Annotated in this window: 57 protein-coding genes and 1 tRNA gene (2 of these 58 cut by a window edge); 38 read left to right on the forward strand and 20 right to left on the reverse strand. The window is 55.8% G+C overall.

Annotated elements, in window-relative coordinates:
* The 3 genes from mmsB to chvE all read right to left on the reverse strand — a co-directional run.
* Window positions 1-308, reverse strand: partial view of a multiple monosaccharide ABC transporter permease gene (mmsB, locus tag TH5_RS06340; RefSeq protein ID WP_114121148.1) — the 5' portion only. Its footprint begins 880 nt before the window's first position; the window shows 308 of its 1188 coding nt (coding positions 1-308); its start codon is at window positions 306-308; the stop codon falls past the left edge of the window.
* Between the two features lie 11 nt (window positions 309-319).
* A complete protein-coding gene (gene mmsA / locus TH5_RS06345; protein ID WP_114121149.1) occupies window positions 320-1843 on the reverse strand; it encodes a multiple monosaccharide ABC transporter ATP-binding protein in 1524 nt (507 codons plus the stop codon).
* A gap of 149 nt (window positions 1844-1992) precedes the next feature.
* On the reverse strand, window positions 1993-3072 hold the full coding sequence (gene chvE / locus TH5_RS06350) for a multiple monosaccharide ABC transporter substrate-binding protein (protein ID WP_062952028.1): 1080 nt from the start codon (window positions 3070-3072) through the stop codon (window positions 1993-1995).
* 224 nt (window positions 3073-3296) lie between these two features.
* Between chvE and TH5_RS06355 the strand changes: the two genes are divergently transcribed.
* The 5 genes from TH5_RS06355 to msrB all read left to right on the forward strand — a co-directional run bounded on the left by TH5_RS06355 (window position 3297) and on the right by msrB (window position 7184).
* Window positions 3297-4283: a LysR family transcriptional regulator gene (locus TH5_RS06355; RefSeq protein WP_062952027.1), complete on the forward strand. Its 987-nt coding sequence runs from the start codon at window positions 3297-3299 to the stop codon at window positions 4281-4283.
* Between the two features lie 102 nt (window positions 4284-4385).
* Window positions 4386-5432 (forward strand): hypothetical protein, encoded by a 1047-nt coding sequence (locus TH5_RS06360; protein ID WP_147250055.1) that lies wholly within the window; start codon window positions 4386-4388, stop codon window positions 5430-5432.
* 158 nt (window positions 5433-5590) lie between these two features.
* Window positions 5591-6145, forward strand: coding sequence for an AAA family ATPase (locus TH5_RS06365; protein ID WP_114121151.1), 555 nt, complete (start codon window positions 5591-5593; stop codon window positions 6143-6145).
* A 31-nt stretch (window positions 6146-6176) separates the two neighbouring features.
* Window positions 6177-6641: a thermonuclease family protein gene (locus tag TH5_RS06370; RefSeq protein WP_114121152.1), complete on the forward strand. Its 465-nt coding sequence runs from the start codon at window positions 6177-6179 to the stop codon at window positions 6639-6641.
* Between the two features lie 102 nt (window positions 6642-6743).
* On the forward strand, window positions 6744-7184 hold the full coding sequence (msrB, locus tag TH5_RS06375; RefSeq protein ID WP_062959547.1) for a peptide-methionine (R)-S-oxide reductase MsrB: 441 nt from the start codon (window positions 6744-6746) through the stop codon (window positions 7182-7184).
* Window positions 7185-7227: 43 nt separating this feature from the next.
* Here msrB and TH5_RS06380 read toward each other — a convergent pair whose 3' ends face one another.
* From TH5_RS06380 to TH5_RS06405, 6 genes are read right to left on the reverse strand one after another with little or no spacing between them, the layout of a single operon-like run.
* Window positions 7228-7722 (reverse strand): phosphatase domain-containing protein, encoded by a 495-nt coding sequence (locus TH5_RS06380; protein WP_114121153.1) that lies wholly within the window; start codon window positions 7720-7722, stop codon window positions 7228-7230.
* Complete coding sequence (locus tag TH5_RS06385; RefSeq protein ID WP_114110735.1) at window positions 7719-8309, reverse strand: histidine phosphatase family protein; 591 nt, start codon at window positions 8307-8309, stop codon at window positions 7719-7721. The genes TH5_RS06380 and TH5_RS06385 overlap by 4 nt, the downstream gene beginning before the upstream one ends.
* Window positions 8310-8326: 17 nt before the next feature.
* Window positions 8327-9415 (reverse strand): MBL fold metallo-hydrolase, encoded by a 1089-nt coding sequence (locus TH5_RS06390; RefSeq protein ID WP_114110736.1) that lies wholly within the window; start codon window positions 9413-9415, stop codon window positions 8327-8329.
* Window positions 9415-10497, reverse strand: a complete 1083-nt coding sequence (locus TH5_RS06395) for an ABC transporter ATP-binding protein (protein ID WP_114121154.1) — start codon at window positions 10495-10497, stop codon at window positions 9415-9417. Before TH5_RS06395 ends, TH5_RS06390 begins: the two co-directional genes overlap by 1 nt.
* Window positions 10485-12221: an ABC transporter permease gene (locus TH5_RS06400; RefSeq protein WP_114121155.1), complete on the reverse strand. Its 1737-nt coding sequence runs from the start codon at window positions 12219-12221 to the stop codon at window positions 10485-10487. The genes TH5_RS06395 and TH5_RS06400 overlap by 13 nt, the downstream gene beginning before the upstream one ends.
* Window positions 12221-13201 (reverse strand): ABC transporter substrate-binding protein, encoded by a 981-nt coding sequence (locus TH5_RS06405; protein ID WP_208638411.1) that lies wholly within the window; start codon window positions 13199-13201, stop codon window positions 12221-12223. The genes TH5_RS06400 and TH5_RS06405 overlap by 1 nt, the downstream gene beginning before the upstream one ends.
* Window positions 13202-13432: 231 nt before the next feature.
* On the opposite strand from TH5_RS06405, the gene TH5_RS06410 reads away from it, so the two are divergent.
* Complete coding sequence (locus TH5_RS06410; protein WP_114121156.1) at window positions 13433-14206, forward strand: DeoR/GlpR family DNA-binding transcription regulator; 774 nt, start codon at window positions 13433-13435, stop codon at window positions 14204-14206.
* Window positions 14207-14208: 2 nt separating this feature from the next.
* Here the strand turns inward: TH5_RS06410 and TH5_RS06415 are convergent, their stop codons facing one another.
* Window positions 14209-15003: a class II glutamine amidotransferase gene (locus tag TH5_RS06415; RefSeq protein ID WP_114121157.1), complete on the reverse strand. Its 795-nt coding sequence runs from the start codon at window positions 15001-15003 to the stop codon at window positions 14209-14211.
* A 220-nt stretch (window positions 15004-15223) separates the two neighbouring features.
* Here TH5_RS06415 and TH5_RS06420 point away from each other — a divergent pair.
* The 12 genes from TH5_RS06420 to TH5_RS25970 all read left to right on the forward strand — a co-directional run bounded on the left by TH5_RS06420 (window position 15224) and on the right by TH5_RS25970 (window position 22923).
* Window positions 15224-15299, forward strand: a tRNA-Thr gene (locus tag TH5_RS06420).
* A gap of 195 nt (window positions 15300-15494) precedes the next feature.
* Window positions 15495-17306 carry a hypothetical protein gene (locus tag TH5_RS25455; protein WP_167443479.1) on the forward strand — a complete coding sequence of 604 codons (1812 nt, stop codon included), beginning with the start codon at window positions 15495-15497 and terminating at the stop codon, window positions 17304-17306.
* Complete coding sequence (locus TH5_RS06435; protein ID WP_114121159.1) at window positions 17306-17872, forward strand: hypothetical protein; 567 nt, start codon at window positions 17306-17308, stop codon at window positions 17870-17872. Before TH5_RS25455 ends, TH5_RS06435 begins: the two co-directional genes overlap by 1 nt.
* 260 nt (window positions 17873-18132) lie before the next feature.
* Window positions 18133-19281: an RNA polymerase sigma factor gene (locus tag TH5_RS06440; RefSeq protein WP_114121160.1), complete on the forward strand. Its 1149-nt coding sequence runs from the start codon at window positions 18133-18135 to the stop codon at window positions 19279-19281.
* 227 nt (window positions 19282-19508) lie between these two features.
* Window positions 19509-19832, forward strand: a complete 324-nt coding sequence (locus TH5_RS06445) for a RebB family R body protein (RefSeq protein ID WP_062952013.1) — start codon at window positions 19509-19511, stop codon at window positions 19830-19832.
* A gap of 202 nt (window positions 19833-20034) precedes the next feature.
* The gene (locus TH5_RS06450) at window positions 20035-20370 is read left to right on the forward strand and encodes a RebB family R body protein (protein ID WP_062952012.1); all 336 of its coding nucleotides are present in this window, start codon (window positions 20035-20037) and stop codon (window positions 20368-20370) included.
* 126 nt (window positions 20371-20496) lie between these two features.
* Window positions 20497-20796, forward strand: coding sequence for a RebB family R body protein (locus TH5_RS06455; RefSeq protein ID WP_114121161.1), 300 nt, complete (start codon window positions 20497-20499; stop codon window positions 20794-20796).
* 11 nt (window positions 20797-20807) lie between these two features.
* Window positions 20808-21053: a RebB family R body protein gene (locus TH5_RS06460; RefSeq protein WP_062952010.1), complete on the forward strand. Its 246-nt coding sequence runs from the start codon at window positions 20808-20810 to the stop codon at window positions 21051-21053.
* A gap of 238 nt (window positions 21054-21291) precedes the next feature.
* Window positions 21292-21519 (forward strand): RebB family R body protein, encoded by a 228-nt coding sequence (locus TH5_RS06470; protein WP_062952008.1) that lies wholly within the window; start codon window positions 21292-21294, stop codon window positions 21517-21519.
* Between the two features lie 90 nt (window positions 21520-21609).
* A complete protein-coding gene (locus TH5_RS06475) occupies window positions 21610-21933 on the forward strand; it encodes a RebB family R body protein (protein WP_062952177.1) in 324 nt (107 codons plus the stop codon).
* Window positions 21934-21992: 59 nt separating this feature from the next.
* The gene (locus tag TH5_RS06480; protein ID WP_062952007.1) at window positions 21993-22250 is read left to right on the forward strand and encodes a RebB family R body protein; all 258 of its coding nucleotides are present in this window, start codon (window positions 21993-21995) and stop codon (window positions 22248-22250) included.
* Between the two features lie 88 nt (window positions 22251-22338).
* Complete coding sequence (locus TH5_RS25970; RefSeq protein WP_244204837.1) at window positions 22339-22923, forward strand: hypothetical protein; 585 nt, start codon at window positions 22339-22341, stop codon at window positions 22921-22923.
* Window positions 22924-22947: 24 nt separating this feature from the next.
* On the opposite strand, the gene TH5_RS06490 is transcribed toward TH5_RS25970, so the two are convergent.
* The 3 genes from TH5_RS06490 to TH5_RS06500 all read right to left on the reverse strand — a co-directional run bounded on the left by TH5_RS06490 (window position 22948) and on the right by TH5_RS06500 (window position 26699).
* Window positions 22948-24252, reverse strand: coding sequence for an adenylate/guanylate cyclase domain-containing protein (locus TH5_RS06490; protein WP_114121163.1), 1305 nt, complete (start codon window positions 24250-24252; stop codon window positions 22948-22950).
* Between the two features lie 156 nt (window positions 24253-24408).
* Entirely contained in the window at window positions 24409-25977 is a 1569-nt protein-coding gene (locus TH5_RS06495) for an ATP-binding protein (protein ID WP_114121164.1), read from the reverse strand.
* The gene (locus tag TH5_RS06500) at window positions 25974-26699 is read right to left on the reverse strand and encodes a response regulator (RefSeq protein ID WP_062959560.1); all 726 of its coding nucleotides are present in this window, start codon (window positions 26697-26699) and stop codon (window positions 25974-25976) included. The genes TH5_RS06495 and TH5_RS06500 overlap by 4 nt, the downstream gene beginning before the upstream one ends.
* Before the next feature lie 210 nt (window positions 26700-26909).
* Here TH5_RS06500 and TH5_RS06505 point away from each other — a divergent pair, with 210 nt between their 5' ends.
* Both TH5_RS06505 and TH5_RS06510 read left to right on the forward strand, forming a co-directional pair.
* Window positions 26910-27560 carry a hypothetical protein gene (locus TH5_RS06505; RefSeq protein ID WP_114121165.1) on the forward strand — a complete coding sequence of 217 codons (651 nt, stop codon included), beginning with the start codon at window positions 26910-26912 and terminating at the stop codon, window positions 27558-27560.
* A 322-nt stretch (window positions 27561-27882) separates the two neighbouring features.
* The gene (locus tag TH5_RS06510; RefSeq protein WP_114121166.1) at window positions 27883-28356 is read left to right on the forward strand and encodes a GNAT family acetyltransferase; all 474 of its coding nucleotides are present in this window, start codon (window positions 27883-27885) and stop codon (window positions 28354-28356) included.
* Here the strand turns inward: TH5_RS06510 and TH5_RS06515 are convergent.
* Complete coding sequence (locus TH5_RS06515; protein ID WP_244204838.1) at window positions 28353-30161, reverse strand: Na/Pi cotransporter family protein; 1809 nt, start codon at window positions 30159-30161, stop codon at window positions 28353-28355. The genes TH5_RS06510 and TH5_RS06515 overlap by 4 nt on opposite strands.
* Window positions 30162-30246: 85 nt before the next feature.
* Between TH5_RS06515 and TH5_RS06520 the strand changes: the two genes are divergently transcribed.
* Window positions 30247-30534 carry a TfoX/Sxy family DNA transformation protein gene (locus TH5_RS06520; RefSeq protein ID WP_114121168.1) on the forward strand — a complete coding sequence of 96 codons (288 nt, stop codon included), beginning with the start codon at window positions 30247-30249 and terminating at the stop codon, window positions 30532-30534.
* Between the two features lie 13 nt (window positions 30535-30547).
* Here TH5_RS06520 and glpD read toward each other — a convergent pair whose 3' ends face one another.
* Complete coding sequence (glpD, locus tag TH5_RS06525) at window positions 30548-32086, reverse strand: glycerol-3-phosphate dehydrogenase (protein ID WP_114121169.1); 1539 nt, start codon at window positions 32084-32086, stop codon at window positions 30548-30550.
* A 256-nt stretch (window positions 32087-32342) separates the two neighbouring features.
* Window positions 32343-34283, reverse strand: coding sequence for an asparagine synthase (glutamine-hydrolyzing) (asnB, locus tag TH5_RS06530; protein ID WP_114121170.1), 1941 nt, complete (start codon window positions 34281-34283; stop codon window positions 32343-32345).
* Between the two features lie 169 nt (window positions 34284-34452).
* Between asnB and TH5_RS06535 the strand changes: the two genes are divergently transcribed.
* Window positions 34453-34959, forward strand: a complete 507-nt coding sequence (locus tag TH5_RS06535) for an Lrp/AsnC family transcriptional regulator (RefSeq protein ID WP_114121217.1) — start codon at window positions 34453-34455, stop codon at window positions 34957-34959.
* Here TH5_RS06535 and TH5_RS06540 read toward each other — a convergent pair.
* Window positions 34956-36878 carry a sigma-54-dependent Fis family transcriptional regulator gene (locus tag TH5_RS06540; protein WP_114121171.1) on the reverse strand — a complete coding sequence of 641 codons (1923 nt, stop codon included), beginning with the start codon at window positions 36876-36878 and terminating at the stop codon, window positions 34956-34958. The two genes, TH5_RS06535 and TH5_RS06540, sit on opposite strands and share 4 nt — an antisense overlap.
* Window positions 36879-37263: 385 nt before the next feature.
* On the opposite strand from TH5_RS06540, the gene adh reads away from it, so the two are divergent.
* The 3 genes from adh to TH5_RS06565 all read left to right on the forward strand — a co-directional run bounded on the left by adh (window position 37264) and on the right by TH5_RS06565 (window position 40237).
* Window positions 37264-38784, forward strand: a complete 1521-nt coding sequence (gene adh, locus TH5_RS06550; RefSeq protein WP_114121173.1) for an aldehyde dehydrogenase — start codon at window positions 37264-37266, stop codon at window positions 38782-38784.
* 62 nt (window positions 38785-38846) lie between these two features.
* Entirely contained in the window at window positions 38847-39260 is a 414-nt protein-coding gene (locus TH5_RS06555) for a DUF779 domain-containing protein (protein ID WP_114121218.1), read from the forward strand.
* Between the two features lie 278 nt (window positions 39261-39538).
* The gene (locus TH5_RS06565) at window positions 39539-40237 is read left to right on the forward strand and encodes a DUF5666 domain-containing protein (protein ID WP_147250056.1); all 699 of its coding nucleotides are present in this window, start codon (window positions 39539-39541) and stop codon (window positions 40235-40237) included.
* Between the two features lie 79 nt (window positions 40238-40316).
* On the opposite strand, the gene TH5_RS06570 is transcribed toward TH5_RS06565, so the two are convergent.
* Window positions 40317-41321, reverse strand: a complete 1005-nt coding sequence (locus TH5_RS06570) for a YeiH family protein (protein WP_114121176.1) — start codon at window positions 41319-41321, stop codon at window positions 40317-40319.
* Between the two features lie 112 nt (window positions 41322-41433).
* On the opposite strand from TH5_RS06570, the gene TH5_RS06575 reads away from it, so the two are divergent.
* The 4 genes from TH5_RS06575 (at window position 41434) to TH5_RS06590 (ending at window position 45028) form a co-directional block, all read left to right on the forward strand.
* On the forward strand, window positions 41434-42327 hold the full coding sequence (locus tag TH5_RS06575) for a LysR substrate-binding domain-containing protein (RefSeq protein WP_114121177.1): 894 nt from the start codon (window positions 41434-41436) through the stop codon (window positions 42325-42327).
* Window positions 42328-42519: 192 nt separating this feature from the next.
* Window positions 42520-43905 carry a cytochrome ubiquinol oxidase subunit I gene (locus tag TH5_RS06580; RefSeq protein WP_114121178.1) on the forward strand — a complete coding sequence of 462 codons (1386 nt, stop codon included), beginning with the start codon at window positions 42520-42522 and terminating at the stop codon, window positions 43903-43905.
* A gap of 2 nt (window positions 43906-43907) precedes the next feature.
* Window positions 43908-44900 carry a cytochrome d ubiquinol oxidase subunit II gene (cydB, locus tag TH5_RS06585; protein WP_425275474.1) on the forward strand — a complete coding sequence of 331 codons (993 nt, stop codon included), beginning with the start codon at window positions 43908-43910 and terminating at the stop codon, window positions 44898-44900.
* Window positions 44900-45028: a DUF2474 family protein gene (locus TH5_RS06590; protein ID WP_040059893.1), complete on the forward strand. Its 129-nt coding sequence runs from the start codon at window positions 44900-44902 to the stop codon at window positions 45026-45028. Before cydB ends, TH5_RS06590 begins: the two co-directional genes overlap by 1 nt.
* A 113-nt stretch (window positions 45029-45141) precedes the next feature.
* Here TH5_RS06590 and TH5_RS06595 read toward each other — a convergent pair whose 3' ends face one another.
* Window positions 45142-45540: a (R)-mandelonitrile lyase gene (locus tag TH5_RS06595; RefSeq protein ID WP_114121180.1), complete on the reverse strand. Its 399-nt coding sequence runs from the start codon at window positions 45538-45540 to the stop codon at window positions 45142-45144.
* A gap of 32 nt (window positions 45541-45572) precedes the next feature.
* Window positions 45573-46790, reverse strand: coding sequence for an aminotransferase-like domain-containing protein (locus TH5_RS06600; RefSeq protein WP_114121181.1), 1218 nt, complete (start codon window positions 46788-46790; stop codon window positions 45573-45575).
* 231 nt (window positions 46791-47021) lie between these two features.
* Here TH5_RS06600 and TH5_RS06605 point away from each other — a divergent pair, with 231 nt between their 5' ends.
* From TH5_RS06605 to TH5_RS06645, 9 genes are all read left to right on the forward strand, one after another.
* Entirely contained in the window at window positions 47022-48263 is a 1242-nt protein-coding gene (locus TH5_RS06605; RefSeq protein WP_114121182.1) for a hydrolase, read from the forward strand.
* A gap of 4 nt (window positions 48264-48267) precedes the next feature.
* Window positions 48268-49287: an arginine N-succinyltransferase gene (locus TH5_RS06610; protein ID WP_114121183.1), complete on the forward strand. Its 1020-nt coding sequence runs from the start codon at window positions 48268-48270 to the stop codon at window positions 49285-49287.
* A gap of 18 nt (window positions 49288-49305) precedes the next feature.
* A complete protein-coding gene (gene astD, locus TH5_RS06615; RefSeq protein ID WP_114121184.1) occupies window positions 49306-50787 on the forward strand; it encodes a succinylglutamate-semialdehyde dehydrogenase in 1482 nt (493 codons plus the stop codon).
* Entirely contained in the window at window positions 50784-52145 is a 1362-nt protein-coding gene (gene astB, locus TH5_RS06620) for an N-succinylarginine dihydrolase (RefSeq protein WP_114121185.1), read from the forward strand. The genes astD and astB overlap by 4 nt, the downstream gene beginning before the upstream one ends.
* A gap of 120 nt (window positions 52146-52265) precedes the next feature.
* On the forward strand, window positions 52266-53678 hold the full coding sequence (locus TH5_RS06625) for an aminotransferase (RefSeq protein ID WP_114121186.1): 1413 nt from the start codon (window positions 52266-52268) through the stop codon (window positions 53676-53678).
* 102 nt (window positions 53679-53780) lie between these two features.
* Window positions 53781-54242, forward strand: coding sequence for an Lrp/AsnC family transcriptional regulator (locus TH5_RS06630; RefSeq protein WP_114121187.1), 462 nt, complete (start codon window positions 53781-53783; stop codon window positions 54240-54242).
* A 223-nt stretch (window positions 54243-54465) separates the two neighbouring features.
* Entirely contained in the window at window positions 54466-55359 is an 894-nt protein-coding gene (gene cysD, locus TH5_RS06635) for a sulfate adenylyltransferase subunit CysD (protein WP_244204841.1), read from the forward strand.
* Window positions 55359-57278: a sulfate adenylyltransferase subunit CysN gene (gene cysN / locus TH5_RS06640; RefSeq protein ID WP_114121188.1), complete on the forward strand. Its 1920-nt coding sequence runs from the start codon at window positions 55359-55361 to the stop codon at window positions 57276-57278. Before cysD ends, cysN begins: the two co-directional genes overlap by 1 nt.
* Before the next feature lie 241 nt (window positions 57279-57519).
* A protein-coding gene (locus tag TH5_RS06645; RefSeq protein ID WP_114121189.1) for a Na/Pi cotransporter family protein crosses the window boundary here: on the forward strand, window positions 57520-57548 show its beginning. It continues 1636 nt past the right edge of the window; only the first 29 of its 1665 coding nucleotides appear in the window; its start codon is at window positions 57520-57522; its stop codon lies beyond the right edge, outside the window.

Here is a 57548-nt window from a genome sequence, read left to right on the forward strand (position 1 = left end):
ACAATAACCGTCGGCAAGTCCCAATGGACAATCATCACCGCAGCAAGCGCGCCGACAAAGCCAACGACCGAGCCGACCGAAAGATCGATATGGCCACCGACAATCACCAGCAGCATGCCCACTGCCATGATGATGATATAGCTGTTCTGAAGGAACAGGTTGGTCAGGTTGACCGGTTTGAGCATCACGCCATCGGTCATCACCTGGAAGAAGGCCAGAATCGCGATCAGCGCGATCACCATGCCGTATTCGCGCATATGCGTGCGCAGGTAATAACCCATTGATTTGCTGCTAGAAGTATCCGTCATTGTCTGCTTCCTCACGCTTTCAGGATCATGCGCATGATTTTTTCCTGGCTGGCATCGTTTGCCGCCAGTTGCCCTTTGATCTCACCCTCGTTCATCACGTAGATGCGATCGCACATGCCCAGAAGCTCCGGCATCTCCGACGAGATCATGATGACCCCCTTACCGTCGGCTGCCAGCTGGTTGATAATCGTATAAATCTCGTATTTCGCACCCACATCGATACCACGTGTTGGCTCGTCCAGAATAAGGACCTCCGGCCCGGCAAACAGCCATTTTGCCAGAACGACTTTCTGCTGGTTCCCGCCCGAAAGATTGACCGCCTTTTGCGCGACATTCGGGGTGCGGATATTGATTTTGCTGCGGTATTCCTCGGCCACCTGACGTTCGGCACCTTCATTGATAACACCATGTTCGGCAACACCATCAAGATTGGCGAGCGTAATATTGGTCGTGATGCTTTCTTCAAGCACCAGCCCCATTTCCTTGCGATCCTCGGTGACATAGGCAAGACCCGACGCAATCGCCTTTTCGACGGTCGTTACATCCGCAGGCTTGCCATTGATCAGGACTTCGCCGCTGATGTCCGCGCCATAGGCACGGCCAAAGATGCTCATGGCAAGTTCGGTCCGCCCGGCCCCCATCAGACCGGCAATGCCAACAACCTCGCCCGCCGCAACATCAATATTGACGTTTTTGACAACCTTGCGTTCAGGATGCAGCGGATGGGTCACATTCCAGTTGCGGACTTCCATCAGCTTGTCGGTGCCGATATTGGGCGTACGATCCGGATAGCGGTGCGCCATATCGCGCCCGACCATATCCTTGACGATATCGTCCTCGGTAATTTTGCCGCCGCGCGCATCTAGGGTCGAAATCGCCTTGCCATCGCGAATGATCGTGATGCGGTCCGCAACGCGATTGATCTCGTTCAGTTTGTGCGAAATCAGGATCGACGTAATGCCCTGTGCCTTGAATTCCAGCAACAGGTCCAGAAGCTTCTGGCTATCATTTTCCTGCAAACTTGCCGTGGGCTCGTCAAGGATCAGAAGCTTGACCTTTTTCGAAAGCGCCTTGGCAATTTCAACAAGCTGCTGCTTGCCGACACCGATATTCGTAATCAGTTCGCTGGGTGTTTCGCGAAGGCCGACCTTTTTCAAAAGCTCACCGGTGCGCGCAAAGGTCGCGGGCCAGTTGATCACACCATTTTCACAAATCTCGTTGCCCAGAAAGATGTTTTCGGCAATCGAAAGCAACGGCACAAGTGCCAGTTCCTGGTGAATGATGATGATGCCGCGCTCTTCGCTGTCGCGGATATCTTTGAATTCCTGCACATCCCCGTCATAAAGGATGTCACCTTCATAGCTACCGATCGGGTAAACGCCACTCAGTACCTTCATCAGGGTCGATTTACCGGCCCCGTTTTCGCCGCAAAGGGCGTGGATTTCGCCACGTTCCACCTTCAGGCTGACATCGTCCAGCGCCTTCACCCCCGGAAAGGTTTTGGTGATGTTGCGCATTTCCAGGATGGTATCCATCCGGTCCTCCCACTGCCGATGCTATTACAACGGCCATATTCTCGGTCGCAGTCTTGTTTACCTGCAACTGTCCATTTTCGGCAGCACAGGAAAAAGGCGGGCCAGCATTCAAGAGCGAGCCCGCCCTTTGTCACGTTCAGATCAGCAAATTACTGAACCTGATCCTTTTCGTAGTAGCCCGAACCGACCAGGATTTCTTCCCAGTTGGACTTGTCGACCATGACCGGTTCCAGCAGATAGGACGGCACAACCTTGACACCGTTGTCATAGGTTTTGGTGTCGTTGATGGTCGGCTCTTTACCGGCAAGAACGGCATCAACCATCGAAACGGTGACACGTGCAAGTTCACGGGTGTCCTTGAAGATCGTGGAATACTGTTCACCGGCAAGGATCGACTTGACCGACGGCAGTTCCGCATCCTGACCGGTTACAACCGGCATTTTCATGTCGCCAGAACCATAGCCAACGCCCTTAAGCGACGACAGGATACCGATCGAAAGACCGTCATAGGGCGACAGGACACCATCAACCTGATCGTCAGTGTAATAAGCCGACAGCAGGTTATCCATACGGGCCTGTGCAACCGCACCGTCCCAGCGAAGGGTACCGACCTTGTCCATGCCCATCTGGCCGGATTTGATCACAACCGTGCCCTCATCGATCAACGGCTGCAGAACAGACATTGCGCCGTTATAGAAGAAGTAAGCGTTGTTATCGTCCGGCGATCCGCCGAACAGTTCAACGTTGAACGGCGGTTCGCCCTGCGCCAGAAGACCGTCAACAAGCGAGGTTGCCTGCTGCACGCCGACCTGGAAGTTATCAAAGGTCGAATAATAATCGACATTGGCACTTTCGCGGATCAGGCGGTCATAGGCAAAAACCTTGATCCCGGCGGCCTTGGCATTTTCAAGTGCATTCGAAAGCGTGGTGCCGTCGATTGCAGCAATCACAAGGACATCGACGCCCTTGACGATCATGTTTTCAATCTGGGAAAGCTGGTTGGGAATATCGTCTTCTGCATATTGCAGATCGGTTTTGTAACCGGCGTCTTCAAACTGCTTAACCATGGACTCGCCGTCCGAAATCCAGCGTGCCGAGGATTTGGTGGGCATCGCGATCCCGACATATCCTTTTTCATCGGCATGTGCATAACTGCCAGAAATCATCGGGCTCATCATTGCGGCCGCGCCAAAGGCGACCCCTGCCATTACGGCACTGAGACGTTTCATATCTTTCCTCCCTAAAAGACACGGCCTTTACAGCCTTTTGCCCGACTTTCCAGGCAAAGCTGCCTGTATGCGCCGCGTCTTTGTTTTTCGCTTGGTGATGCATCCCGTTTTCCCGCGGGATGCGGCGCCATTATTCCGGGGCCAGACATAACAATCAAATAAAGAATTTCGAAACTTGCATATCAAAAATGATATATTAAAGTTGCCCGGCAAGGAGAACCATCATGACCGAACCCGCCAAGACGCTGCCGCTCAGTTCCGCGAAATCCCTGCTGTTTCGATCCGGCAATCTGTTTCAACGTGGATTGAAGCTTAGCCATCTGCGCATGATCGTCGCGATGGAAGAAACCGGGCAGATCAGCCAGGCCGCAGACATGTTGCAAACATCGCAGCCCGCGGCATCGCGTCTGTTGTCGGAAATGGAAACCATCCTTGAAGCCCGGCTGTGCGTGCGCGGATCACGCGGTATTGAAATGACCAATGCCGGTCGCGCCCTTGCCCGGCGTGCGCGCAGCATGCTGATTGAAATCCGCGAGGCCGAACGCGAGATTGAGGATATCAAACATGGCGGCGGCACGGTTTTTATCGGTGCGGTGACCGCCGCGGCAGTCGATCTGGTCGTGCCCGCGATCCGAACCGTACAGTCGATCAATGCCCTGCTTGAAGCCCATGTTTCGGTCGGGCCATCGCATTTGCTGATCAAGGATCTGCTGGCAGGCGATCATGATTTTGTCATTGGTCGCGTGCCCGAGGACATGGACCCACGCCAGTTCAATATCCGCGAAATCCGAAGCGAGAAAATCCGCCTGATGGTCCGCGCCGGGCACCCGTTGCTTGCCGAAAACAAAGCGGTATCCCTTGCCCGTCTTGCCAAGTTCGAATGGATTTTACCGCCACCAGGCAACCTGATGCGCCGTACGATCGAAGATGTTTTCATCTCGCGCCATTTGCCTTTGCCGCATTCCAGCCTGAATTCCGCGTCACTTCTGGTCACCCTTTCCACCCTGTCGGGCACGGATGCCATTGCGCCAATGGCCGAAGAAGTCACATCGCTTCTGAGTATCGGGGGCATGATTGCCGAACTGCCATTTGACGATGCGATTGAAATTAAGCCCTACAGCCTGATTACCGCGCGCGGGCATCGTCTATCGCCATCGGCACAACTTGTTTCGGACCATATTCTGGCCCGTATCGAAAAGCCCGATCCATAATTTTGTGCCGCGGCCCCGGCTCCCACCAAATGCGAGTGGCGCAATGGCATATGTTTCGCATAAGATTCTGACACAAATACAAAACATTTCACCGGACACGTAATGCGACCTGTAACACTTACAGTTTTGACAGTTTTGACAACCGGACTGGCTCATTTTCCCGCCACAGGCTTTGCGCAGGAAAATGCTGCCGAGATGCCGGTGGCCGATCCTTATGTCCTGTTTGACCTGCGCGACGATTTTGTCTGGAACCTGACGCATTACCAGATCCTTAACCCCGACGAGGATGTCGTAAGAACCCTGATCGCCGAAGCCGATCAGGGTCAGATGATTTTTGATATGGTCCTTCGTGATACGGTCCCGCCCTATTGCGAATTGCGGTTTGATCCGACGATTTGCGATGATCGTGGCACCCCGGTCGACTGGTATAGCGACCTTCCACAGACGATCTGCATGGATATTCCGGCCAATGTTACCTTTGACCATGCCGACCGGTTAAAGGGGGCAAAGTACCTGTGCCTTGAACCACGTGAACGACTTCTGTTGCCCGAAAGCTGGCAAAACAGACCATCCGGTGCGCAAACCTATCTGTCGCAGCGGATCGAACCTGGGGCCATTACGGTCCGCGACGATATCGCCACCATTGATATCCTTGTCCTTGATGCCATAAACACCCCGCTTTCGACATTGACACCCGAAGGATATGGTGACGCCAAAACTGGCATGACCGAGGATGAAGTTCGTGCTGCCATGATCGAACCGATGACATCAACCCGCGAAGGGACCGAGGATGCCGAATGCTATCACCTGCAATCGGCTGGCGGCCCGACGGGGCTTGGCTTTATGATGGTCGATAGCAAACTGGCCCGCATTTCGGTCTATGCCGACGAATATGACATCGCCACCAGCCTGATCCGAACTGGCCGCGCCATTCAAGTCGGCGATACCATTGATGACGTGCGCGCCGCCTATGGCGATGGCCTGATCGAGGAAGAACACGAATATGACGGCCCCGATGGCCGTTATCTGACATGGTGGGCAAATGATGCCAAAACATCGGGCATCCGCTTTGAAACCGGGCGGGACGGCACCGTAACCGCCATCCATGCCGGGACCGGCTCTATCGCCCGCTCCGAAAGCTGCTACTAGGCGTCCATCTCTGTATTGACAGCCTGTCGCCAGCGGATTAATGCCCTGCGTCTCCCTGCCTTGCGGGCGTCCTGCCCCAAAGGTCCAAACAATCATTTTTACGCCATCAGCTTGCCGCAAAGCGCTTTCATATCGTGCGCCTTGTGCAGGGAATACGAATGCAATCGCCTTATCCATCCAATCTTGTTGTCATCACCGGCGGGCCCGGTGCAGGCAAGACCACATTGATCAATTATCTTCATGAACGCGGCTATGAAATCAGCCGCGAAGTCGCGCGTGCCGTGATCGAGGAACAGCAGGAACGCGGCGGCAATGCCCTGCCCTGGGGCGATAACGAAGCCTATGCCGGGTTAATGACGCGCGGTTCGATCCGCGCCTGGCAACATGGCATGGGTCAGGACCCGCAAATGGTTTTCTTTGATCGCGGCCTGCCCGATACGCTCGCCCACCGTGAACTTTCCGGCCTGCCCGATGATCCCGGGCTTAAACGCGCCATTGAAACCTATCGCTATCGCAGAACGGTTTTCATCCTGCCGCCATGGTCGGAAATCTACAAAAACGACAATGCGCGAACACAAAGCTTCTCTGAGGCCGTCAGAACATATGTCGTCCTGTATCGCACCTATCTTCAATGCGGTTATGAGCCGGTTGAAATCCGTAAAGGTCCCGTCGAACAACGCGCCGCCCAGATTCTTGCCCGCCTGAAACTTTAATCCGCCTTAGACAAGTCAAAAGAACACGCCCATGCCCCGACGGTCCGTCCATCATACGATCATGACTTCGCTCCTCGTTACTCTCCTCTCGCCATTCGCCCCTATCGCTGCCAACGCCGCCTGCTATGACTGGCCGCTTCGTGAACGTCAGGGCGAATATGCCTATGACGGCGACACCATCTATGTGAATATCCCCGGCCTTCCCGGCGAAATTGCCGAAATGTCGGTGCGTGTGCGTGGGGTGGATACGCCCGAAATCCGTGGCAAATGCGAAACCGAAAAATCCCTTGCCGGCAAAGCCCGTGATTTCGCGCGTCAAAGCCTGAAATCGGCCAAGCGCGTTGAATTCTGCGAACCTGAATGGGGGCGTTATGGTGGGCGTGTCGTTGCATCGGTGCGCATTGACGGCAAGGCACTTGATCAGGAACTGATCAATCAGGGTTTCGCCCGCCCTTATGACGGCAAAACAAAGCGCCAGCCGTGGTGCCAAGGGTGAACAAGCCACCAAAATCCATAACTTTGCCGTGAAGGCACTGGACATTGCGGCCAATCCGACCATCTTCGGAAGCATGACCAAATCACGCCTGCCGGAGTAACCATGACGAAATACACCAAGAACCCGGACGCAATCAAAGCCCTTGACGCCAACCAGTATCACATCACGCAAAACAGCGGCACCGAACCGCCGTTTCGCAATGAATTCTGGGATCACAAGGAAGATGGGCTTTATGTCGATATCGTCTCGGGCGAGCCATTATTCACATCCCGCGACAAGTTTGATTCCGGTTGCGGCTGGCCAAGCTTCACCCGCCCGGTCGAAACCGATCACGTCGTCGCCCGCGAAGACAATACGCACGGCATGCGTCGGATTGAAGTCCGCTCCAAACATGGCGACAGCCATCTGGGCCATGTCTTCCCCGACGGCCCCAAAGAAGCCGGTGGCCTGCGTTACTGCATCAATTCCGCATCACTTCGCTTCATCCCGGTGGGTAACCTTGAGGCCGAGGGATACGGCGACTACAAACCGCTTTTCGATTAAAACGACAAAGACCGGCAAATTGCCGGTCTTTTTCTTTACCGGCCTAAAAATCCCCCGGTGCGCATTGCAGACAGGTCAGCCCCATATCGCGCCATTTATCCACCACCCGCTTGCGATCATCGACCACCAGCCATGGGTTAAAACCATCCGCCCGGATTTGTGCCAGAAGGTCTTCCTTGACTTCCTCGTCCGTGCGGTGATCGGCATCGTCTGGGCGCAGATACATGCCGTCAAACGGAATGCCATGCGCACGAAGCCATGCTTCGGAGCGGTGCTGCCACCCGGCCGGGCGGCCCGAGCAGATTACAATCGCCTGCCCGGATTGATGCAGAACCCGCAAAAGCCGTTCGATATCTGCAATCGGGGCGGCCTTGTCCATTTCATCGAAAAACGCATCCCAATGCTTTTCCACCCCATGCACCAGATGCCCCAATTCATCGGCATCGAAATGGGCCAATGTGCCATCCATATCAAACACCACCGCATCACGAACGGACGATATGTTTACCCCTGAAGTACTGGTTGTGGGCTGGCTCACGCGGAAATCTCCCTGATCAAATCTTCGGTCAAATTTTCATATTCCCATCCCATTGCCGTCGGACGAAACAGGATCGGTGTTGCATTGGCAATGCGCGGGCCTTCGGCATCAAAGCCGGTCATATAAAGAATGCAGCGCCCGACACCCGAATGGGCTACCACCACGGTCAGGCGATCACTGACCCCGGCCAGCGCGGTCTGCATGGCAAACGACACGCGCTGGCACATGGCATCAAATCCCTCGCCATTGGGCGGGGTATCGAACCGCGAACACACTTCGGAAATCGGGCGCCCTTCAAGGTCACCCCAATGGCGCTCGCGCAACCCGTCAAGAATGTGCAATTCATAATCGGGCAAAACCAGTTCGGCTGTTTTGCGCGCCCTGTCCTGCGGGCTGACATAGACCGCCTGCCATTTTCCCATCGCCATCAATGGTGCAATCGCACGCGCCTGTTCGCGGCCCGCATTGTTCAATGGCGGCTCGCTTGACCCGGCGATGATTTCGGCCTTGTTGGCATCGGTTTCCCCGTGCCGGATAAACACAAACGGCACTTTCGGAAAATCGAACGTCTTTGCAGGATAAATCATGTCTGGTTTTCGCCCATTTACAGATAAAACCGATCCGAAAGCTGTAACCGCCCGTCAAAGCCATCGACAAGGGCAAAGTCCTCCGGACGGCCATTAAACAGCGGCACGATCTGCATCGCGTGGCAGTCATTGGCCATCGCAACCACATCGTCAAATAGCGGATGCACGTTCCAGCGCCGGAAATGCGCATGGCCCTTTTCAACCATCCTGCGCGCCTCGACCGGCATGAAGCCGGTAAAGATCACATGCGCATCACGGCCAAGCCGACCTTCCTGTCCCCATTTTTCAATCAGTTCGCCCGCTGTGCCATATGTCCCGCATGGGGCGTGACACAAAAGCAATCTGGCATCCGGGTTAAAATCGCGCGCCTTATCCTTAAGACCGCGCAATTTACGGATCGCATCAAACGACACATAGTCCGATCCCCCGTCGCCCAGAACCTGTTTAACGCGCCCATAGCACCGCGCATCCATCGACCAGTCGGCCATGCCGTGTTTTTCAAACAGCAACGCCATTTCAGCCGCCCGCCCGCTCGGCGGTACAGGAAACAGGATCTGGCCATCAAGTTTGGACATCTTGGTCAAAAGCCCGTCGATCCGTACCTGCTGTGTCAAGCGTTCCATACCATAGGACGCGTCCATCAAAACCGTAGCCGCGTCGGGCGGCGTGTCATACAGGAAGTAATCAGACTCCTTGCAGAAATCGCCGGTGTAAAGAACCCCGCCACCCAGTTCAAAATGCAGCCATACTCCGCCAAAGGCATGCCCGGTCCTCCCGGTCGTAACCGTCACACCGTCAACCTGGATTTCCCCATAAGGTGGCAGGATAATCACATTCGCACCGGCGGGTAATGACCGTGCCGTGACTTCAGTACAATAAATCGGCAGGCCTGCCGCAATAACTTCGGCCGCGGCTCCGATATGATCGACATGATCATGGGTAATGAAAACAGCGTTAACTTTATTGAGCCATGCCGGGTCAAAACCACTGTCATTTTCCGGACCGACCCCGCAATCAAGCAGCCAGCGCCGGTTGAAAAACTCCAGCCGCAGACAGGCCGGGCCCTTTTCACCAAGTCCCGATAAAACACGCATCCGGGCAGACATCAGGCGGCCTCACCTTCTGAACGGTCAAAGACCCAGCCGTCGGAAATCACCAGCCCGACCGTCTCACCAATCCGTGCCCGTCTGGTTGCGTAAACCGGCAGAATCTGATCGGAATCGACCCTCACCTGAAGCCGGAACCGACCGCCCAGATAAACGCAATCCTCGACCGAACCGCGCAATGTCCCGGCTTCATCGACCCAGACATCTTCGGGCCGCAGGCAAAGACCAAGGTCCTGTCCGTCGCTGTTATTTGCCGCCTTATGGCAAATCCGCGCATGGATCGCCGCCTCGCCCAACCGAACAGAACACCGCCCGGTTCCCCGCATGGAAACATCGCCAATCGGCAACACTGCCCCGGCCCCGACAAAGCCTGCGACCATATGATCGGCCGGTTCCCGGTAAAGGGTTTCCGGGGCCGCCACCTGACGAATGCGGCCCTTGTCCATCACGGCAATTCTGTCGGCCATTGCCATGGCTTCGGCCTGATCGTGGGTGACGTAAATCATCGTCGCCCCGGTCCGGCGATGAAAATCCAGAAACGCCTGCTGCATGGTTTCGCGCAAGTGAACGTCAAGGTTCGCAAGCGGCTCATCAAGCAACACCGCACGCGGCTCCATCACCAGACAGCGCGCCAGTGCCACCCGCTGTCGCTGCCCACCCGAAAGTTCCGTCGGGCTGCGATCAGCATAGGGTTCAAGAGCGACAATCGACAATGCCTCGGCAATTTTCGCATCACGTTCCGCCCGGCCAAGCCCGCGCACCTCCAACGGATAACCGACATTGCGCGCCACCGACATATGCGGCCAAAGCGCATAGGACTGAAACACGATGCCAAGGTTGCGTGCTTCTGGATTGATCATCACCCCGTTGGCAGGATCGGCAACTGCCTGTCCGCCCAGGGCTATGACGCCCTGATCGGGTTCCTCGAAACCGGCCAGAAGACGCAGCAAAGTCGTCTTGCCACAGCCCGACGGCCCCAGAAGGGCAACAAATTCGCCATCATGGATATCAAGCGATACCTGATTGACCGCGCGGTAATCGCCAAAAGATTTTGTAATCCGCGAAAGATTTATGTCTGCCATGGCACAACTCCCTTGGGCAAACGCCGTGATGCCAGTTGAAAACAGGACATCAACGCAATAACGACCAGCACAACCAATACCGCCACGGCCGAGGCCAGAACGGTGTCGCCACTGTCATCGAGATTGAAGATCAAAACGCCCAACGTCTCGTTCCCGGCCGACCACAAAAGGGCCGAAACTGTCAATTCGTTAAACGCTGTCAAAAACACAAGTAACGCTCCCGCCGCCGCAGACGGCGCCGCCAGCGGCAAAAGGATATCGCGCAACCGGCGGCCAAGTCCTGCACCGCACGCCTGTGCCGCTTCTTCCAATGCCGGATCAAGCTGGGAAAAACTGTTCATCACCGGGCGCAGTGCAATCACCAGGAACCGCGCCAGATAGGCGACAAAAATGATCGCGAGCGTGCCATAGAGACTGACATCAATCACCGGAATGCGGATGAACAGAAGAATGCAGGCAATCGCCAGAACCACACCGGGCAAGGCATAGGGCACCTCGACCAGAAGATTGACCATATGGGTCAACCGGGTTGGTCGCCGGACAATCACATAAGCCAGCGGCAAACAGACCGCGACCAGCGTCACCGCCGCCCCGACCGACAACATGAAACTGTTATGGAACGCCCGGATGGTCGATGGCTGAACAAACAGAACTTCGTAAAACGCATCGAAACTGTAATTGGCAAGGCTCAGCTTCACCCCGAACGCCGGAACCAGTGCGGTCGCAACCAACGCCATCAACGGGATCACCAGAATGGCGATCAAAACCGTCCACAACACCGCTTCAACCAATGTCCTGCGTGCGCCCAACCGGATATCAAGTGGCCGCCCCACCATCCCCATAAGACGATAGTCACGCTTGCCCAATAACCGGTGATGCACCGCCACGCCCAAAATCGCAATCGTCCCGATCAGCATCGCCAGCACCGAAACCTCGCCCAGAACCGACGGGCCAAATCCGGCCAGCTTCTGATAAATCAGGGTCGGTAATGTCGAATAATTGGCGGGTATCCCCAGCATTGCCGGTATCCCGAAATTGCCAAGGGCCGTGACAAACGCCATCGCGGTTCCGGCGATCAGACCGGGACTGGTCAGTGGCAAAATGATCTGCCACCACAAACGACCGCCACGCGCACCTGCCAAACGGGCTGCTTCGATCTGTTCGCGCGGCAGCATGCGCAAATTGGCCCGAAGGGTCAAAAACACAATTGATGCATGCTGAATCCCCAGCAAAAGCGCAATCCCCTCGGCCGAATAAAACGGCTGGGGCGATCCCATCGGGGGTGCCATGCCAAGCGCATTCAAAAGTGCACTGCTCGGCCCGGTCAGTTGCACCCACGCCAACGCCGTGATCTGCGGCGGGATCATCATCGGGATCATGAAACAGAAAACCAGTACCGCCTTGGCGCGGATATCGGTCAGCGCGACCAGAAAGGCAAACGCGCCCCCGATCAGAAGCGAGATAATCGTTCCAAGCCCTGCGGTATAAAGACTGTTGGCAGTTGCCCGCCATGTCGTCGAACTGCCCAGAACATCGCGGATGTAATCCGCACTGGGCACACCGCCAACAAACACGCCTTCAATCGCAAGGCGCGCAATCGGTAAAATCGAAATCACGAACACCGGCAATAAAAGCCACGGTAACAACCGGTCCAAAGACCGGTTGCCAACCGTTGGGCTTGCAAAGCCGGGCATGAAGCCGCGAAGGCGACTTGCAGCCTGCATTATTCAGCCCCGAAAATGTCCGCGAACTTTTTCTTGTTCGCTTCTGCCTGTTCCAGTGCCACTGCCGGATTGAAATCCATCAGCTTGATGGCGCTGCGTGCCGGGAAACCTTCCGGCAATGCCATGTCGCCGCGTGCCGGGACATAACCCATGTCCAGAACCAGTTCCTGGCCTTTGCTCGACAGAACAAAATCAACAAACTTGTGCGCCGCATCGACGTTTTTGGCGTCTTTCATGATCGCAACCGGCTCGGTCACATAAGTGACCCCCTCGGTCGGGAAGACGAAATTAACCGGCGAACCTTCGGCCTTGCCACGGATCGCAAGGAAATCGACAACCACACCATACGGCTTTTCGCCCGATGCAACGGCCTTGAACACGCCGCCATTACCACCCTGTGCGCGTGCTTCGTTCGCGGCCAGTGCCTGATAGTAATCCCAACCCAGTTCCTTGTTTTCCGTCAGGGTCGACAGATGAATAAGGGCCGCACCGGAATAAAGCGGGCTTGGCATCACGACCTGATTTTTCATCGCCGGATCGGCAAGATCGGCCCAGCTTTTCGGGGCTTTCTCGACACCAGTATTATAAACGATGCCGGTCGTGATCAGCTTGGTCGAATAGTAATAACCGTCCGCATCATAAAGGGCGGCTTCATAGGCCGATGCTTCGGGCGATTTATACGCCTGCAACAGGCCTTCGCCCTTCATGCCTTCCAGTGTCACCGTGTCGGCAATCAGCAAAACATCCGGGCGCGGATCACCTGCCGCAATCTCGGCACGCAGTTTTGCCATCAGCTTGGTGGTGCCGTCACGCACCCATTCGACTTCAACATCCGGATAGGCAGCCTTGAAGGCATCGACGGTGGTCTGGGCATCCTGATTTGGCTGGCTGGTATAAAGAACCAGTTTCTCGGCGGCCTGACCAACAACTGGCAGCATCATCGCAGCCGAAGCCACGGCAGCAAGAAGAACGTTACGCATCATCCACATCCCTTGATTGCGTGGGGCGTACCTTTGCGGCCACCCCGAAGGTTTCGTTCGAAAACAATCCGACGGGGACGCTATATGGATTTCGATTTCAGTTGTGTGACAAAGCAAAGAATTAAATGTTTCAACAAGCGTACCGGGCTTTCCAGACACAACCAAGCCTGTCTATACTTCGTGACATGGCGAAACACATGCTTTCGAACGAAAGAACATCAAAGGAAACCAATGCCCGATCCCGTGCCACTTGACCGCCGCCGCGACCGGATTGTCGCCCTTGTCAAATCCTGCGGCTTCATGGCGGTCGAAGAACTGGCACGCCGCTTTAACGTCTCGGTCCAGACAATCCGGACCGATCTGCGCGATTTGCAGGAACAGGGCCGTATCTTCCGCCGCCATGGCCTTGCCGGTCCGGCGCCCGATCCGGATAACTCGGCCTATGAAAAACGCGAAGTTTGGAACCGCAGTGGCAAACGCGCCCTTGCTGCCAAACTCGCCGATATCATCCCCGAAGGCTGCACCATCGCGATTGGAACCGGCACCACCGCCGAACTGGCGGCCCAAAGCCTGGCCTCACACCGCAATCTGACGGTGCTGACCAACAATATCCATGTGGTACTGACATTACAAAACGCGCCCAATGTCACGTTGCGCCTTGCGGGCGGGACCATCCGCACCCGCGATCTTGATATCATCGGGGCTGACAGTGCGGAATTTTTTGGCTCCTACCGCGCAGATTTCGGGATTGTCAGTGTCGGGGGGATGTCGGAAACCGGCGACCTTATGGACTTCAACATGGACGAAGTCCGCGCGCGGCGCGCCCTTATCGCCTGCTGCGATCACCCGATCCTTCTGGTCGATGAAAAAAAAGTCGGGCGCAAGGCCCTTTGTCGGGACGGCCACGCATCGGATTTCAAAACCGTGCTATTAAACACCGCACCGGGCGATGTTTTGCAACAGCAACTGGTTCGGGGCCGATCACAGGTGATCGTCGCGAACTAGGGCTATGCAGCGCCCATACATCCCGTCGCCGAAAGTGTCGGTTCTTCGCAGACATTCAGATCGCGGCAAACATGCAGGGTATGGTTTGGTGCCACCGCGATCCAACTGTCACTTTCGGTATCAAGCGGCTCGGACACGACAATCACATGGTCCCCGCGCTTTCGCCAGTAAAGTGATGGCGGCTTGTCATCGCTGGCATGACGGATGGCACAAACGCTTTCGCCATTTGACAGGCAGGCGGTAAAGCGGAAGGGCGCGGTTGCTCCGCGGTCCTTCATTTCACGTTCGACAACTTCGATGGTTTTGCGGATCGCGCGATGCGGATCAGTACGCAATCCGAAAGTTAGCATCAAACAGAAAATAAGCTCGCTATCGGTCGTGCCGTGGCGGGTTGCGTAAAATTCGTCATCGATCATCGCTTCAAGCACACGCCGCACCAGCGGGTAATCGCCGATCTGGCCGTTATGCATGAACAGGTAATTGTCATGCGCGAACGGGTGGCAGTTGGTACGGCTGGTTTCGGTCCCCGTCGATGCCCGGACATGGGCAAAAAACATACCCGACCGGATATGATGCGCAAGCGACCGCAGGTTCGGATCATTCCAAGCCGGAAGGATTTCGCGATAAAGACCGGGCGTCTTACGCTCGTCATACCAGCCGATACCAAAACCATCGCCATTGGTCGGCGTTTTGGCCTGTTCGGCATGCAGGCTTTGTTCAACAAGGGAATGGCGCGGCTCGAACACCAGTTTTTCAAGATAAACCGGATCTCCGATATAGCTCAGCCAGCGGCACATATGACTTCCCTTGATTGACGTTACGGCATGAAGCGGCGCGACGCGTTATCTATGCCGGGGAACTACATAACGGTCAATGTGATATTTATGGTTTTGGTCGATCTTCCGGCTGCCTTGCACAATCTCCCGGATACAGTTGGGGATGGATAATAAAAAGAACAATAAAGCACTTGCCAACCGGGGGGATTATCCGTATTTTCCGCGCCACAAAATGAATCGTGCTGATGTAGCTCAGCTGGTAGAGCGGCGCATTCGTAATGCGTAGGTCGTAGGTTCAAATCCTATCATCAGCACCACTATAACCCCGTCGGGCGAACAGCCCTGCGGGGTTTTTTGTTGCCTTTCCCGCGCGCGATTTGACGTTTTTTGTCACAACCTCCGGTGCTCCCCGTCCTTTTGCAAGTGAACCGTCGCAATCCTTGTGAAATCCGGTTCGGCGCAGGCATGCACCTTCCGCAGCGTTTCGCAAGTGCAACCAGGGGATTGTCAGCATGACCGACAAAGACCAACAGCCCAACAGCACTGCAAATGACCCGGCCACCTCCGCAACCGGCAACCGCCCCAAAAGCCCAGCTGTCGATAACTGGCCCTGGGCGCATGTGCTCGGTTTCGACACAGCCAGTGAATGGGGGCTTGATGCCGTTATTCCCCGTCCGTCATCGACGTCCCCGGCGCCCGATCCGTCCAACACCGCAGCTAGCAGTGACAATCCCGGTCCGCTTGACGGGCTATCAGGCCATACGCCGCTTCAGGGCCAGAACCTGATCGAATATGCCATGCAGAAAATCGAACAGGCCCTGGGGCAGCCGATGCAGGCGGTACCGCCCCTGTCATCCTATGGCTATGACGAATACGGCAACCTGACCACGACGGCAGGCACAGCTTCGCCGGCTCCGACATCTGCTTCTACGGCGCCCCCCGCGGCAGAAAACGCGGCACCGAACACACCCACTGCCACAGCAACGAACGACGCACCAACGGATACAGATCGCAGCGTCAGTGATCTGGCGAGTGAAGAACTGTCGAGAGGTTTTATACCCTCCGACGATACGACTGTCGCACCAGCCTCCCCGACACCCGGCATGTCCGGTGTCTCCGGCCAGCAATCCTATCGCGTCGATCTGATCCGGGATAACGGCCGCACAACGCGGCTTGAAGGCATCGTAACTTATGGCGATCTGTATCGTCCGCTTTTGCCCGAACTTTCCGGCAATGCACAGAATGCCGATATATCCGACTGGTCGATCACGCTTGATCAATTGCCCAATCCCGGTCCCAGCGGCAGCGACACGGATGCCATCGTCACCGCACGGCTTGATGCCGCTGAAATTCCGGCAGACATCCGGCAATGGGCACTGTCGGTCGGGCCGCAAAATATCAACACCGCGCGGCTGGCGCTGAATATCCCTGCTACCCTGCCATCCCTGACACGCGCCAGCATCATCGGCGGCTTGCCGTCCAGCGAATGGCACATGGTCGCGGCAACACTTTCCTCGGGCGGAGGAAGTGCAGATACCGGCACCCCGATACCGGACACTGCCGAACCCGTCGCTCCGGCAAGTCTTGGCATGGATCAGCAGCTTGGCAGCCCCGATAGTACGCAGGAACCCTACATCGCAACCCTGCGCATCACATCGGCGATCACCAGCACCCCGGCGTCGATCCCGGTACAGCTGCAATATACCGGCACCCTGCCAAGCCCGATCCTGCAGGGCGATGTACCCCTCACGACGGAAACCAGCCTCTCACTTCGCATGCAGGTCATCGCACCGACCGATGGCAAGTCGGGCGCAACCCTTGTCGCACTGATCCTGCGCGGTGCGGCGTCAGGCTTTTCGGTCACCGCACAGCTGCGCGGCGATCAGAAAATCTCGACCCCGACCGCGATGCTCGGTTGTGTCGATCCGGGCCAGGATACCGAATGCCGTGCCGAAAGCATGATCGCCAATGCGACCTCCAGCCTGCAAACCAGTCTGATCAGTATCACCGATGCCCCCGATGATGACGGGCTCGCCGCCTATGGCTTCGTCCTGCCCGCCCCGTCGGGCGACGACGACACCGGCAACACCGTCCAGGCAGCAAAACCCGCCAAAGCGGATGATCCGACGCCGACACCCCCAGCAAAAGGCAAGGGCAAGACAGCGTCCCCAGACACCACCACCACGACGGTCACGGACGACACCGACAGCACGAAGAATGCTGCCGACACTGCAGGTGCCGGTGACACCGGTGACACCGGTGACACCGGTGACACCGGCGACACCGGTGGCACCACCGAAAACCCGGACAAGGGAGCCTCCTGATGACAAGCGGCCCAAACTTTCCCGGCGTCGAAACAGCAAGCAGCAAAAAGGATGCGGTGAAAAAGGCCTTCAATCAGGAATATCAGGCAACCATGAAGGCAATGGCAAATGCCGCTGATCGCGCCCGCACCCAAATTCTTGATCAAAAGCTCGCCGCAGCCAACCATTCCACGTCAACACAGGATGCCAAGGCAGCGGTCACCCAATCCCCGTCATCCGGTCAAAGTCCGGTCAAATCAGGCGGCGCAACGGGTAGCACGGCCCCGTCCGATCCCGGCGCGATGGTCATGATCGAAATCGCTAATGAACTGCGCCGAATCATCGTCGCGGAAATCGACATGCGCATGAACCATCTCGCCAAACAGGTCGAAGAGGCAATTGCAAGCTCGCTTCCCGCCACGCCAGAGGATGCGACATCGTCGCCGGTCGAAACCTTTGATCAGGCCGCGATCGGTGCCACCGCTGACACCACCGCAAAGCCTGATACCTCTGCCACGCCCCCGGCCCAATCGGAACCAACATTGCCCGAAAACTCCCCGGATCCCCAACCACCGGAAAAAGAATGATTCGGTATTTTGCCGGAGGTTGCAAAGCACCTCTCCGACACGCCACCAGAAGACGGTGAATACCACCCCGACGGGAATGCAGATAAAGCGAATAAAAAACAATAACTTGAAAGAAAAGTGATGCAATTTTCCACCTCAAAAGCATAACAACTTTAAATTGCATTTTTCTTTTTATTCACAATTCAAACTGCGCACCGTCATAATAATCGCGAGAGACCTAAACAGCCTTTGGTTGTAATCTTTCTGAGGAGGGGCCCGAAGTGCAGTACGAAAAAAATAGCGAACCGGGACGATCGGAATTATCGGAGAACGAAATCACGTTCGCCAAATCACTAGACGATGCCTTGGAAAGGGCGCTAGGGACAGGAGACAATGTAACATCCATCTGGTCGCACCTCAAAGACGAGCAACGCGCCAGACTGGCAGCGGACTACCTGGCCGCACTTGACAACAACTCTCTTAAAAGTTGCAATTTCGAGAACACGACCCAACCAGAACACACCCCGCAGGAACCGCAGGCCGCTACAGAGCCCCCCGCCATTCCCCGCGGATATCCGGCAAATTTCAATCCTTTGGCCGGATTACCAGGGCTGGAGCCGTCATCCAACGGACCGAGCCCGACCGATATCATCGCAGGCAGTCTCGGCAACTTTGGCGGCATGCCCGGCATGAACGGACTTGCCGGATTAAACGGTCTGGCCGCCCCCGGCCACCCGATAAACCAGATGCAGCGATCCTTGCAGGATGCAATGTCGCTGCTGGGCGATCTTGGTTTCGAACAACCCGCCCCTTGCCAGCCACTTGGCATGCCACAATCTTCCCCTGCCCATGCAAGATCATGGCAATCCGATCCATTCGACGACGAAGACGCCCCCGGCATGGAACCGGCGGCCCCCAATTTCTGGCCGCTCTGGATGGATCAGCAGGACAGCCTTCTGAAACAGTGCTTGAAACTGATGTCGGGCAATATGGACGATGCGCAGGACGCGCTGTCCGAAGCCATGCTCAAGGCATCGGTAAAGTTCGAAGATTCCATGGACGAAATTCGCAATCACCGTGCATGGCTGTCACGGATCGTACATAATGCCTGCATCGATCTGCACCGTCAGAACCGACGCAAGGCGGAATACAAGGAAGAGAACCACGGCACCGCGGATGCCGCACTCCCGCCGATTTCAGGTCGCAATGAACCCAGCCCCGAGGAATCCTTTCTCGCGACCGAAATGTTCGACCATCTTGAACGCGCCTTACGCGCCCTTCCCGAAAAATTGCGCAAGCCGCTTCTGATGCGATGTGTCGAAGACCGCAGCTATGACGATATCGCTGACAATCTCGGACTAAGCAATTGCGCCGTTCGCAAACGCGTCCAGCTTGCCCGCGATCATCTGCGCGGTGCTGGTATTCAGTAAACAGCACCATGATCCGCAATCCGGGCAGAAGGGCAAATGCCTTTCTGCCCGTTTTAAGACCGGCCTGAAAATTTCAGGCCTTCAAGAGACTTATCAAAGCCTTTTGCTGGCAAAAAAATTCACCCGTCCCGTCACAAGCCCGAATTGCCAGCGTCGATAGGATGAATTCGGGACGGAGAAACCCCGTCAGGATTTCCACCGCAAGCAGCATACGAAGGAGTTTTGAAATGGCGATTCCGACCCCGGTAAACGGTCAAATCACCGATGCCGTCACCCAGGCAAACGTCAAGGTGCTCGGTGATGCCCCTGCTATGGCCATGGGCTCTATCTTCCAGTCTCTGGCACATTCCACGGGCATTCTCTATGAAAATGCCGTCAGCGCCCAGCAGCAGCTTGGTATTGCATCCCAGGCCGCCACCAACCAGGGCGTCATCCAGATCTATTCGGTCGACACCATGGCCGATGCCGTCGCGACCTCGAAAATCGCGCAAAGCGATGTCCCCGATAACATGCTTTCGCTTCTGACCACGCTTCAGGCCGTCAAAAGCTAAGCCGCTTCCTCGAAGACCTCCCCGATTGGGCGGCCCGTTTTCCGACCGGCCGCCCAATATCGTTTCCCGGTAATTCTGCCCGCAGTTTTTGGCGGTTTGGCGTCACAAAGCCCCATCGTCCCCGTCAAATGACTGATCGCCGCGCACAACGCGGAACGGGCCGGTTTCCGGCATATTTTTCCAGGCAACCAGGAGACAGATTATGGCTGATAATACCCCGGTCAATGGCATGATTACCGATGCAGTGACCCAGGCCAATGTCAAAGTACTGGGCGATGCACCGGCCATGGCCATGGGCTCGCTGTTTCAGTCGCTGGCACATTCCCACGGCATTCTCTATGAAAACGCCGTCAGCACCCAGCAGCAGGTCGGCATCTCGTCGCAGGCTGCAACCAACCAGGGCGTCATTCAGGTCTATTCCGTCGACACCATGGCTGGTGCCGTCGCAACGCAGAAAATCGCCACCAGCGACGTTCCGGACAACATGCTTGCATTGCTGTCCGCCCTGAAGGCAACCACCGGCACCGCAGTGTCGTAATCCTTCATTGGTTTCGCCGCCCGAACCGGCCCGGCATGCAAAAGCTTGCCGGGCTTTTTTTGCGTCACAAATTCTGTCCTTCACCGTCATTGCGATGTAATCCACGCGCCAGCCAAGGAGACCGTGATGGCACCGGCAAAAACCGCCCCGTCCGACACCAATCCCGACGCAACCAAAATCGCCGACGCGATGATCAACTTGCAGGATGAGGTATCCCACCAGATCAGTGATGCTGTCAGTCTGGTCAATGTTGGCACCATCGGCATCGGCCCGGCTTACGCCACCCTGCAGGCCATGCTGGCCCAGTCACAGGCGCAGGGTGTTCTGATGGCCAACATGGTTTCCGGTCAGCGGCAGCTCTCGATGACCGGAATGGCGACCCTGACCAAAAGCATCGAACAGATGATGTCGCGTCCTAACCGATAAGGATCAAAACGATGAGCTCTCCGCGCGAAGTCGACGAACAGATCACCGATGGCGTGACCCAGACCAACACTACCGTCATCGGCACCGCGCCCGCCATGGGAACCATGCAGACCTACCTGTCGCAGGCACAGGCTCAGGGCGTGCTGTTTGCCAACATGGTAAACGAACAGCAGCAGCTTGCTGTGGCCAGCCTGGCAACCACCATGGAATGCGCCCGCAATACGCTGGCCATCGGAGACAAGGGCCCAAAGTCCTAAGGGGGGATGACAGCGGGACAGCAAAGCGCCCCCCCACCCTCAAGAGCGCACCGCCCCCCGCCCCCGCACCACCACCGGAAGATCCCGACAAGCATGTCGAGCTGACCGACGAGGAACTCAAACGTCAGCAGGAAGAATACGAAAAACAGAGACAAGCCCAGCAATAGGAACATTTTAACCGGCGCGCCGGTTCTGATCGTGCCTGCGGGCACCCCATCCAAGGCAAAGGCATGATGTCATGAGCGATATCGTCAATCCGCAAATCACCGATGCCGTGACACAGACCAACGTCAAGGTGCTGGGCGAAAGTCCTGCACAGGCGGTATCGATCGCCCTGCAATCGCATTCCCATGCAACGGGTTTGGCCATGGAAAACGCCACCCTGACACAGGGAAACATGCAACAGGTCGCCAATACCGCAACTTCGAAACTGGTGGCAATGATCACCGCCCAGGCCGGTGGCTAAGGAACGCCCCGTCCGGGAATTTTGTCACAAAGATCAATCATCTGCGTCAAAACGGGTACGGTCATCGTGACCGCCAAATCGGAGGAAGAAATGGCTATTCCAACCCCAGTGAACGGTCAGATCACAGATGCGGTGACCCAGACATCGGTCAGCGTTCTCGGCTCGGCCCCGGCGAACGCCATGGGCATGATCTATCAAAGTGCCGCCCACTCGACATCAATCCTGTTCCAGAATGCCATTCAGGCCCAGCAACAGGCTTCCATGTGCTCTCAGGCTGCCACCAATATGGGTGTCATGCAACTTTACTCGGTCAATACCATGGCCGGGGCACAGGCAACCGCCAAGATGTCGCGATCGGACAACAGCAATACACTTCTGACCCTTTTGGTCATTTTGGCAGCAACTCGCCGTTAGGCAGAATTCGGATGTCACGCGCCGTGCGTGTTATCCGGACATTTCAGTGAGGGCGTGACATGGCAGACAACACCCCGGTTAATTCCCAGATTACGGACGCGGTCACACAGACCAACGTCAAGGTACTGGGCGAAGCTCCGGCACAGGCAATGGGGCTCGTGTATCAGACGATGGCACATTCCATCAGTCTTTCGATGCAGAACGCCATGCAAACCCAGGGCGGCCTGCAACAGATTGGCAACGCTGTAACTTCCAGCGCGTGTCGCATGATCCTCGACAGCACCGGTGGCGGCATGGGTGGTGGCGGCAAAACCTGACGCCCCAAAAACCTCATCTTTTCCCGAAGTGCCCGGCAAGTTTGCGCCCTGAATCTGAAAATGCCCCGTTAACGCAATGAGGCCCGTCATGGCAGATGATACCGATCCCAACGCGTCCAATACGGCTGATAGCAGCACCCCGCCCGCAGCCGGTGCGGACAGTTCGACGGATAACTCGACAGACGGCTCACCGGGCAGTCCGACAGCAAGCCCCTCTTCGGATGGGGCGTCGAGCTCAGGATCCTCTGGGGCATCGGGTGAATCTTCCGACAGCCCGTCTGCGACCAACAATCCCCCGTCGGGTGGTGGCGGCACCAGTTCACCCCCACTTAGCACCGCCCTTAATCCGCAAATCGTCCAGGCGGTCGGCACGACAAATCATGCCGTACTGAACGGTGCTGGTCCGGGCGCAAACGGGATTGCCTATCAAAAGGTCGCACAGGCCGCCGCCTATGCCGTGCAGGACAGCACCGACTACATGCGAAATATCATGTCAATGGCATCGGCCACCACCGGTGTGGCCCTGCAAAAAATGCTGGTGGAAAAGACCACTGATCCCTACGCCGATATCATCAAGGCAGCGACACAGGCCGTCACCGACGCCCAGCAGACATTTACCAGCGTCGGCACCGCTTCAAGCAGCGTGGTCAAGGATTTCGACAGTATGGCGTAAACTTTGGCTTACGCCCAAAGGAAATCACCCGGCCTGCATCAACTGGATGCGCTCACAGGCTTCCTTGAAGTCGGGCGCAAACAGTTTCAGACTCAAACCTGTTCCCTGAAGCTCGAATGCACCCATTTCCTCTGTCGGACAGGAAATGAATTTTGCTACCTGATGGCTGACCAGAACCCGCTTGTTAAGCTGCTTGGTCAGTTGCTCAATCCGGGCGGCCTCGTTGGCCGCCTGCCCGATCACGGTAAAGTCGACACGATCAGGCACGCCGACATTGCCGTAAATCACATCACCGACATGCATGCCAAGGCCGTAATCAAAAGCGGGTAAACCGCTTTCTTCGCGCTGACTGTTCAATTGATCAATATTGATCTGTGCTTCGGCCGCGGCATAAACTGCCGCCGTACAGGCCTGCTCCAGATCCTGTTCATCCTCACGGATCGGGAAAATCGCCAATGTAGCATCCCCGATATAGCGCAAAACCTGCCCGCCATGTTTCAGTACCGCACCGGCAGTGGCGGCAAAGAAATCGTTCATTTCACCCAGAAAAGCATCATCGCCGACACTGGCGGCAACCGATGTCGAATTGCGCATGTCCGAAAACCATATCACTGCACGCGTTTTGGTACTGTCACCCAGTTTGATCTGCCCATCACGCACCCGCTGCCCGGCATCCGACCCCAGATAGGTCTGAAGAATGGTTTTGGTTTCTTCATGCATGATCCGCATCTTGCACGACACGGCAAAACGGCGCTGGATCGCCGACAGGATCGCCAAATCCTCGTCGGTAAAGCCACTCGGGCGGCGCGTCATATAGGTCATGAAGATACGGTTCGTACCAAGCGTGCTGTCACGATCCGTAGTGAACGGCGTCATCAACGCCAGATAATCCGTCCCGCCGGATTTGCGGAAAGTCTGCAAAACATTGAAATCAAGGATCGCCCCCGGCCCGATCAGATGTCGGCGCATGAATGTGACATCGTTGTCCGACATCCACTTCATCGGACTTTCAAGCCAGTCGGGGTTCTTTTCGCGCACATCAAGATGCAACGACCGTTCAACCCGCCCCTGATCCTTCGACCAGATATAGGAAACCCCTTCATACAGCGGATGCAGGGTCTTGAAACCGACCATGACGCGTTCGATCGGAATGCCCGCCGCGACAAGTCGCGAAACCATGCCTTCAACAATCGCGTCAATATCGGTATCTTCCAGCGCACGTTCCATCAGCCAGTCATTGACCGCCCGCACAAAACCGCCGCCTGACAGGGCACTGTTCGTCCCCGGCAGCGATGTAACATTGTTCGTGGGTTTCGCGTTCTCCGACATGACGGGCTCCGTCCAATTCTTACGCTAATATGACACCGCATAAATGGGACAGGCTTGCGATTTCGCAATCGCAAAATCGCAAAAACTGCTCTGACCGGTATTATTCCTGACAAAATCGGGGCAAGCCAGCGAAACCTTGCTACCTGCGACAAAGAATTAATGGGCAATCGGCGGCAGATAAATCCGGGCCAAAAGCCCACCAGACGGCGCATCTTCAAGATAAATTTCGCCGCCATGGGCCCGGATGGCGGTGCGGGCAATCGCAAGTCCAAGCCCGATACCGCCCGTTTCACGATTGCGCGAGGATTCAAGCCGGAAGAACGGCTCGAACACCTGATCGCGCTGATCGGACGGGATACCCGGCCCGTCGTCGCTGACTTCAATCCATATGCCACCATCATCGGCGGGCTTTAGCAACACTTCGACCTGATCGCCAAATGTCAGGGCATTTGAAATCAGATTGCCAAGGGCGCGCTTGATCGAAAGCGGACGGCACGGATAAACACGCGGCTCGCCATCACCAAGGAACCGGATCGGGCGACCGGTTTCAGCCAGATCCTCGACCGCAGCCTCTATCAGGGCGGCAATATCAATCTTGCGGGTCGCTTCGTTGGCCGTTTCCTCGCGGGCAAAGGTCATTGCCGCTTCGACCATCTGTTCCATTTCATTTAGCGTTTCGATGATCCGCGACCGGTTTTCCGGATCCTCGACAAATTCCGCCCGCAGGCGAAGGGACGTGATCGGGGTGCGCAAATCGTGCGAAATTGCCGCCAGCATCCGGGTGCGATCCTCGACAAAGCGCTTCAGCCTTGCGGTCATACGGTTAAATGCCTTCGCCGCACGGCGGATTTCAATCGGACCGTTTTCCGGAACCGGTTCGGGATAATCACCGCGCCCTACCCGGTCGGCTGCCTGCGCCAGAACCGCCCAGGATCGCGTCATGCGGCGCGCCAGGAAGAACGCGATAAGCCCGATCAGGATCGCGGAAATCGTAATACGCAGGATATTTTGCAACACCACGCGCGGCGGCGGGGCAACTCCGTTAATTCGCGCCTCCAACCAGACAACAGGTTTTGCCGCGCCGGGTGCCGATGCTGCCGCCCCTGCACCGTCAGCACCACCATCTGTCGTTACCCCCACCGGGAAAATCGGAACGCTGATCTGCATTAACGGTGCGGCGACACAATCCAGATGATCAAAGAAGCGCGGGCCGACATGACCTTGGCGATAATATCCATTTTCCTTGCGCCAATCCTTGCCGCGATCCTTGTCATCATCATCGTCATCATGATGTTTCTTGCGGTTCTTTTTCTCCCGCTCCTCGACCGCGTGACAGTCATCTTCCGACAGGATATGCACACGCGCTGGCACCGCCGGCCCGTCCAAGGCCTGATTAAGCCGTTCGCTTAGCGTATAACTGATATCTGACATCGGCAGGCTGTTATCGGGATTATCAACCAGACGCATTATGCTTTGCGGCGACTGGCCGACTTTCAAAACATCGCGCCAGTTCTCCGATGGCGTTGCCGCCAGAATGCGCGAAATCGCAGCGACCCGCGCCAATGCCCCGCCGCGCCGTTCGCTCAGCAATGCGTCGCGACGCTCCTCCGCCAAAAGCAGTCCCAGCACAACGTGGGTCAGGACCACGGCACCAAGGATCAGCAAAACCAGTTGCCCGACCAGCGTCTGCGGCCACAAACGGGAAATGAAACTGCGCCGTTTCATTTCTTCACCACATCGCAGGTAAACATATATCCTCCGCCCCAGACGGTTTTGATCAGGGTCGGGTTTTTCGGATCAGGCTCGATCTTCTTGCGCAGTCGACTGACCTGGTTATCGATGCTGCGGTCAAACGGAATGGCCTCTCGCCCCTTGGTCAGGTCAAGCAACTGGTCACGGTTAAGCACCATATTGTGGTGATCTACAAAGGCACATAGCAGGGCAAATTCCCCCGCACTCAAAGGCACCACAACATCGTTCTCGTCACGCAATTCATGCCGCGTACGATCCAGTATCCAGCGATCAAAACTGATTTCGCCCCCGGCCTTCTGTCCGCGCCGCCCGCTTGGTAGACTTTGCGCCCGCCGAAGCACGGCCTTGATCCGTGCGAGTAATTCACGCGGATTGAATGGTTTGGCCAGATAATCATCGGCCCCCATTTCAAGACCTATGATCCGGTCGGTTTCCTCGCCCAAGGCGGTCAGCATTACAACCGGCACATCATAATTCTCGCGCAACCACCGGCACAGGCTAAGCCCGTCTTCGCCAGGCATCATCAGATCCAGCACGATCAGGTCGGGCAAAACATTTTCGCCCATCAGCTTGCGCAACTCGCGCCCGTCGGACGCCAGCGTCACGCGATATTCGTGCTGGCGCAAATAGCGCCCCAGCAGATCGCGAATATCGCGATGGTCATCAACGACAAGAATATGGGCCGGATCACTCATTAAGCTGTGCCTGTGTTTTCGATAATCTCTGATCACAGCTTATCGCGCCGAATGCCCCATCAAAAACAGCAATTTGTATCAGATTGTCGCAAAAACCCGTTTTGGTAGACATTGCGACCATTTCCCCGGTTTACCGGGATCATTTCGCGACAAATCAGCGTCATAAAGGGCTCAGCCAAACAAAACGTCCCCCAACGAAAAGAGGCCCCTATGACCCGTAACAGCAAACTTAAAATCGCATCCCTTCTGATCGCCACCAGCATTGTCGCAACCCCGTTTGCCACCGCCCTTGCATCGGGTGGCGATCATCGCCCCTGGCAAATGAATGACGATGATCGTGGCGACGGTCCGAAATTCGGCAACCATGGCGGTGACCATCACAAGGGCATGTATGGCAAACACGGCATGCGCCGCAGCACCCCGCTGACCATTGACGAGGCCCGCATTCTGGTCGATGCGATGCTGCTGCGCCGTAGCGCGACCGATCTTAAATCCGGCAATGTTAAACTTGTCGATAATGATGCCGTAATCGAAGTGACCCTGCTAAATGCCAATGGTGATGTCGTTGATACCGTAACGTTCGACGCCAAATCGGGTCGCCCTGATCGTGGCGAAATGCGTGACATGCATCGCATGATGCCCAAGCCCGACCGTGAAGACCGCTTTGACCGTCGCTTCACCACTGAACAGATGACCCTTCTGGCCAATGCCATGGTGATCCGGTTTGGCGGCGGTGAACTGACACTCGGCGAAATCAAGGAAACACCGCGTGGCACCTATATCGCGACCGTCACCAACAAAGCCGGCGATATCGTGCGCGAAATGGAACTCAGCCGTGTAACCGGCCGCCCGATCAGCTAACCGCGACCGACCCGAATGGTCTGAAAGCTTCCCTGAAGTTCCTTCGATCCAACTCCCTTTGTCCGGGTCATTCCCCCACCCAACCGATAGCCCGGACGACACTGGCGCCCCAACATTCCCCCGGGGGCGCCACTTTTTTGAGGCATCTGTCGATCACATAACCGGTCAGGTTCATTCTCTCCCCGGTTTCACAGCCCCAATCACTCGACACTCTAATTTGCTGCCTCAAACATCTCCGGTACCGCCATTTTGCATCAATTTTGGTTTGACGCGCCTTTGATCCCTGATCATTCTGCGTTTTTAGGAACCAAGAAGCTGCATCATGACTGCCACCCACCTTTCCCCCGCCCCGCGCACCGCCCTTGAAACCGACATTCCCGTGATCACAAAACTCTGGCAGGAAACCGGGCTTTACCGTCCGTACAATCCGCCAGAATGGGATGTGCGATTTGCCCTCTCGGATCGCAATTCGACCCTGATGGTATGGGAAGATATCAACGGTGTTATCATTGCCACTGTCATGGCTGGCCATGATGGGCATCGCGGCTGGATTTATTATCTGGCCGTTGCGCCAAGTCATCAGAAAACGGGACTTGGCAAAAAGCTGGCAACAATTGGCGAAGACTGGCTGCGTGAGCACGGCGTCTGGCGCATGCAATTGATGGTGCGATCAGAAAACAGCGCGATGCAGGATTTCTATCGCCATCTTGGCTATCGCGCACTTGACGTCACGGTCATGCAAAAAGACATCGACATCCCGCCCGCTGACCGCGGAGAACAAGCAAACAGCTGTTAAGGTGCCACCGGCTGCGCGGTCGGTGCTCGTTCCGGGCTGCTGCTGTTGTCGCCTCGGTCATCGCGCGTAATCGCCAGTGACGCCCGCGCAATGCGGCGCGCGCGTTCATAAAGGCGATTGATACGCTCCACCAGTGCGACTTCGGTGCGATAACGGCGGATATCGGCATCTCTTGGCCCGATCTCGTCGCTGATGCGGCGCAGGGTAACATCCATTTTTTCGATAAACTCGCTCTTGCGGGCCAAAACACGGTTGGCTGCCTCGACATCGTCACTGGCAAAGGCGGTCAGTGCCTGCTTGAGGCATTCTTCAGAAAAAGTGAATAATTCGGACATTTTTTCACGGCTATCTAATAATGGCAGATTGCGTTCAGCTAATAATCTGCCAACCAGATCGGTCATTTCCTCGCTGATAATATCGCCGATAGCCTCCAGATGATTGCTGATCGCAAGCTTGTTTAACAGCCGGTTCTGATCCGATGGCAGCAATTCCGAATGGCGTAGTTTTCCGGCAAACCGCGCAATCGCATCCTGAAGGCTGTCAACTCCGTCATCAAGCTCCGCAATTTTTTCAAGCTTTTCACGTGTCGGGTTTTGCATGGTTTCGCGCCCGCGCCGCACAACATCACACACGATGTCACCCATATGCATGACCTCGTTACGCAGCAGCATCAGGGCGGCAGACGGCGTATCGGCAATGTCGTCGACCAGAAATTTTGGCGCAGGATCAAGTGGGGGTTCAAACACATCGCGCACCGGCACACATTTTTCGATCAGACGCGCGATCCACGGCACGAAACCGATCATGATCGCCACATTGGCGATATTGAAAATGCTGTGCGCATTGGCGATCTCACGCGCAATATCAACCTGCCCGCCGTTTTCACCCAGCGATATGACACGCACGATATCGGCCAGTTGCGAAATGAACGGCAGCCAGATTAATACCCCGACCACGTTAAAGAACACATGCCCAAGGGCGGTACGCATCGCATCCCTGTTCTTGCCGATTGTCACCAGAAGAGCAGTGACACAGGTGCCGATATTCGCCCCGAAAATCAGCGCAATCCCGCCTTCCAGCGGCACCAGCCCCTGCCCGGCCAGCACAATGACAATGCCGGTCGTTGCCGCACTTGATTGCACCAGTGCCGTAAAAAGTGCGGCAATCAAAATTCCGATCAACGGATTGGTCATTTGCGCCATCAGATCAATGAACGGCGCATAGGTGCGAAGCGGTTCCATCGCATCGCTCATCATGCCCATGCCAAAAAACAAAAGCCCCGTCCCCAGCAACGCCCGCCCGGCAAGCGACCATCCTCGATGGGGAACGAAGCTCATGACACCAAAGCCGACCGCAATCATCAACGGCGCGATGGCATCAATCCTGAAGGCAATGATCTGCGCGGTCAGGGTACTGCCGACATTGGCCCCCATGATCACGGCAATCGATTGTCCGAACCCCATCAACCCGGCCGACACAAAGCCGACCACCAGAACAGTGGTAACACTGGAAGACTGGACAAGTCCGGTAATCGCCGCGCCGGACAGGGCCGCCATAAATCGGTTTCGCGTCATTTTGGCAAGGATTGCCCGCAACCGCCCCCCGGCCAGCGTTTTAAGCGCGGTCGCCAGATGATCCATACCATACAGGAAAAGGGCGAGACCGCCCAGAAGGCCCACAGCCATCCAGCCCGCGTGTAAATCCGACACCGAAGGGTCATTGGTCGCCGCAAGGATGCCTCCCGGAAAGGCAGTGGCGAAAACCGTCAGGATAGGTAAAAACACAGAAGCGCGAAGGGATGACATCGGCACGGAACCTGCCATAAACTATTGATATGCCATCATAGCATACAGAAATCCCGCGTATAGATCAGACTGGATTGTCACCCATATGCCCGCCCCGAACCCGCAAGAAAAAATGCGCAATATCGGCCCGACATCATCGCGTGAACTGGCGGAGATCGGCATTAAAAGCCGATCCAATCTGATCAAGGTCGGGATTGAGGAAACGGCAAGACGGCTACTGTTCCGGTTTGTCGGGGAAAAACAGATCAGCATGAATTATCTTTATGCACTTGAGGGCACCATTCACGATCACGACTGGCGCGACATTTCCCCGCCGCGCAAACAGGAACTCCGCGATTTGCTGGTACGGTTACGCAGTGAAATCGCGGAATAGAAATTCCCGCCGATTATTGTGCCGCAATCCGGTCCGACTTTACCGATACCAAGCGTTTGCGCAGTACCGCAATCTGATCTTCTAAAAGGCGCAAACCAAGTTTGGAGCGACGCCAGACAAGGTCTTCGACATCACGCACCCATTCCTGATCGATCAGATAACGGACTTCGGCTTCATACAGGTCATGACCATAACAGACACCAAGGTCCGCCATACTATTGCAGCCATCAAGCAGCTTTTCGATCCGGCTGCCATACGCGCGCAGAAGACGTTTCAGGGTTGCTTCGGGCAACCAGTCATAACGCACACCGTAAGATTGCAGTGCCCTTTCAAACGATCTATGGGGCAGATCACCACCGGGCAGAACTTCACCCGCCGTCCAGGGACGATCGGCTACGCCAAGCTGTTTTGAAATCAGTTGCAAGGCATGTTCGGCCAGCTTGCGATAGGTGGTGATTTTACCGCCAAAAACGTGCAGCGCCGGGGCCTTGCCTCGCCCGGCTTCGAGTTTAAGCGTGTAATCACGCGAGACTTTGGAAGCGTTGGTAACTTCGCCCTCGCCCGCATACAGCGGACGCACCCCGGAATAGGACCAGACGACATCCATCGCCGAAATCGGTGTTTCGAAATAATCACTAGCCAGCTTGCACAAATAATCGACTTCGTCAGCGCCGATTTCGACCTTGGCTGGGTCGCCGGTAAAATCGACATCAGTGGTACCGATCAGGGTGAAATCATCCTGATAGGGAATGGTGAAAACGATGCGACCATCCGGGTTCTGGAAAATATAGCAATGATCATGATCGAACAGTTTTGGCACCACGATATGGCTGCCCTTGACCAAACGGATGTTCGCCTTGGTTGCAGCCTCGACCACACCGTTTTCGGGATCAATCAGCGAAGCACACCACGGACCTGCCGCATTGATCAGCATCTTGCCATCAACAATGCGTTCGGCACCGCTATCGCGATCACGCAGGGTGACCTGCCACTTGCCATCCTGTTGGATCGCACCAACACAGCGGGTACGCGTCAGGATTTCAGCACCGCATTCGCGGGCATCCATGGCGTTCAGCACCACAAGCCGCGCATCATCAACCCAGCAATCAGAATAGACGAATGCCTTGTCCATCCCGGCCTTGAGCGGCTGCCCCGCAACGTGCTTGCGCAGTGAAATACCTTCGCTTCCCGGCAGCTTTTTGCGCCCGCCAAGATGATCATAAAGGAAAAGGCCAAGGCGGATCATCCATGCCGGACGAAGGCCCGGAACATGGGGCAGAACAAACCGCAGCGGCCAGATGATATGGGGCGCATTACCCAGAAGAACTTCGCGTTCGTTCAGTGCCTCGCGAACCAGACGGAATTCATAATGTTCAAGATAGCGCAAACCACCATGGATCAGCTTGGTGCTGGCCGAAGACGTGGCACTTGCCAGATCGTTCATTTCGCACAGCAGAACCCTGAGCCCCCGACCGGCTGCATCACGGGCAATCCCCGCCCCGTTGATCCCGCCGCCGACGATGATCAGATCATATTCCGAATGGTTTTGCATAGCATGACTTCCGCGCTTTAGTTTCAATATTGACCATAAAATATTTCATTTTCGAAAATTTTCAAGCGATGAATTGTGACAATTTGTAGTCAGGAGCGATCAACACCCTGCCCTGCCAGCGCCTATACCAGTATATCCGGTGAAAATTTCGATTTTGAAAAATAATGATTACCTTGGGAACGAAACACATACGCCAAAACGAAAAACCCCACCATTTGGCAGGGTTTCAAAGTTCTCTTTTTGTAATCAGGCTGTCTTAACCAAGCCAGCGCCGCTGCCAGTCAGACAGCATGGCAATCGCCCAAAGCTGATCTCCCCAATTTTTGCGACCGGAGAGATGCTCGGCAAAGCGTTTGTCGATTTCCGCCCGGTTAAGACCCAGATCGGAATAAAGCGCATCGCGCGCCAGAAGATCCCCCACCCATTCCTTAAGCGGCCCGCGCAACCATTCCGACAGCGGCACACCAAATCCGGTTTTGGGACGATCTATCAATTCGCGTGGTACATATTTGTAAAGAATACGCCGAAGAGCCACCTTGCCCACCGAACCATCCAGCTTAAGGTGCGCCGGCATGCGCCAGTCAAATTCGATGACGCGATGATCAATCAAGGGCACGCGGACCTCAAGCGAGCTTGCCATTGATGCCCGGTCGACCTTTGTCAGGACATCATCGACCATATACATCATCGTATCCATGACCTGCATCGAGGACACATAGTCAAGATTTCGATTGCGGCAGAATTTTTCGCCCGGAATGCGAAATTTCTTCCTCGGTTTTCCGGGTTCATCCGCCATCAGGACATCGGGGTTCCAAAGCGAAAGCAACGCCTGATATCGATCCAGATCATCGCGGATCGCCAGAAGCGGCGCGACCTTGTGAATCTTGTCGCCCAATGCCGCTGTCCCGCGCTTGCCAGGCACAAGACCGATCAGCGCATCCCATTGCGCAGGAGACAGCGCCGTAAGCCCCTTGGACACCAGCGACGCCCCAAACGGAATGTTTTTGGCAATATTGCTGATCTGGCGCGCCCAAAGGTAACGATTATAGCCGCCAAAAGTCTCATCCCCGCCGTCGCCCGAAAGAGCAACCGTCACCTCCTTGCGGGTCAGGGTCGAAATCAGGCTGGTCGGGATGGATGAACTGTCAAAGAACGGCTCGTCATAGATTTCCGAAAGACGCGGCACCAGATCAAGCGCATCCTGTGCGGTGACATAAAGCTCGGTATGGTCGGTGCCAAGATGTTTGGCGACTTCACCGGCAAAAGCCGCCTCGTTATAGGCATCATGATCGAAACCGATGGAATATGTTTTGACCGGCCGGTCTGAAATCGATTGCATCAAAGCAACGATTGTCGAGGAATCGATACCGCCCGAAAGAAACGCCCCCAAGGGCACATCGGCAATCATGCGCCGTTCAACGGCATCGCGCAGCAAATCTTCAAGCGCGTCAATCGCACTTTGATCATCACCACTCCAATGATGGTTCTGACCGCTTAGTACCGCATCTTCGACCGACCAATATGCAAATTCCGACGCATGTCCTTCATCCGCAATTTCAAGGATGTGTCCCGGCTGCAACATTTTGGCATGGGCATAGATCGAATGCCCTGATGGCACATAGCCAAACCGCAAATAGGCATCAAGGGCCGTCCGATTGACTTCGCGCGAAATGACATTTCCGCCAATCAGGCCCTTAAGCTCGGATGCAAAAGCGATATTACCGTCAAAACGCGACCAGTAAAGCGGCTTGATCCCCAAACGGTCACGCACCAGCGTCAGCTTGCCGGTCTTTTTATCCCAAAGGGCGATGGCGAACATGCCAATCAAGCGCTTGACCGTATCGCGCACGCCCCAGCGCGCCATGCATTCAAGGATCACTTCACTGTCGGAATGGCCACGCCACGCGATATTTTCACCGGCCAGTTTGGCACGCAGGTCTTCGGCGTTATAGACCTCGCCATTATAGACCATGACATAACGGCCATCGGCCGAATGCATTGGCTGTTTTCCGGCATCAGAAAGATCAATGATTGCAAGGCGACGCTGCCCCAGTGCCAGTCCGGCATCGCTATCGCACCAGACATCGCCGCCATCGGGCCCGCGATGAAGCAATGCATCGGTCATGCGCGTAATGGTGTCGCGCAATTTATCGCCGTCGCTATTGCGACCGAGCCACAGACCGGTGATGCCGCACATGAAAATATCCCTTTATTATTTGCCCCTACTTAAAAACGATCCGGACGCGTTCGACAATCAAAATCATGGGCCTGCCGACGCGGATTTGCAGTTTGTTTCGGGGATTTTGGTCGCATGCAATGGCAAGCGGTGATAAACAGGCAGCATTGCCCATCAAGCTGGAATGACCATGCTGAAACTGGATCGACTGTTCATTAAAATCCTGCAGGTTTTGCAAACCAATGGCCGGATTTCGAACCTTGATCTTTCAGAAGAGGTCAATCTGTCACCATCACCCTGTCTGGAACGGGTGCGCAAGCTTGAAGAAGCCGGGCTGATCACGCAGTATCTGGCCGAAATCGATCTGGACAAGATCGGCGCCAACCTGCACATCATGGCAGAAATCACGCTGGGCAATCATCTAGTCGATGATTTCAAACGGTTCGAAGCCGCGATCACCGATGTGCCCGAAGTCATATCATGCTACAAAATCGCCGGTCCGTTCGATTACACGATGGACATGATTTGCCGCGATATCGCACATTTCAACCAGCTTAAAGAAAAACTTCTGGCCGCCAAAATCGGGATCGAGCATTTCCGTGGCCATGTGGTGATGGAGCGCACCAAAACCTTTTCGGGCTATCCGCTCGAAAGCCTCACCGTGCCCTCGCCGCTTGACGGCGTGCTTAAGGGCTAGGCTTCACGCCTGATATCGAACCGGTCCATCTTGCGATAAAGCGTATTGCGGCTGATGCCGAGCGCCTTGGCGGTTTTGCTGATATGCCAGCGATGATCGTCCAAGACATGGCGCAGTGCTTCGGCCTCGGCACGTTTCAGGATTGATCCAGCATGCCCTGGATCGCGTGTGACGGTTTCATGGAATTCATCGGGCAAGTGATCACGCAGGATCAAACCGCCATCGGCAAAGACGCAGGCATACTGCAGGACATTGACCAGTTCACGAACATTGCCTGGCCAGTCATGACGTGACAGCAGTTCCAGAACTTCGTCAGAACAGCGCGCTTTTCCCGCCATATCCCCGGGAATGTGGCGGAGAAGGCGATCGATCAGGTCGGGCAAATCGGACCGTTCGCGAAGCGCTGGCAGGGAAAGGCGCGCACCTTTGATCCGATAAAGCAGATCTTCGCGGAATTTGCCATCTGCCACCGCACGGGTCAGATCGACATTGCTGGCACAGATCAGGCGAAAATTAACCGGCACGGATTTGGTACTGCCAAGCGGTTCAACCGTGCGCTGCTCAAGGACTCGCAAAAGCCGCCCCTGTGCCGAAAGCGGCATATCGCCGATTTCATCCAGAAACAGCGTCCCGCCATCGGCCTGCTTGATCCGACCGCCAAATCCATCGCGCGCCGCCCCGGTAAAGGCACCACCGGCATGACCGAAAAGCTCGCTTTCGATCAGGCTTTCGGGAAGGGCCGCACAATTGATCGCGACAAAAGGTTTGCGCGCGCCAACAGACGCGGCATGGATGGCGCGCGCCATGTGTTCCTTGCCGCTGCCGGTTTCACCCGACATCAGAACATTGATACGGTTGGTCAGAAGCTTGCTGCCGACCTTGTAAAGACGGCGGATTGCCGGGTCCTGATCGGGGATCTCACCGGTTTCATTCGCCGCCAAACGTGCGGACGGCCGCGATACTGGTGCGGGCCGCATCGAGACGAATTTGCGCCGCTGCTTTTCGGGCAAGGTTATCCGACCGAACAAAAGCCCCCCACCATTGACCGGCAGGGCCTTGGCCGATCTCGAGGTCGATGTCCCCTCACCCACGCCAAGGGTCGTGATCAGGCCATCCAGATCAAAACCGAACATCGATTGCACATCGCGCGCATTATCCGCCGCCGCCAGCAAACGGCGCGCGGTCGACGTCGCCCCGCGGATATTGCCATCCGGGCCAATCGAAATCAGGGCATCGCGGGTCGATCCGACATGCTGGGCATCGGGATGAAGATGCAAGATCAGATCGGATGCACATTCATCAAAGAACAGAATGCGTTCAAGCGCATCGGCATAATCGGCAATCAGGCTTCGGACCCGCAAACAATCCGTACGTTTGATGTCGTCGCGCACGGCAGAAACATCAAGGACCGAACAAACCTGCCCTTCGGGGTCAAATACCGGGGCCGCCGTACAGGTCAAAACCGCATGCTGCGCCAGAAAATGTTCATCCTTGTGAATGGTGATCGGACGACCTTCGACGATACAGGTGCCAATACCATTGGTCCCCTCGCGTTCCTCGCTCCAGACGGCACCGGGCAAAAGGCCATTGGTGCGAAACGACGGCAGCAGCGTGTGGGCCGCCACACTGTCAAGGATCACACCGTCATTATCGGTCAGGAAAACCGCATAGCCCGATGCATCAATCTTGCGATAAAGGGTGCGCACCAGATCATGGGCATGATGATAAAGCCGCCCGCTGCGGTCACGACGCTGCCGGGTTTGGCTTTCGGGCATGACTTCCGGACGGCGTAGCGTGTCATGGGCAAGGCCAAAGCGCTGTTCGCAACGTTGCCAGCTTTCAAGAACGGCGCGATTTTGGGCGACGCCACTTAACTGCAACGCAGCTTCGATCCGTCCACCATGATGGTTTCCAGACATAAGACGTTATCTCCCTTGTGCCGGTGTTTTATCGGGAATGCGTTCTGGCATCGCCCGGCTTGCGGATTTGTCCGCGTCCGATCACAGGCAGGATCGTAACACACCAAAGCCCCGAAACGCCAAAAGGTTTCACGGCAAATCCGCGGCATAATCGGGAGTGTCACGAATATGGGACAGTTTGTATCACCTGTGCCACCGTCGGGAACGGAATGACACAATCGCTCCTGATCACCGCCCTCCTCCAACCGATTGTTAAAAGACGAAAAAACGGATCATTCGATCATCTGGCACGGGATTTTGCGAACTGGCACGGGCTTTGCGGAAATGACAGGGCCAAAACCAAAAACAGGTGGCAAAGCCGCCTTCCGATCATGGAGGATCCAAGATGATTTACAAGAATCCGGGCGACGCGGGCAGCGTCGTTGCTTTCAAATCCCGTTATGACAACTTTATCGGTGGCGAATGGACCGCACCAGTCAAGGGCCAGTATTTCGAAAATGTCTCGCCGGTAAATGGCAAGCCATTCTGCGAAATCGCACGATCCAGTTCGGAAGACATCGAAAAGGCACTTGATGCCGCCCACGGCGCAGCAGAAGCATGGGGCAAAACATCGGTCACCGAACGGGCCAATATCCTCAATAAAATCGCCGACCGCATGGAACAGAACCTTGAAATGCTCGCGGTTGCGGAAACATGGGATAACGGCAAGGCCGTGCGTGAAACGCAGGCCGCCGATATTCCGCTGGCGATTGACCATTTCCGGTATTTTGCCGGTGCCATCCGTGCACAGGAAGGATCCCTTGGCGAGATTGACGACAACACCGTCGCCTATCACTTCCACGAACCGCTTGGCGTTGTCGGGCAGATCATCCCATGGAACTTCCCGATCCTGATGGCAGTCTGGAAACTCGCCCCGGCACTGGCGGCTGGCAACTGCGTTGTCCTGAAACCGGCCGAACAGACCCCGGCATCAATTTGCGTGCTGCTGGAACTGGTTGGTGATCTTCTTCCGGCTGGCGTGCTGAACGTTGTGCAGGGCTTCGGGGTCGAAGCAGGCAAACCATTGGCACAAAGCAACCGGGTCGCCAAGGTCGCCTTTACCGGTGAAACCACCACCGGCCGCCTGATCATGCAATATGCCAGTGAAAACATCATTCCGGTTACGCTGGAACTGGGTGGCAAATCGCCGAACATCTTCTTTGATGACGTGATGGCACAGGATGACGATTTCCGTCAGAAAGCCGCCGAAGGCCTGACCATGTTCGCGCTGAACCAGGGCGAGGTCTGCACCTGCCCGTCGCGCGCACTTATTCAGGAAAATATCTATGACAAGTTCATGGATAGCGTGCTTTCACGCGTGGCCCACATCAAGCAGGGCAACCCGCTTGATAGTGAAACCATGATCGGCGCGCAGGCATCGACCGAACAGATGGAAAAAATCCTGTCCTATCTTGATATCGGCAAGCAGGAGGGTGCCGAAGTCCTTTGCGGCGGTGGCAAGGCGGAACTGGGCGGTGATCTTTCGACCGGGTTCTATATCCAGCCAACCATCTTCAAGGGCCATAACCGGATGCGGATTTTCCAGGAGGAAATCTTTGGCCCGGTGGTTTCCGCCACGACCTTCAAGGACGAGGCCGAGGCGCTTAAAATCGCCAATGACACGCTTTACGGTCTTGGTGCCGGTGTCTGGACCCGTGATGGCACACGCGCCTACCGGTTTGGCCGCAATATCAAGGCCGGTCGTGTCTGGACCAATTGCTATCACCTCTATCCGGCACATGCGGCCTTTGGCGGCTACAAGCAATCGGGCATCGGACGTGAAAACCACAAGATGATGCTGAACCATTATCAGCAGACCAAGAACCTGCTGGTTTCCTATGATCCGAAACCGATGGGCTTCTTCTGATCGGAATGCTCTGGCCGGGGTCCTGTTCGTCCCCGGCCCTTCCCGATACAGAGGAGGTTGTCATGACAACAGACCAAATTCCGGCACGGGTCACAGCCACCGATGCGGCCACCGCCCTGATCCGGAAGCTCAAGGACATTCACGGGCCGCTGATGTTTCATCAGTCAGGTGGATGCTGCGACGGCAGTGCACCGATGTGCTTTCCGAATGGGGAATTCAAAACCGGCGATCAGGACGTGTTGCTGGGCGAGATTGAAGGCAGCCCGTTTTATATCGGACGCGCGCAATTCGAATATTGGCGTCACACACAGCTGATTATTGACGTCGTGGATGGACGCGGCGGGATGTTTTCGCTTGAGGGACCCGAAGGCAAACGCTTTCTGACCCGATCACGCATCTTCACCGATGACGAATGGAATGCACTGAAACACGCCAAACAAGGAAACGAGCAATCTAAAACAGAAGCAAGAACGTAAAGAAGATTACCAACGCAGATCTACCCGTGACATTGCGCGATCCCTGCCTCCCACAGAGTCTGCTCCGCAATGTCTGAAGATGCCGGACGCATCTTCCCCTTGCCCGTCGCCATCCCCCCGAACAGGCGACGGGCTTTTTTTATCCCTATCGAAGCCATTAAAATTATTGCGAAAAAATCTGGAACAACGTCCCTACTGCATGTGTTCTGCAATTGGAAAGCGACCCCGGGACGCAAATCGCCCGGAACTGAATTCCAACACAAAAGGAGCATCACATTATGCGACGCTCAATGATTACACTGACCGCCCTTTCCGCTATTGCCTTGGGGACAGCCCCCGCGATGGCAGCAGGGCAGCAGAAAGAAAATCCACAACTTCCCGAAACGACGCAGCAGTCGACGCAGAAAAATCCTGCGATCCTTAACGAAGCGGAATCGGTGCATCTTTCGGGGACGGTAAAAGAAATTACCGATAACCAGTTCACCATGAACTACGGCAATGGCGAAATTGCCGTCGATATGACCGATTACACCTGGTTCGACCAAGGCTTCATCAAAGCGGGCGACAAGGTCCGCGTTAATGGTGAAGTTTCCGAAGGGTTCTTCACCGACAAGATGGTTGTCGCGACGTCGATCTTCCTCCCGGAACGCGGCGCCTATTACACCAATGGCGAGGATCGCACCGGCTTTGTGAACAATAGCGGCCTTGCAACAGGCGACGAATGGGTGACATTCACCGGCGAGGTCACGGAAATCCGCGAAGATGAAATTGCCCTGAATACCGGCAACACATCAATCACTGTCGATACCAGTGATGTGCCGGAAAACAGTGCCGATGGACAGGCCTATCAGAAAATCAAAACCGGGGATCGGGTTTCGGTAGCCGGGGAGATGGATGCAGCCGGCCTGTTTACCGACCGGGAGCTTGTTGCATCGTCGATTGTCGTCATGAATGACAGCGACACCTACATGCAGTAGCCCGGCAAAGATAACCGTTACCTGAAGATATAAAAATGGCCGACGCCGGGTAAACTGGCGTCGGCTTTTCTGTTCAGGATCAGGCCAAAATCACCAGAACCAGAAGCCCCAGCGCGCACAGCACCAGAAGCGACAGAAGGGCCGCGACAATCACCCGCCCTCCGACATGCATGACGCTTCGGATATCGACACTTAACCCCAGTGCCGCCATGGCAAGGATGGTCAGGAAGGATGATATCGTGCGCATCGGTTCCAGCGCGATTTCGGGGATCAGACCAAACGAACGGGCTGCCATCATGGCCACAAACCCGACAATGAACCACGGCACCATCTGGGTGACAGGAAGGCGAACCTCGCGTTTGCGCCCGCCCATCAGGGCAAGCGTAAAGATCACCGGGCCAAGCATCAGAACCCGGATCAGCTTGACCAGGGTGCCGACCTGCACGGCCAAGGCTCCTGCCGGGGCGGTCGCGGCCAGAACCTGCGGGACGGCATAAACCGTCAGCCCGGAAAAGATACCATATTGCGCGGCACTCAGGCCCAGACCGACATGCACCAGTGGCAAAACAAAGACAAAAAGAACCCCCAGAACGGCGGTAAAGGCGATGGATGCCGCGACATCATCGGATTTTGCCGAAATCACCGGGGCGGTGGCGGCAATCGCCGAATTGCCGCAGATCGAATTGCCGCACGCCACCAGCATCGACAAATGCTTCGACAGGCCAAGTGCCCGCCCGATATGGAAGCTTAAAAACAGGCTGGCGCAAACCACCAGAACGATGGCCGCAATCAGGCCAAAACCCGCCTGCCCCAAGGCCTGCCCACTGATTGAGGCACCCAGGAAGACAATCGCGATTTCAAGCACCGTCTTGCCGCAAAACCGCACACCGTCATGAAACGGCTTGGCAAGGCCGAACGCGGATCGCACCACTACCCCCAGAAGGATCGCAAAAACCAGACTTTCGATCCAGCCATGCCCAAACAGGCTACGCTCCGCCTGCTCAACCAGCTTCGCGATCAACGCAATCGCCGTGGTCAGGAACAGACCGGGCAAAAGAGATTTCAGGTGCGCTTTAAAAAACATGATTTGCCTGTGAAATGTGACAGGCAGAAAATCACACGATCAATCATTTACATCCATCGAATAAAAATGGATGTTTCATTCGATATTTTCGAATGATTTATGGATAGACGCCATGATGACGCTTGAGCAACTCGCCATCTTTGTTGCCGTGGCCGAACGCGAACATCTGACAAAGGCCGCCGATGCAATCGGCCTGACCCCCTCCGCGGTCAGTTCGGCGATCAAGAATCTTGAAGGATTTTATGGCGTTGCGCTGTTTCATCGGGTGGGACGGCGAATTGAACTCAGCGAAACCGGACGACTGTTTTTAACCGAGGCCAAGGCGACCCTGGCACGCGCACGCGCCGCCGAACTGACACTGGCCGAACTTGGCGGATTGCAGCGCGGCGAACTTAACGTCTATGCCAGCCAGACGATTGCAAGTTACTGGCTGCCACCGTTTTTGATGCAGTTTCATGATCAGTATCCCGGTATTGCCATCAATCTGACGATTGGCAACACCAAGACCGTCTCCGACGCCGTCCGTGGTGGTGCCGCCGATATCGGCTTTATCGAAGGCGACGTAAATGAACCCGTCCTTGCCATGCGCGAAGTCGCCGAAGACGCCCTGGTGGTGGTGGTTGGCCCCAAACACCTTTGGGCCGATGGCAGGCCGTTAAGTGCGCAGGACCTGACCATACAAAGCAGTTGGGTGCTCCGCGAAGCCGGATCGGGCACAAGGTCGGAATTTGAAAATGCGGTGCGTCAGTCGGGCGTCGATCCGCAAAGGCTTAAAATCGCCCTGACATTACCGGCGAACGAGGCGGTGATTACTGCGGTTGAAACCGGCATCAGCGCCACCGCCGTTTCAAGCTTTGCCGTCAGTTCCCTGATCGCGCAGGGGCGGCTTTTCCGGGCAGCATTTCACATCCGCCCGCGCAAATTCATGATGCTGCGCCACAAGGAACGCCGCCAGACGCAAAGTTCGCTGGCGCTGGAAAAGCTTTGCCTTTCCACAAACGCATGATCGAATTTTTCCAGATCAAAATTGCGAATACGCAATGCACAATGCATGCGGGAACTTTATCTAATTGTCCTTATGAACACGGCCCCTGATCCTTTGTTTTCATGGGATCAGGTCATGCAATGAGCGATTTCGCATTGCAGCGGAAAACGCGGCCGGACAGGAAGGCTTTGCCTGACAAAAGGACCAACGCCAATGTTTGATCCCGATATATTGGCCCGCATACAATTCGCGTTCACCATCTCGTTCCACATCATTTTTCCGTCTTTTACCATTGGATTGGCCAGTTTCCTTTTCGTACTCGAAGCGCTTTGGCTGCGCACGCGCGATGATGCTTATCTGGCGCTATATAAATTCTGGCTGAAAATCTTTGCGCTGGCCTTTGGCATGGGCGTGGTTTCGGGCATTGTGATGTCCTATCAGTTCGGAACGAACTGGGGGCCGTTTTCGGAATTTACCGGCGGGGTTCTGGGGCCGCTTATGGCCTATGAAGTGCTAAGCGCCTTTTTCCTCGAAGCCGGTTTCCTTGGCATCATGCTGTTTGGCCTTAACCGTGTCGGACCGAAATTGCATTTCACCGCGACCACCATGGTTGCGATCGGCACCCTGTTTTCGGCCTTCTGGATTTTGTCGGCCAATAGCTGGATGCAGACGCCGACCGGCCATATCATCGAAAATGGTCGGGCTGTTGTGCAAAGCTGGTGGGATGTGGTGTTCAATCCAAGCTTCCCGTACCGGCTTGTCCATATGGTTCTGGCGGCATTTCTGACCACCGCACTTGTTGTCGGTGCCGTCGGTGCGTGGCATTTGCTGCGTGATCGGGAAAACCGCGCGGCACGGATCATGTTTTCCATGGCAATGTGGATGGCGGCCATTGTCGCCCCGGTCCAGATCGTCGCCGGTGACATGCACGGGCTTAATACCCTTGAATATCAACCGGCCAAGGTCGCCGCGATGGAAGGCCATTTTGAAACGCAGAATGGTGCCCCGCTGATACTATTTGGCTGGCCCGACATGGCGGCAGAGGAAACAAAATATGCCGTCGAAATCCCGAAACTCGGATCGATGATCCTGACACATGACTGGGATGGCAGGATCACCGGATTAAAGGATTTCGCCCCCGAAGACCGCCCGAATGCGACCATCGTATTCTGGACATTCCGCATCATGGTCGGGCTGGGCCTTTTGATGGCGTTGCTGGGCATTGCCAGCCTGTTCGCCCGGTGGCGCAAATCGCTTTATAGCTGTAGGTGGCTGCATCGTTTTGCCCTGATCATGGGGCCAAGCGGCTTTATCGCCATTCTGGCCGGGTGGTTCACCACCGAAATCGGGCGTCAGCCATGGGTGGTTTACGGATTGATGCGCACATCCGAAGCCGGATCACCGGTCGCCCCGGCCGCGATTGCCGGATCGCTTGCCGCATTCGTCATTGTCTATACCATCGTGTTCGGGGTTGGCACCGCCTATATCATCCGCGCGATGAACAGGGACCCGCGCTTTGCCCATTCGCCGAAGGGTGAAGTGCTGCGTGCCGGAAGCCGCCCGGTTTCTGATCCCACCATCCCGCAGGCAGGAGAATGATCATGGATTATCAACTGATCTGGGCCCTGCTGATTGCGGTTGCCGTTTTTGCCTATGTCACGCTTGACGGCTTTGATCTTGGCATCGGTATTCTGTTTCCCTTCATCAAGGACCCGGCCAAACGCGGCAGGATGATGAATACGGTTGCCCCTGTGTGGGATGGCAATGAAACCTGGCTGGTGCTGGGCGGTGGCGGGCTTTATGCCGCCTTCCCGCTGGCCTATTCATTGCTGATGACCGCGTTTTACATTCCGGTTCTCACCATGCTTCTGGCCCTTGTGTTTCGCGGGGTCGCGTTCGAATTCCGGTTCAAAAGCCGCGATCACCAAAAACACTGGGACTTTGCCTTTTCCGCCGGGTCGATCATTGCCGCCGCGATGCAGGGTGCGATGCTGGGCGCCTTTATTGAGGGGATTGCGGTTGAAAATGCCAAATTCGTTGGCGGCCCGTTTGACTGGCTAAGCCCGTTTTCGGTGTTCTGCGCATCCGCCGTTGTGGTCGGCTATGCCCTGCTTGGCACCGGCTGGCTGATCATGAAGATGGAAGGCAATTTTCAGGGACGTTTGCGTGGCCTTGCCAAGCCTGCGGTCATCTGGATGGCGGCCAATCTTGGTGTGGTGTCGCTGATGACAAGCTATATCCACCCGGCTTATGCGGCGCGCTGGTTTGATATGCCAAACCTGTTTTTCCTTGCCCCGATCCCGATTGTCACGGCCGGTCTGCTTTTCTGGCTCTGGCATGCGGTAAAGCACCGGGAAAAGACGGTATTTGGCATTACGCTTGGCATTTTCTTCCTGTGCTATGCCGGGTTTGGCATCACGCTTTATCCCAATATCGTGCCGCCGATGATTGATTTCAGGACCGCCGCCGCACCGGATAACAGCCTGTCCTTCATGCTGGTCGGTGCTGCCATCCTGATCCCCATCATTCTGGCCTATACCGCCTATGCCTATTGGGTATTCCGGGGCAAGGTCGGGGATGAAGGATATCACTGATGACGGCATTTTCACCCAAACCCAAAACCCGGCGTGTGCTTTGGTTTATCGGGCTTTATGCCGGGGGTATCCTTGTGATCGGGGCCGTGTCGCTTTTGCTGCGCAGCCTGATCACCGGAATTTCCTGAAAATATCCGGTCACAAATATCGGATTACTCCGTCTACCTGCTGACACTTGTCAGCAACTCCGGCCCGGCAGAAAGGTCCCCCACCCCTGCCGGGCTTTTTTATTCGGGTCCGGTCATTGGCCCAGATAATCGCTGTCCGTCACCTTTTCCAGCCAATCCACCGCCGATCCGTTGACGGATTCCGCAATCGCGATATGCGTCATCGCGGTTTTGTCGGTCGCCCCATGCCAGTGCTTTTCACCCGGTTCGAACCAGACGATATCGCCGGGGCGGATTTCCTCGCGCGGTCCGCCTTCGCGCTGCGCCCAGCCAAGGCCGCTTGTGATAATCACGGTCTGGCCCAGCGGATGGGTATGCCATGCGGTGCGCGCGCCCGGTTCAAACGTCACAATGGCCCCGCCGACACGGGCGGGATCGGTGGTCTGAAACGGGCTGTCGATCCGAACCGTACCCGTGAAGTAATCCGGCGATCCTTTGGCCGATGGTTTTGATGCGTTACGCAGGATGTTCATGGTGATCCTTCGGCTTTGTTTCGTGGTGCACTTTACTGATTGTGCACCCGCCGGATCAGCAAGGCCAGTCGTTCAATACCATCGCGGATGCGATCCGCCTTCTCCGTCGCGAAACTGAGACGCGCGGTATTACGGCCCGTGTGATCACAGAAGAAAGCCTGACCGGGGACGAAGGCGACCTTGGCATCGTGCAGGGCCTGTTCCAGTAATTGTCGACTGTCGATATTTTCCGGCAAGGTCAGCCAGATGAACATGCCGCCTTCGGGTCTTGTATAGGACACGGCTTCAGGCATGAATTCGTCAAGGGCGGCCAGCATCGTGTTCCGTTTGGCGCGATAGGCATCGCGGATGGTATCCAGATGCCCCGGAAACAGTCTGCGCGCCGCACGCAGGGCGACTTCCTGATTGATGGTCGATACATGCAGGTCGCCCGCCTGCGTCATCAGAACCAACCGTTCGATCACCGGACGCGGCGCACAGACCCACCCGATCCTGAGGGCTGGCACCAGCGTTTTGGAAAAAGTGCCAAGCTGGATGATGGTTCCCGTCTGCGGATCGCCGTTGGTTTCATCAAGGGCAAGCAACGATGGCAAAACATCGCCTTCGTAGGACAGCTTGCAATAGGCTGCGTCTTCAAGAATGACCGCACCATATTTACGCGCAACTTCAAGCACCGCCAGACGCCGTTCAAGCGTATAGGACCGCCCGGTCGGGTTCTGGAAATCGGGTGCCAGATAGGCAATCCGTACGCCACGTTCAAAGGCTGCTTCGAGTTCGGCAATCACCGGGCCATCATCATCCATATTCACCCCGACATAGGTCGGACGGCGCATGGAAAAGGCCTGCATCGCACCAAGGTAACTTGGCTTTTCCACAACGATTTCGCGCCCCGGTTCCAGTAGCAGACGGGCAAGCATATCAAGCCCCTGCTGCGCGCCACAGGTAATCAGGATGTTATCAATCCCGCGCACCGCACCGCTGGTTGCCAGATCATCGGCAATCCATTGACGAAGCGCGGGCAGGCCTTCGCTGATTGAATATTGCAGGCTTTTGCGACCCGCAGCCTCGTCGGTTGTCAGATCACCATAGATGGCATTGAAATCGGCCAGCGGGAAAAGCGACGGATCGGGCACGCCCCCGGCAAAGGAAATGATTTCCGGCCGGTCGGCCACTTTAAGCAGATCACGGATTTCGGAGGCGGTAAGCGCACGGGCATCGCGAACGATCAGGTCATTCCATTGGACAGTCATGGGGCTTCTCTTTAGGTCAGTGTTGTTGCCATTATTTGGCAAGGAAGACTGACCTAAATCAAGTTTATTTTTCTATTTCCTTTAATTTTGAAATAAAATTACCTTTTGGCCTTTTATTCCCCCGCATGTAATTCCGTTTCCATCCCCCTATCCCGCACCACCTGCCGGGCCTTTTTTGGCATTCTATATTCAATAAACAATCAACAATGCCAAACCATTCCACAGGTTATCATGACCGAATATGCAAAGTTTCGACCATGGCTCGACTGGCTTGATCAGCGTTACGATGAAACGCTTGATCGCCTGAAATCGTGGTCGGCAATCAATAGCGGCACGGGCAATATCAACGGCCTTGACCGCATGCGTGATGCCATTCTGGATACCTTTGCCGAACTTGATGCCCAAACCGCCATCATCGACCTGCCCGATAGCGCGGCAGTCGCTGCCGACGGCAGTATCGCACCGGTGCGTTATGGCAAGCTTTTACATTTTTCCAAACGGCCGCAGGCCCCGGTTCGGGTTCTGCTGTGCATTCATTATGACACGGTCTTTGCCATCGACAGCGCGTTTCAAACCCCGCGCCTGATCGATGAAAACACATTGAACGGGCCGGGTGTTGCCGATGCCAAGGGCGGCATTCTGACGATCCTCAATGCGCTAAACGCGCTGGAACGAAGCCCGTTTGCGGGCGGCATCGGCTGGGACGTGATCCTGAACCCGGATGAAGAAACCGGCTCCATCGGATCGGCTCCGTTTCTGGCGGAGCGCGCCCGCGCAGCCGATTTTGGCATGCTGTATGAACCGGCCTTGGAAGACGGCACCCTTGCCGGGGCACGCAAGGGATCGGGCAATTTTGCCATCCGGATCAAGGGGCGCGCCGCCCATGCGGGCCGTGAATTTCATGTCGGGCGCAGTGCGATGGTCGCGGCCAGTGATTGCGTGATGCGCCTTGATCAGCTTAACGGCAAGGTTGGCGAAGCCACATTCAACATCGGCAAGATCGATGGTGGCGGTCCGGTCAATGTGGTGCCTGATAATGCCGTTGTGCGATTTAACGTTCGAGTTTCAAACCATGACGAACGCCATCAGGCCGAAAATGAAATTGCCGACGTCATTGCCGCGATCAATCAGCGCGACGGCATCACCGCCGAACTGCACGGCCAATTTGGCCGCGCGCCCAAACCGATGGCTGACAGGACCAAGACCCTTTTTGAATGGGTGCGCGAACTGGGTCATGACCTTGATCTTGATATCGCATGGAAACCCACGGGGGGCTGTTGCGATGGCAATAACCTGGCCGAGGCCGGATTACCTAATATTGATACCCTTGGGGTGCGCGGCGGCCTGATCCATTCCGATCAGGAGTTCGTGAAGCTCGACAGTCTGATCGAACGGGCAAAACTTTCGGCCCTGATCCTGATGAAAGCCGGTTCCGGTGATTTACCCGACGCATTGAAAAAGACGGAGATATAAAATCATGATGTGTGTCCGCCCCGCCCGTATGAGCGACCTTGACCGGCTGGTTGATCTGGCATCCTCCGCCAGCAAGGGTTTAACCACCCTTCCGGCCAATCGTGACGTGCTTGAAGCCCGCATTTCTGAAAGTATCGAAGCCTTCGGGGCCGATATCGACGGCCCCGGTGGTGAAAGCTATTTCATGGTTCTGGAAGATACCGCCAATGGCAAGGTCGCAGGCACCTGCGCGATCTATGCCGGGGTCGGGTTATCAAAGGCCTTCTATAACTACAAAATCCTGAAACTGACGCAATATTCGCATGAACTGAATGTCACGGTGACGTCACGCCTGCTGACCCTTGTGAACGATTATCAGGGTGCTACCGAGGTGGGCACACTTTACCTTGACCCGGACTATCGCAAGGACGGCAACGGGCAGCTTCTGGCGCGGTCGCGATACCTGTTGATGGGGTGCTTCAAGAAACGGTTTTCGGAAATGGTCATGGCCGAAATGCGCGGCTGGCAGGATGAAAACGGTAAATCACCACTGTGGGAAGCGCTGGGATCGCATTTCTTCAACATCCCGTTCCCCGATGCCGATTACATTTCCGGGATCGGCAATAACCAGTTCATTGCCGATCTGATGCCGAAATACCCGATCTATATCGAAATGCTGCCCAAGGCCGCACAGGACGTAATTGGCAAAACCCATGATGAAACGCGACCGGCGCTGAACCTTTTGAAAAAGGAAGGTTTCCGGTTTTCAAATGCGGTCGATATTTTTGATGGCGGACCCTGCGTTGATGTCCGGCTTGATGACATCCGCACCATCCGTCATTCCAAAATCGCCACCATCCGCAAAATCGTTGATCGCACGACCTCTATGGAACGCCACCTTGCCTGTACGTTGGAACTTTGCGGGTATCAGGCAAGCTGGCTTTACATGACAATTGTGAATGGCACCCATGTCGATCTGGACCGCGATCAGGCCGAAATCCTTGGTCTGCGCGCTGGCGATCAGATCCGTTTTGTCACCGATTAAGCATCAGGAGCAGGCATCATGACCCAGAAATCAAATCCCGCCCTGTTCATCAATGGCACATGGCAAACCGGCAATGGCAAAGCATTTCACGCCGAAAATCCGGCCAATGGCGATATCATCTGGCAGGGAAAGGCTGCCAGCCCTGATGATGTTAACGCCGCGATCATGGCGGCGCGAAATGCCTTTCCGGCATGGGCAAAACGCGACCTTAATGAACGGATCGAAATTCTTGAACGGTTTGCCGGGTTGCTCAATGATCACAAGGACGCACTGGCACGTACCATCAGCCTTGATGCCGGAAAGCCGCATTGGGAAGCCCTGACCGAAGTCGGCGCAATGGCTGGCAAGATCGCGATTTCGATCAAGGCCTATCATGATCGCACCGGCACCCGCCACGGAGATGCGCCGGGCGGCGGACAGGCGATCTTGCGCCATAAACCGCATGGGGTGGTTGCGGTCTTTGGTCCCTATAACTTTCCCGGCCACCTGCCAAACGGCCATGTCGTCCCGGCCCTTCTGGCGGGCAATTGCGTGGTGTTCAAGCCTTCCGAACTGACCCCCCTTGTCGCAGAGGAAACCGTAAAGCTTTGGCAACAGGCCGGATTGCCCGACGGAGTTCTCAACCTTGTGCAGGGGGAACGCGATACCGGTATTGCCTTGGCGCAGCATCCTGGCATTGACGGGTTATTCTTTACCGGCAGTGTTCCGACCGGATACCATTTGCATCATGCCTTTGCCGGACAGATGGCCAAGATCCTGGCCCTTGAACTTGGCGGGAATAATCCGCTTGTCGTCTGGAACGCCGCCGATCTCGATGCTGTCGCCCATCATACCGTCATGTCGGCCTTTATCACGGCGGGGCAGCGTTGTACCTGTGTGCGCCGCCTGATCGTGCCAACGGCCGCAAAGGGCGATGCGATGATCGCCGCCATCAATGATTATTGCGACAGGCTGATCGTTGGTGCGCCAGATGATGATCCCGAACCCTTCATGGGCCCGGTGATTTCCAACCGGGCGGCCGATGGCCTTATGGCGGCACAGGCGAAACTTGTTGCCGATGGTGCCAAAATCATTCGCGAAATTACGCGCCCCGACCCTGCCCGCCCGTTTCTGACGCCGGGCCTGATTGACGTGACCGATGTAAAGAACCGCGCGGACGAGGAACTGTTTGGCCCGATCCTGCAAATCATCCGGGTCGATAGTTTCGACGATGCCATCCGTGAAGCCAACAATACCCGTTTTGGCCTTGCCGCCGGGTTGCTGTGCGATGATGCCAAACTTTGGCAACGCTTCATCCACGAAAGCCGCGCCGGGATCGTAAACTGGAACAAACAGCTGACCGGCGCATCCAGTGCCGCCCCGTTTGGCGGTATCGGCGAAAGCGGCAACCACCGCCCGTCGGCCTATTACGCCGCCGATTATTGCGCATGGCCCGTCGCAACCCTTCAGACCGACAAACTGGTCGCCCCCGATGCCGCCCCTAAAGGAGTACGCCCATGACCCGATACGCCATCGAAGCCAATTTTGACGGTCTGGTCGGCCCGACGCACAATTATGCCGGGTTAAGCTTTGGCAATGTCGCATCGACAAGTAATGCCAGCACCCTTTCCAACCCGAAATCAGCCGCCCTTCAGGGCCTGACCAAGATGAAAGCCCTGCATGACATGGGCTTTGTGCAGGGTGTGTTGCCGCCTCAAGAACGCCCGCATGTCAAAACCCTGCGCGATGTTTTTGGCTTTCGTGGATCGGATGGTGATGTTCTGGCGTCTGCGTGGAAAACCAATCCGAACCTTGTTCTCGCGGCATCATCGGCATCCCCGATGTGGACGGCCAACGCCGCAACCGTTTCGCCCAGCGGTGATACCGATGATGGCAAGGTGCATTTCACCCCGGCCAATCTGTGCACCATGTTCCACCGATCCATCGAACATCCGGTGACCGGGCGCGCACTTGCCGCGACATTCGCCGGTCCCGATCATTTCACCCACCACGCCTCCCTGCCCGGCACGGACCATATGGGGGACGAGGGGGCGGCCAACCATACCCGGTTTTGCGGTGATTATGGCGCGCGCGGGGTCGAATTTTTTGTCTATGGCCGTCACGCTTTTTATCCGGGCAAAACCCGGCCAAGCCGTTATCCGGCACGCCAGACCTTCGAAGCCAGCAGCGCGATTGCCCGCCATCATGGCCTATCGGAAAACGGTGTCGTCTATGCGCAGCAAAACCCCGACCTGATTGATGCCGGGGTGTTTCATAATGACGTGATTTCGGTCGGCAATGCCAATGTGCTGTTCCATTACGAGGACGCCTTTGTCGACACGCCCGCCGTCATGAACGACATCCGGCACAAGATGGACGGCATTGCCGATTTCACCAGCATTGAAGTGCCCAAAAGTACCGTGCCGCTTTCCGACGTGATCAAAAGCTATCTGTTCAATTCACAGCTTTTGCGCCTGCCGGAAAATGACCAGATGATGCTGATCCTGCCGACCGAGGCCGAAGAAACCATATCGGTCCGCGATTACCTTTATGACCTGATCGGCAAGGGCACTACACCGATCAGACAGATCAAGTTTTTCGACCTGCGCCAAAGCATGCGCAATGGCGGCGGGCCCGCCTGTTTAAGGCTGCGTGTCGCCCTGACCGAGGATGAACTTGCCGCGACCAACCAAAAAAGCCTGATCGACGATCAACGCTTTGCCAAACTGACAGGCTGGGTCGAAAAACATTATCGCGACCGGCTAAGTGCTGATGATTTCCGCGATCCAACGCTTCTGGACGAAGTCCGGACAGCACTGGATGAGCTGACGCAACTTCTTGACCTTGGCCCGATCTACGATTTCCAGCGGGAAGGATAAGCCATCCCGCATTCCCTGCCGTGCTGCCCGGTTGCTTCGAAATTTAATACCGGACCAACCGTGGCAGAATAACCGGAACAACAAGCTTTACGCCCCACACAAAGTCCGGGAGACCCGCCTATGTCGACCCTCTATGATACCGAACATCTTAAAAGATCTGATGCGGCCAATATCCTGCATCCGGCATCCGTGGTTGCCGATGTGTCAAACAACGGCCCGGCCCGCATTTTTGTCGAGGGTAAGGGGGCGTTCATTACCGATACCGACGGCAACAGAATGCTGGACGGAGTTGGCGGGCTTTGGTGCATGAATATCGGCTATGGCCGAACCGAGATCGGCGATGCGATGAAGGCCGCATCCGATCAGATGGGCTATTTCCATACCTTTGCCGGAGCCTCCAACCCGGCCCAGATCGGACTGGCCGAAAAGCTGATGGCAAAAATGCCCGATCACATCACCAAGGTGTTCTTTGGTAGTTCCGGGTCGGATGCCAACGACACATTGATGAAGATCGTCTGGTATTATAACGGGCTTCGCGGCAAACCGGAAAAACGCAAGATCATCGCCCGCAAACAGGCCTATCACGGCACCACCATTGCCACCGCCAGCCTGACCGGGCTTGCATCGTTTCATCGCAATTTCGGCCTGCCGATCCCCGAAGTCAAACACACCTCGCTCCCGCATTATTACCGCGAAGCCAAACCGGGCGAGACCGAGGAACAGTTTTCCGCCCGGCTGGCAAACGAGCTTGAATCCCTGATCATCGCCGAGGGCCCGGAAACGGTCGGTGCCTTCATTGCCGAACCGATCATGGGCGCCGGTGGCGTCATCACCCCACCAAAGGGCTATTTCAAAGCCGTTCAGGCAGTTCTGAAAAAGCACGATATCCTGTTCATCTGTGACGAGGTTGTTTGTGGTTATGGCCGCACCGGGCATTGGTTTGGTCATCAGCTTTATGACATTCGCCCCGATATGATCGCCACCGCCAAGGGCCTGACAAGCGGCTATTTCCCGATGTCAGCAGCCTTTATCAGCGACGATATCTGGAAAGTTCTGCACGACGGATCGGCAACACTTGGCGCATTTGCCCATGGCTTCACCTATTCCGGCCATCCGGTCGGAGCGGCTGTGGCACTGGCGAACCTTGCGATCATCGAAGGTGAAAATCTGGTCGCGAATTCCGCAGAAACAGGTGCCTATCTCCATGCGCAGCTTAACGATACCTTTGGCCATCATGCTCATATCGGCGAAGTACGCGGTGTCGGCCTTCTGGGTGCCTTGCAGCTAATGGCGGACCGGGACACAAAAACTGGGTTCGATCTGAAACACAAGATCGCCGCACGCTGTGCGGCGGCGATTGGCAATCATGGCGTGATTGTCCGCCCGCTTCCAACCGCCGACAGCCTGGCATTTTCCCCACCTCTGACGCTTGACCGGGGCGAAGCCAATCAGATGGTCGATGCCATCAAAAAGGGCATTGATCAGGTGATGGGCGAACTGAGTGCCGATGAACGCAAGGGCATGGCTGCCTGATTTTCGAAACACCTCAAATCCTACCCCACTTGCCCGACCGGAATACTGGTCGGGCCGTTTTTTTATGTGTAAGGTGGCGCAAACAAGATAACGGCGACCCCGATGATCAAGATCGACGAGATCAACCTTAAAATCCTGCGCGCCCTTCAGGCCAATGCAAAGCTGACCAATCTCGCCCTTTCAAAGCTGGTGGGACTAAGCCCTAGCCCCTGCCTTGATCGGGTCAGGAAGCTTGAAAAAGAAGCGGTCGTGAAACGCTATCGCGCGGTACTTGATATCGAAAAAATCTGTCCGCATGTCCGGGTCTTTGCCGAGGTTACCTTAACCGGCAAAACCGCCGCCGATTACAAACGCTTTGCCGATGCGGCCAAAACCATCCCCGAAGTCGTTGCCGCCTACCGGATTTCAGGACCGTATGATTATATGCTGTGCCTCGTTTGCCGCGATGTGCAGCATTATCATTCCCTGTCCGAAGACATGATCCACGGCAATCTTGGCATCACTAAATTCATCGGCCATGTCGCTTTGGCCCAGACCAAGGCCTTCAAAGGCTATCCGGTCTGACGTCCGGGCTTCATAGACCACAAAGAAAACACCCAAAGAACATATTTCCTTTGTACTAGAAAATATGTGGTTATCTTTTTTGTGTGATTTGGATAGATCGCGCTTGCATCAAAGCCGTTTCCATATTACCCATCAAAGCAACGTGAAATACATTTATAAACACAAATTTTGTGTTGTTTGCCACAGTTTTGATTGATCGGCAGGAACGAGAATGCAGCCTAATCTGACCCATCTCCGCCAGCTTGAGGCCGAGAGTATTCACATTATCCGCGAAGTTGCGGCGTCGTTCGAACGGCCGGTGATGCTTTATTCCATCGGCAAGGATTCGTCGGTTTTGCTGCATCTGGCGCGCAAGGCATTTTACCCGGCCCCGCCGCCCTTCCCGTTGATGCATGTCGATACCACATGGAAATTCCGCGAAATGATCGAATTTCGCGACAAGGTGGCGGCGGAATACGGGTTTGAGCTGATTGTTCATATCAATCAGGAAGGCGTTGATCAGGGCATTGGCCCGTTCACCCACGGATCAAGCCTGCATACCGACGTCATGAAAACCCAATCGCTGAAACAGGCGCTGAACAAATACAAGTTCGATGCAGCCTTTGGCGGTGCCCGCCGGGACGAGGAAAAGGCGCGTGCAAAAGAACGCGTATTTTCGTTCCGCACCGAAACCCATCGCTGGGATCCGAAAAACCAGCGCCCGGAACTTTGGGATATCTATAACGCACGGATCAACAAGGGCGAAAGCATTCGCGCCTTCCCGATCTCGAACTGGACCGAGCTTGATATCTGGCAATATATCTATCTCGAACAGATTCCGATTGTGCCGCTGTATTATTCGGCCAAACGCCCGGTTGTTGAACGTGACGGCATGCTGATCATGGTCGATGACGACCGCATGCCGCTTAATCCGGGTGAAAAACCGGAAATGAAATCGGTGCGTTTCAGAACGCTTGGCTGCTATCCGCTGACCGGTGCGGTTGAGTCCGAAGCCGCCACCCTGCCCGACATTATCCAGGAAATGCTGCTGACCCGTTCAAGCGAACGTCAGGGGCGTATGATCGACCATGATCAGGCCGGTTCAATGGAAAAGAAAAAGCAGGAAGGTTACTTCTGATGGCGCACAAATCCGATCTGATTGCCGATGACATTCTCGGCTACCTGAAAGCCCAGGAAGAAAAAAGCCTGCTGCGTTTCATCACGTGCGGCAGTGTCGATGACGGCAAATCGACCCTGATTGGCCGTCTGCTTTGGGATTCCAAACTGATCTTCGAGGATCAGCTTGCGGCCCTTGAATCTGATAGCCGCAAGGTCGGCACCCAGAATGGCGAAATTGATTTCGCCCTGCTGCTTGACGGGCTTCAGGCCGAACGCGAACAGGGCATCACGATTGATGTCGCCTATCGGTTCTTTTCGACCGACAAGCGCAAATTCATCGTCGCCGATACCCCCGGCCACGAACAATATACTCGTAACATGGCAACCGGCGCCTCCACCGCCGATGTCGCCGTGATCCTGATTGATGCCCGCAAAGGCATCCTGACACAGACACGCCGCCACAGCTTCATCACCTCGCTTTTGGGGATCAAGCATGTGGTGCTGGCGGTGAACAAGATGGACCTGATCGACTATGATCAGGCCAAATTCGACACCATTGTTGCGGACTATAAAGAATTCGCCAAAGACCTTGGCTATAGCTCGATCACGCCAATCCCGTTATCGGCCCTTCGCGGCGATAACATGATCGAAGCCAGCCCGAATACCCCTTGGTACGAAGGCCCGACGCTGCTCGCGCATCTTGAAACCGTTCAGGTCGAACAGGATGCGATTGAAAAGCCGTTCCGCCTTCCGGTCCAGTGGGTCAACCGTCCGAACCTTGATTTCCGTGGCTTTTCCGGCACCATTGCGTCGGGCATTATCAAGCCGGGCGATCCGATTGCCGTCACCGCATCGGGTCAGACCAGCAAGGTCAGGGAAATCGTCACCTTTGACGGCAATCTTGATCAGGCCTTTGCCGGTCAGGCTGTCACCCTGACCCTTGAAGATGAAATCGACATTTCGCGCGGCGATGTTCTGGCACGTCCGGATGAACGCCCGGAATTTGCCGACCAGTTCGAAGCACGCATCATCTGGATGCACGAAGATCATCTTCTGCCCGGTCGCCCCTATATCATCAAGATGGGCGCACAGGTCACCAACGCACAGATCAGCGACCTGAAATACAAGGTCAATGTCAACACGCTGGAACATATTGCCGGCAAGACGCTGGAACTGAACGAAGTCGGGATTGCCAATATCGCAACCGACAAGGCACTGGCCTTTGACCCCTATGATGACAACCGCCATTCGGGCCGGTTCATCATTATCGACCGCTATTCCAACGCCACCGTTGGCGCAGGCATGGTCAACCATTCACTTCGCCGTGCGACCAACGTCAAATGGCAGGAAATGGACATCAACAAAAAGTCGCGTGCCTATCAGAAAGGTCAGCAATCGGCCGTTCTGTGGTTCACGGGTCTTTCGGGTGCCGGTAAATCGACCATCGCCAATCTGGTCGAGAAAAAGCTGCATGCCATGGGCAAGCACACCTACACCCTTGATGGTGACAATGTCCGTCACGGATTGAACAAGGACCTTGGCTTTACCGATGCCGACCGGGTGGAAAACATCCGTCGCGTGGGTGAAACCGCCAAGCTGTTTGTCGATGCCGGGATCATCACGCTGGTATCCTTTATCTCGCCGTTCAAAAGCGAACGCCAGTTTGCCCGTAACCTTGTAGAAGACGGCGAGTTCATCGAGGTCTTTATCGACACCCCGATTGAAGTCTGCGAACAGCGCGACGTGAAAGGCCTTTATAAAAAGGCCCGCGAAGGCAAGATCGCCAACTTCACCGGGATCGATAGCCCCTATGAAGCACCGGAAAACGCCGAAATCACGGTCAACACATCCGATCAAACCGCCGAACAGGCAGCCGAGATCATCGTTGCCAAGCTCGAAGAATTCGGTGTTCTCGGCGCTTGGTATCCGGAAATCTAGGGATACCGGCAACCTCGATACGAACGAAACAGCATCAAAGCCCCGGCCTTCGCGCCGGGGCTTTTTGTTTGCCTTTCATTCGTCAAATTCAAATGTTCATTTGAAAATGTGATATGATCGAATGAATGATGCAGTTCGTCGCCTTATATACATTGAATAATGCAGGCCCCGTGATCACGTGAATATCAAAGGCCCGCTCATAGATCTCGCATCATAAAAAGACCGGAACAACGAGGCGCCCATGGAAATTTCCCTGAAGCTGCTTGAGAT

The sequence above is a fragment of the Thalassospira xianhensis MCCC 1A02616 genome, from assembly GCF_003326475.1.
In the GTDB taxonomy this organism is placed as follows: Bacteria; Pseudomonadota; Alphaproteobacteria; order Rhodospirillales; family Thalassospiraceae; genus Thalassospira; species Thalassospira xianhensis.

Coding starts and splice junctions, on each gene's coding strand:
- TH5_RS25970 (WP_244204837.1), top strand. CDS start 22,339: ATGGCAGATGATACCGATCCCAACGCGTCCAATACGGCTGATAGCAGC.
- TH5_RS06370 (WP_114121152.1), top strand. CDS start 6,177: ATGCCCCGACGGTCCGTCCATCATACGATCATGACTTCGCTCCTCGTT.
- TH5_RS06480 (WP_062952007.1), top strand. CDS start 21,993: ATGGCAGACAACACCCCGGTTAATTCCCAGATTACGGACGCGGTCACA.
- msrB (WP_062959547.1), top strand. CDS start 6,744: ATGACGAAATACACCAAGAACCCGGACGCAATCAAAGCCCTTGACGCC.
- adh (WP_114121173.1), top strand. CDS start 37,264: ATGATTTACAAGAATCCGGGCGACGCGGGCAGCGTCGTTGCTTTCAAA.
- TH5_RS06410 (WP_114121156.1), top strand. CDS start 13,433: ATGCCCGATCCCGTGCCACTTGACCGCCGCCGCGACCGGATTGTCGCC.
- TH5_RS06570 (WP_114121176.1), bottom strand. CDS start 41,321: ATGTTTTTTAAAGCGCACCTGAAATCTCTTTTGCCCGGTCTGTTCCTG.
- TH5_RS06455 (WP_114121161.1), top strand. CDS start 20,497: ATGGCACCGGCAAAAACCGCCCCGTCCGACACCAATCCCGACGCAACC.
- TH5_RS06475 (WP_062952177.1), top strand. CDS start 21,610: ATGGCTATTCCAACCCCAGTGAACGGTCAGATCACAGATGCGGTGACC.
- TH5_RS06510 (WP_114121166.1), top strand. CDS start 27,883: ATGACTGCCACCCACCTTTCCCCCGCCCCGCGCACCGCCCTTGAAACC.
- TH5_RS06390 (WP_114110736.1), bottom strand. CDS start 9,415: ATGTCTGCCCGGATGCGTGTTTTATCGGGACTTGGTGAAAAGGGCCCG.
- TH5_RS06490 (WP_114121163.1), bottom strand. CDS start 24,252: ATGTCGGAGAACGCGAAACCCACGAACAATGTTACATCGCTGCCGGGG.
- TH5_RS06610 (WP_114121183.1), top strand. CDS start 48,268: ATGATGTGTGTCCGCCCCGCCCGTATGAGCGACCTTGACCGGCTGGTT.
- TH5_RS06355 (WP_062952027.1), top strand. CDS start 3,297: ATGACCGAACCCGCCAAGACGCTGCCGCTCAGTTCCGCGAAATCCCTG.
- TH5_RS06605 (WP_114121182.1), top strand. CDS start 47,022: ATGACCGAATATGCAAAGTTTCGACCATGGCTCGACTGGCTTGATCAG.
- TH5_RS06400 (WP_114121155.1), bottom strand. CDS start 12,221: ATGCAGGCTGCAAGTCGCCTTCGCGGCTTCATGCCCGGCTTTGCAAGC.
- TH5_RS06600 (WP_114121181.1), bottom strand. CDS start 46,790: ATGACTGTCCAATGGAATGACCTGATCGTTCGCGATGCCCGTGCGCTT.
- chvE (WP_062952028.1), bottom strand. CDS start 3,072: ATGAAACGTCTCAGTGCCGTAATGGCAGGGGTCGCCTTTGGCGCGGCC.
- TH5_RS06460 (WP_062952010.1), top strand. CDS start 20,808: ATGAGCTCTCCGCGCGAAGTCGACGAACAGATCACCGATGGCGTGACC.
- TH5_RS06520 (WP_114121168.1), top strand. CDS start 30,247: ATGCCCGCCCCGAACCCGCAAGAAAAAATGCGCAATATCGGCCCGACA.
- TH5_RS06445 (WP_062952013.1), top strand. CDS start 19,509: ATGGCGATTCCGACCCCGGTAAACGGTCAAATCACCGATGCCGTCACC.
- TH5_RS06595 (WP_114121180.1), bottom strand. CDS start 45,540: ATGAACATCCTGCGTAACGCATCAAAACCATCGGCCAAAGGATCGCCG.
- asnB (WP_114121170.1), bottom strand. CDS start 34,283: ATGTGCGGCATCACCGGTCTGTGGCTCGGTCGCAATAGCGACGGCGAT.
- TH5_RS06435 (WP_114121159.1), top strand. CDS start 17,306: ATGACAAGCGGCCCAAACTTTCCCGGCGTCGAAACAGCAAGCAGCAAA.
- TH5_RS06405 (WP_208638411.1), bottom strand. CDS start 13,201: ATGCGTAACGTTCTTCTTGCTGCCGTGGCTTCGGCTGCGATGATGCTG.
- mmsA (WP_114121149.1), bottom strand. CDS start 1,843: ATGGATACCATCCTGGAAATGCGCAACATCACCAAAACCTTTCCGGGG.
- TH5_RS06555 (WP_114121218.1), top strand. CDS start 38,847: ATGACAACAGACCAAATTCCGGCACGGGTCACAGCCACCGATGCGGCC.
- TH5_RS06395 (WP_114121154.1), bottom strand. CDS start 10,497: ATGGCAGACATAAATCTTTCGCGGATTACAAAATCTTTTGGCGATTAC.
- TH5_RS06565 (WP_147250056.1), top strand. CDS start 39,539: ATGCGACGCTCAATGATTACACTGACCGCCCTTTCCGCTATTGCCTTG.
- TH5_RS06630 (WP_114121187.1), top strand. CDS start 53,781: ATGATCAAGATCGACGAGATCAACCTTAAAATCCTGCGCGCCCTTCAG.
- astD (WP_114121184.1), top strand. CDS start 49,306: ATGACCCAGAAATCAAATCCCGCCCTGTTCATCAATGGCACATGGCAA.
- TH5_RS06535 (WP_114121217.1), top strand. CDS start 34,453: ATGCTGAAACTGGATCGACTGTTCATTAAAATCCTGCAGGTTTTGCAA.
- TH5_RS06385 (WP_114110735.1), bottom strand. CDS start 8,309: ATGATTTATCCTGCAAAGACGTTCGATTTTCCGAAAGTGCCGTTTGTG.
- TH5_RS06415 (WP_114121157.1), bottom strand. CDS start 15,003: ATGTGCCGCTGGCTGAGCTATATCGGAGATCCGGTTTATCTTGAAAAA.
- TH5_RS06495 (WP_114121164.1), bottom strand. CDS start 25,977: ATGAAACGGCGCAGTTTCATTTCCCGTTTGTGGCCGCAGACGCTGGTC.
- astB (WP_114121185.1), top strand. CDS start 50,784: ATGACCCGATACGCCATCGAAGCCAATTTTGACGGTCTGGTCGGCCCG.
- TH5_RS06575 (WP_114121177.1), top strand. CDS start 41,434: ATGATGACGCTTGAGCAACTCGCCATCTTTGTTGCCGTGGCCGAACGC.
- TH5_RS25455 (WP_167443479.1), top strand. CDS start 15,495: ATGACCGACAAAGACCAACAGCCCAACAGCACTGCAAATGACCCGGCC.
- TH5_RS06500 (WP_062959560.1), bottom strand. CDS start 26,699: ATGAGTGATCCGGCCCATATTCTTGTCGTTGATGACCATCGCGATATT.
- TH5_RS06365 (WP_114121151.1), top strand. CDS start 5,591: ATGCAATCGCCTTATCCATCCAATCTTGTTGTCATCACCGGCGGGCCC.
- cydB (WP_425275474.1), top strand. CDS start 43,908: ATGGATTATCAACTGATCTGGGCCCTGCTGATTGCGGTTGCCGTTTTT.
- TH5_RS06505 (WP_114121165.1), top strand. CDS start 26,910: ATGACCCGTAACAGCAAACTTAAAATCGCATCCCTTCTGATCGCCACC.
- glpD (WP_114121169.1), bottom strand. CDS start 32,086: ATGCAAAACCATTCGGAATATGATCTGATCATCGTCGGCGGCGGGATC.
- TH5_RS06540 (WP_114121171.1), bottom strand. CDS start 36,878: ATGTCTGGAAACCATCATGGTGGACGGATCGAAGCTGCGTTGCAGTTA.
- TH5_RS06470 (WP_062952008.1), top strand. CDS start 21,292: ATGAGCGATATCGTCAATCCGCAAATCACCGATGCCGTGACACAGACC.
- TH5_RS06360 (WP_147250055.1), top strand. CDS start 4,386: ATGCGACCTGTAACACTTACAGTTTTGACAGTTTTGACAACCGGACTG.
- cysN (WP_114121188.1), top strand. CDS start 55,359: ATGGCGCACAAATCCGATCTGATTGCCGATGACATTCTCGGCTACCTG.
- TH5_RS06580 (WP_114121178.1), top strand. CDS start 42,520: ATGTTTGATCCCGATATATTGGCCCGCATACAATTCGCGTTCACCATC.
- TH5_RS06450 (WP_062952012.1), top strand. CDS start 20,035: ATGGCTGATAATACCCCGGTCAATGGCATGATTACCGATGCAGTGACC.
- TH5_RS06590 (WP_040059893.1), top strand. CDS start 44,900: ATGACGGCATTTTCACCCAAACCCAAAACCCGGCGTGTGCTTTGGTTT.
- TH5_RS06515 (WP_244204838.1), bottom strand. CDS start 30,161: ATGTCATCCCTTCGCGCTTCTGTGTTTTTACCTATCCTGACGGTTTTC.
- TH5_RS06625 (WP_114121186.1), top strand. CDS start 52,266: ATGTCGACCCTCTATGATACCGAACATCTTAAAAGATCTGATGCGGCC.